This window comes from Streptomyces sp. CNZ301 (genome assembly GCF_004217425.1).
Map to the genome: position 1 here is coordinate 5144339 of NZ_SHLG01000001.1, position 57671 is coordinate 5202009.

Sequence of the window (57671 nt, forward strand, 5' to 3'; positions counted from 1 at the left end):
ACTCGCATGAATTCCCCCGTAGTTGCCGAAACGGCCGCCCTGGTGCGCGGCCGTGTGTCACGCAGCACCGTAGACGATGTGACATTGGCCGCAGCGTCCGCTTCCGGAGAGCCGACGGCCCCGCTCGTATGCTCGGTTCATGACTTCGAACGCGCAGGCAGCCCCCACCGCCAACGCCATGCGGCGAGCTCTCCGGCGCGCCCGCGACGGCGTGACCCTCGACGCCGCCGAAGCCGTCGTCCTGCTCCAGGCACGCGGAGACGACCTCACCGAACTCGCCCGCTCCGCGGCCCGCGTCCGGGACGCCGGACTCGAAGCCGCCGGCCGTCCCGGGGTGATCACGTACTCGCGCGGAGTCTTCATACCGCTCACCCGGCTCTGCCGGGACAAGTGCCACTACTGCACGTTCGTCACCGTCCCGGGCAAGCTGCGCCGCGACGGTCACGGCATGTTCCTCTCGCCGGACGAGGTTCTCGAGATCGCCCGCCGAGGTGCCGAGACAGGCTGCAAGGAGGCCCTCTTCACGCTCGGCGACAAGCCCGAGGACCGCTGGCCCGAGGCACGCGAGTGGCTCGAGGCGCACGGCTACGACGACACGCTCTCGTACGTACGGGCCATGGCCATCCGCGTCCTGGAGGAGACGGGCCTGCTGCCGCACCTCAATCCCGGGGTGCTCACGTGGTCCGACTTCCAGCGCCTCAAGCCCGTCTCGCCGTCCATGGGGATGATGCTGGAGACCACCGCCGAGCGGCTGTGGAGCGAGCCCGGGGGCCCGCACCACGGCTCCCCGGACAAGGAGCCGGCGGTGCGGCTTCGCGTCCTGGAGGACGCCGGGCGCTCCAACGTCCCCTTCACCACGGGGCTGTTGATCGGCATCGGCGAGACGTACGAGGAGCGCGCCGAGTCCCTCTTCTCGCTGCGCCGCGTGCAGCGGGCATACCACGGCATCCAGGAACTCATCATGCAGAACTTCCGCGCCAAGCCGGACACGGCGATGCGCGGAATGCCGGACGCCGAACTCGAGGAACTGGCCGCGACGATCGCCGTCGCGCGGCACATCATGGGGCCCTCGGCACGCATCCAGGCGCCGCCGAACCTCGTCGACGGAGAGTACGCGATGCTCATCGACGCGGGCATCGACGACTGGGGAGGCGTCTCACCGCTCACACGGGACCACGTCAACCCCGAGCGTCCCTGGCCGCAGATCGACGACCTGGCGGAGCGCACCGCGGCGTCCGGCTTCGTACTGCGTGAACGGCTCCCGGTCTACCCGGAGTTCATCAAGCGCGGCGAACCGTGGCTCGACCCGCGGCTGCTGCCGCACGTGAACGCACTCGTCGAACCGGAGACGGGCCTGGCCCGCGAGGACGCGCCCGTCGAGGGCCGGCCCTGGCAGGAGCCCGACGAGGGACACCTCGCTCCGTCGGGCCGCACCGACCTGCACCGCACCATCGACACCGACGGGCGAACCGCCGACAGGCGCGACGACTTCGACGAGGTCTACGGCGACTGGGAGTCGCTGCGCGAGGCCGCACGGCCGGGCATGGCGCCCGAGCGGATCGACACCGACGTCCGTGCGGCCCTGTCCACGGCGGCCGACGACCCGACCCGTCTCACCGACGACGAGGCCCTCGCGCTGATGCACGCCGACGGGCCGGCCCTGGACGCGCTGTGCGGCATCGCCGACGAGGTGCGTCACGACGTCGTCGGCGATGACGTGACGTACATCGTCACGCGCAACATCAACTTCACCAATGTCTGCTACACGGGCTGCCGTTTCTGCGCCTTCGCCCAGCGCCGCACCGACGCCGACGCCTACACGCTCTCCCTCGACCAGGTCGCCGACCGTGCCCAACAGGCCTGGGACGTGGGCGCGGTGGAGGTGTGCATGCAGGGCGGCATCCACCCGGACCTGCCCGGCACCGCGTACTTCGACATCGCCCGCGCGGTGAAGGAGCGCGTGCCGGAGATGCATGTGCACGCCTTCTCACCCATGGAGGTCGTCAACGGCGCCAGCCGCACCGGCCTTTCGATCCGCGAGTGGCTGCTGCGGGCACGCGAGGCGGGCCTCGGCTCCGTTCCCGGCACCGCGGCCGAGATCCTCGACGACGAGGTCCGCTGGATCCTCACCAAGGGCAAGCTGCCCGCCGACACGTGGGCCGAAGTCATCGGAACGGCACACGAGTTGGGCATCCGCTCGTCCTCGACGATGATGTACGGGCACGTGGACCAGCCCCGTCACTGGGTCGGCCATCTGCGCAGGCTCGCGGCGATCCAGCAGTCGGCGCTCGCCAAGGGGGCCGAGGGGTTCACCGAGTTCGTCACGCTGCCCTTCATCCACACCAACGCGCCGGTCTACCTGGCGGGCATCGCCCGGCCGGGCCCCACGGCACGCGACAACCGTGCCGTGACCGCCATGGCGAGGCTCCTGCTGCACCCGTACATCCCCAACATCCAGACGAGCTGGGTCAAGCTCGGCACGGAGGGCGCGGCGCAGATGCTCCGCTCCGGCGCCAACGACCTGGGCGGCACGCTGATGGAGGAGACGATCTCCCGGATGGCCGGCTCCTCCTACGGCTCGTACCGCTCCATCCAGGACCTCGTCGCGATCGCCGAGGCCGCGGGCCGTCCGGCGCGTGCCCGTACGACGCTGTACGGTCAGGTGCCGGCGGAACGCGTGGAGGCCGCTCACCGTTCCGACGGGCACCTTCCGGAGCTCCTCCCGGTGTTGGAAAACTGAACCGGCGTTCTAGAGTGCTGAGCTGCCGAGGGGCCGACCTCCCCCGGCAGCCCTGACCCGTCAGCCGTACCAGTTGGAGAGAGACGTGGCCGCTTCCGGCGGTGATGCCATGTGGGGCCGCACCGAGCAGCAGGATTTCCGCAGCAGGGTGCGAGGCTGCCTCCTGGGCGGTGCGATCGGGGACGCGCTCGGGGCCGGCATCGAGTCCGACTCGCTGAGCGCGATCCGGCAGGCCCACGGGGAGGCCGGAGTGACCGATTTCGTGCCCGCCTACGGCCGGCGCGGGTCCATCACGGACGACACTCAGATGACGCTCTTCACCATGGACGGCCTCATCCGCGCGCACGTACGCCGGGACACCGGCGCCTGGCACCCGCCCACGGACGTGCACGCCGCCTATCTCAGGTGGGCCGCGACGCAGCGGGACTGGGGCCCGGACGAGCGCAAGACGGAGGACGGCTGGCTCGCGCGCGAGGAGTGGCTGTACGCCCAGCGCTCCCCGGGCAAGACGTGCCTCAGCGGACTCGCGGACGAGCGCATGGGCACTCTGGAGAGGCCCAAGAATCCCGAGTCGAAGGGCTGCGGCACCGTCATGCGCTCGGCGCCCTTCGGGCTTCTGGTGGGCTGGGAGCCGCAGTTGGTCTTCCAGCTCGCCGTGGAGTGCGCCGCCCAGACGCACGGGCACCCCACGGGATATCTGGCGGCGGGCGCGTTCTCCGCGATCATTCACTCCCTGGCCCGCAAGGACACCCTCGACCACGCCGTGCAGAAGACGCTGGCCCAGCTCGCCACGCGGCCGGGCCACGAGGAGACGACGAACGCCCTGAAGAGGGCGCTCGGCGCGGTCCGCCAGGGCATGCCGTCGGCTGAACGAGTGGAGGCGCTCGGTCAGGGCTGGACCGCCGAGGAGGCGCTCTCGATCGGCGTCTACTGCGCACTGGTCGCCGAGGACGTACGGCACGGGCTGCTGCTCGCCGTGAACCACAGCGGTGACAGCGACTCCACCGGATCGGTCTGCGGCAACCTTCTGGGCACCATGCACGGGGAGACGGCGCTTCCGCCCGCGTGGGTCGCGGAGCTGGAGGGGCGTTCGACAGTGCTCGAACTGGCCGACGACTTCGCCATGGAGATGACCCAGGGGCCTGCGCTGCACGCCCCGGGCGCGGCCTCGCAGGCGTGGCTGACCCGCTACCCGCGGGCCTGACCGCGCCCCTTCGCGGACCACTGAACTGCACCTGCGCAGAAGGGACTCGAGTCCTCACGGGACAAGTCGCCCGCTTCCGCGTGCGCCTGTCTCCCGGACATGGAAAGAGCCCCCTCGGCAGGGACGGCGGACCGGTCGAGAGGGCTCTTGGCTGGACGCCGGCGGTGCTTCAGCCGGTGCGGACGGAATCTCCGTCGCACACACCGGTCACGAAGCCCGTCCAGACCCGCGGTGGGAAGTCCAGCAACGGCCCGTCCGGAACCTTCGAGTCACGTACGGCCACCGCGCCCCGGGTAGGGGATTTCACCTCGACACACGCACCGTTCGCCGAGTAGCTCGATTTGACCCAGTCGCTTGTGTTTCCCTGCTGAATTGCCATGTCTGCTCCGGTTGTTCGACTCCGTGGGCGACCGTACGCCTCGATTTCCCGAAGCGAAGAGGCCGTTCACTCGACCGGATGGCATATTCACTACGACTCTTCACGCCCTCCTGTGCAGGGTGTACGCTCCCCGCCGCTCAGCCACGGGCATAGTCCTTTGCCACATTCTCGATGAACTCACGCGTCTGGTCCGGGTTGAGAGCTTCGGCGCGCAAATGCTCGTACATGACGCTGTAGCTCTGCACGTCGTGCGACTTCTCCAGATACAGGTCGCTCGTCACGCCCTCCAGATACACGACGGAGGAGTCCGAGGCGTCGGGGAACTCGAGAATCGCGTACTGCCCGTTGACGCCGGGATGCGCGCCCATCGAGAACGGCATCACCTGAACCGTCACATGCGGCAGCTGCGAGACCTCGTTGAGCCGTTCCAACTGCTCGATCATGGTCTGCCGGCCGCCCACCTGGCGGCGCAGCGCCGACTCGTCGAGCACCGCCCACAGCCGCAGCGGATGGCGCGATTCGCTGATCCGCTCCTGGCGGCGCATGCGCACCTGCACGCGCTTCTCGATGTCCGCGGGGGACGCCTCGGGCTGCGCGCCCTCGCACACGGCCTCCGCGTACGCCCGTGTCTGCAACAGGCCCGGCACGACCTGGGGTTCGTAGACCCGCAGGGAGGCCGCGTCCGTCTCCAGGCCGATGTAGACGCTGTAGGGGATGTCCCCGAACGCGTGCCACCAGCCCTGCTGGCGGGACTCCTTGGCCATCTGCATCAGCGACTCGACTATGCGCTTGTCCTCGACCTCGTAGACACCGCACAGGTCCCTCACGTCGCGCTGGCTGATGCTGCGGCGCCCGTTCTCCAGACGGCTGATCTTCGACTGGGAGACCAGCAGGCGGTCCGCGACCTCCTCGGCCGTCATGTTCTTCAACTCGCGGAGACGACGCAGCTCCTGGCCCAGGCGGCGGCGCCGGACGGTGGGGTTGACGTTTGACGCCACTGGGGGTGCACCTCCGCGTAAGTACGACTACTTTCAAGTAGATTGCCACTACCGTGAGCGATCTCGCTGGCGATTGGCAACAGAGGGTGCGGAGCCGGGCACACGGGCGCATCGGGTTACGGCCAAGAAGTCACGAAGGGAAGCCCGCGCATCCTCCGGCCCGGCTCGCGGGACCGTGCCGGCGCGGAAAACGGTGCGCGTCGCGCAGCGGGCGCACACCGCATTGCCCACATCCGCCCGTGCGCGCCCCTTGCCGCCAACGCCGTTGCAGATCAGGGTGGTTGTCACGCCGCCCGGTGCAGGGCGGAGCGCTTGCCCTCCCGCCTCCCCGGCCCGGTCCGTACGCGCTCGTCCGCCCCGTACGCATGCGCGCGGGGTGGTGGTCCGGCCGTCCTCCTGGACAGCCGGACCACCACCCCGCGCGTCATCGCGGCCCCGGCACGCGCGTTGAGGCGGTGCCGGTTGTGCCAGGTGCGCTCACGCGCACCCTGTGATCAGCGTGCGCCGGCGCGGACCATCCCGCCGATGCTCGGCCGTGCCTTCTCGGGCACCTGCCTGGACTGGACGTGCCCGGAGGGTACGCCCGCGCGCGCTGCCGCGGGACGACCGTTCTGGGTGGCCGGCGGTGCCGGAGCCCCGGCCGCGCCGTTGCCCGCCGCACGCCGGGGCTGCGCCCCTGCGCCGTTCTGCACATCCATCACGGCGTGCGCGACGAGACCGCCCATCGGGTCGTGCCTTATCAGGTCCCGGAGCCGGGAGCGGCACGAGCGCCCCTCGTTGCCGGGATAGAGGTGCTTGCCGAGCCCGACCGCGTGGGCCAGCGCTGCGAGCGCTGCCGTCCGCGGGTCCGGTGGTACGCCGGTACGGATCGCGGCATCCAGCCGGGTTCGGATCTCCCGGCTGATCGTCGTCTCCGTCGCCTGGTAGCGCGTTGTCGGCAACACCCCGCACATCTGGCTTGATACGGCATGCACCATGCCGCACCGCTCCAGGTGTGTGAGATAGGTTTGGCGAAGCCCCAACCGGGGTCCGCCGATCCAGTGGACGGCGCGCACCGGACTGCCACGCCTTCGCAGCAACTCCAGTGCGGAGTCCAGAGTTGGATCTCCGGTCGGCCGTGGCAGCACCACGGCGATACGGTCCCCGTCAGGGGCTATACGTCCTGCGAGAGCCAGCTCGACGAGCTGGGCCCCGGCCAGGCCGAGGTCAAGCGACTGCGGCTGTGCCGTGGTGCCCGTGGCCGGGTCCAAAGCCAGCAGCAGAAGCTCCTCCGGAATAGTTCTGCGGCTCCTGCCCATCCATGCCTCCCCGCGTGGATGTCTGACAGGGTGACCCCTCTCACAATGGTCTGTCGAGAGTGCCTGGGCGTTATGGACGGAACCAGTAGGTATGTCGTTCTCGTCTTCACGGTCGGAGAGACCTGTCCGTGACCTTGCCGGAGCCCCCGCGCGATATGGGGGGCGAGGCGCGCAGGACACTGTTAACTGTTACGGCGAGCGGCGAGCATTCATCAGCAGGAGGCATCGGTGGCGGGCGAGTCCCCCGACAAGGTGGAGCGCAAGGAGTCGTCGGGGGAGACGGCGGCAGGTGGTCGGGTGGTTGCGCCCGCGGACGGGAAGAAGTCCGGGAAGAAGCGCGAACGGAAGAGTGTCGGGGAGCCGGACGCCGCCCGTGCCGACTCCGCCCACGTGCCGGGCCAAGCCCGTGAGGAAGCCGTGGACGACGCCTCCGGTACGTCTGCCGAGGATGTCGCCGGCACCTCGGGCGGCACGGAAGCGGAAGCCGCCGACAGCGCCGGCGCCGGCGATGACGCCGCGGACGCCGACGCCGGCGATGCCGCGGAGGCGGCGAGCGGGTCCGGTGGTGCCGGGCGCAACGACGCGCGCTTGAGGGCCGCTGTCGCGGCGTGGGTCGCGGGCGCCGACGACGAGCCGGACGACGCCGGCGACGAGGCGGTCCGGGACGGTGAGAGCACCGGGAGTGCCGGAGACGGAACGGGGAAGTCCGGCGCGGGGGAGAAGAATTCAAGCCAAATCCCGGCGGACGAGGCGTCCGTGCGTCCGAAGTCCGCCGACGCCCCGGAGGCATCAGCCGCCTCAACGGCCTCTGGACGCTCAGACGGCGCTGAGGGCTCCGCGGAGCCCTCGGACGAGGCCGACCACCCCACGGCGATGTTCAGGACCGTACGGCCCGGCTCTGACGATTCCGCGGCCGCGACGGACAGCGAGGAGGCCGCGAGGCGGGCCGAGCGCATGACCGCGGCCTTCTTCGGCTCGGGCAAAACCCCGCAAACCGGGGAAGCGGGCGGAGAAGCCGAAGAGCAGGCCGAAGGCAAGCCGGCAGAGGCCGAGGGGAAGCCGGCAGAGGCCGAGGGGAAGCCGGTGGAGAACCCGGAAGCGGAGGAAGCGGATGCCGCCGCGGACTCCGGTGAGGCCCGGGAGCCGCTGACGGCCGACGAGGGTGAGGCCCGGGAGTCGCTGACGGCCGACGACGGCGAGGGCGGGTCCGCAGCGCCGCCGGATGCGAGGAAACCCGAGCCGGAGCCGACCGGCGACGGGTCGGGGGCGGACAACGAGCCGGCCGCCGAGCAGGGCAAACAGGGCAAGGAAACCGCAAAGGCCGAGAAGGCCGGGAAAACCGAGAAGGCCGGGAAAACCGAGAAGGCAGGGCAGCCCGACGGGCCCGACCAGCCCGGCGAAGCCAACGAGCCGGACAAGGCCGGCGATTCCGGGCGGGCAAGCGAGGGTGCGGGCAGGGTCGACCAGCCCACGACCGCCTTGCGCGCCCTGGAGCCGGACGCCGCGGGTGCCGACAGCTCCTCGAAGGACTCCGCCGAGGACGACGGTGACCGAACCGGTCACGTCGACCAGCCGACGACCGCCTTCCGCACCGTCGAGCCCCGCGAGCGCAGTGAGCGCAGTGAGCGCAGTGAGGCGGACGACGCGGACGGGACCGCCCGTTCCGAGTCGTCGGGAGACGGCAAGGAAGACGAGGACGGCAGCGAAGGCAAGGACGGCAGCGAAGGCAAGGACGGCAAGAAGGGTGCGGGCGCAAAGCAAGCAAAGCCTGCCGAGCCCGTGGACCCGCGGGTCGCTCCTCTCCCGAAGTCCGGCGCCGAGTCGGATTCGGAGCGCACGAGCCAGTTCGTGCCGCTGCGTTCGGCCGACGCGCCCCCGCGCCCGAAGCGTGAGCCCGGCCCTGCCGTGCCGCCGAAGCCAGAAGACAAGCCCGCTGCGGGTGCGTTGCCGCCGGAGGTCGAGCAGCCGGAGCTCACCGAGGCCGAACTGACCCGGCAGCAGGTGCGGCCGGACCAGGCGCCGATCGACCTGCTCGCCCAGCTGACCAACACCCCTCCGAAGCCGGAGACTCCGCTGCGCACCGCCGTGCGCCGGGTCAAGATCTGGACGCCGCTGGTGGTGCTGCTGGCGATCGTCTTCGCCATCGCACAGGCCGTACGGCCGCTTCCCGACCCGGAGTTGTCGCTGTCGGCCTCGCCGACCCACAGCTTCCAGGGGGCGAAGCCGACCGTGCCCTGGCCGTCCGAGGGGCAGGCCGCGCTCGAGGTGCAGGGCCTCGGTTCGTTCGGCACGTCCGGGAAGCAGAAGCCGGTGCCCATCGCGAGCGTGGCGAAGGTGATGACCGCGTACGTCATCCTCCGGGACCACCCCGTGAAGAAGGGCTCGGGCGGCGCGAAGATCACCGTCGACAAGAAGGCCGAGGACGAGGCGGGACTGAGCGCCCAGAACGAGTCGACCGTCGAGGTGAAGAAGGGGGACACGCTCTCCCAACGGGAGGCCGTCCAGGCGGTGATGATCGCGTCCGCCAACAACGTGGCACGTCTGCTGGCTCGTTGGGACGCGGGTTCGGAGAAGGCGTTCGTGAAGAAGATGAACGCGGCCGCCAAGCAGCTCGGGATGAAGAACACCAAGTACACCGACCCCAGCGGCCTGACGTCCTCCACCGTGAGCACCGCCACGGACCAGGTGAAGCTCGCGAAGAAGGCGATGGGGATCGACCTGTTCCGCGAGACCGTGCGGATGCCCGGCTACACCGACACCAAGGGCGACGAGCACGGCAACTGGAACAAGCTCGTACCGCTCGACGGGGTCGTCGGCATCAAGACCGGTACCACGACGAAGGCGGGCGGCAATCTGCTCTTCGCCGCGGAGAAGAACGTCGGCGGGACGCAGCAGCTGATCGTCGGTGCCGTGCTCGGGCAGTACGAGCCGTCGATACTCGACACGGTGCTCGCCGAGAGCAAGAAGCTCATCGACGCCGCGCAGGACTCGCTGCGGGCGCAGAAGGTGGTGCGGAAGGGCGAGGTCGTCGGTTACGTGGACGATCAACTCGGCGGCAGGACACCCGTGGTCGCGTCCAGGGACGTCTCGGCCGTCGGCTGGTCCGGCCTGAAGGTCGAGCTCGGACTCACGGACGGCGGCAGGGCGCTGCCCCACGAGGGGAAGGCGGGCGACAGGGCCGGCACGCTGACCATCGGCGACGGGCCGGGCCAGGTGAGGGTGCCCGTGACGCTGAAGGAAGACATGACGGAGCCGGGCTTCGGGGCGAAGTTGACCAGAATCCTGTGACCCGGGTGTCCTGACCCGGTGAGAGGGGCCCGGCTCACAAAGGGGTGAGGCCGGCCGAGCCGTACGGGGAGAGAGCGCAGTGCCGACTGTGCAGGAGCCGCAGATGCCGGAAGGCGACGACGCCGGTATAAGTCCCGGGGACGGGTTGCCCGTTCCCGCCACGGGGACGGACCCCGGCACCGTGCCCGGACCCAGGCGGGAGCCGGACGCCGGCGCCCGCGAGGGCACGGCCACCCGGCCCCGCAGGCGGGCCCCGTCACGGCGCCCGCACCCCGGCCCTGACAGCCGCGAACGTGACGCGACCTCCGAAGCGGAGACCGGCGCCGCCCCGGTGACCGGTACCGCCGTGACCTCCGCCCCGGAGACCGGTACCGCCCAGGAGACCGGCGCCGCCGTGACCTCCGCCCCGGAGACCGGCGCCGCCTCGGAGACCGGCGCCGCCGTGACCTCCGCCCCGGAGACCGGCACCGCCGCAGACCAGCACGCGCGGGCCGACGCCGGCACAGGCGCGGACGCCCTCGCACGCGGGCGCGAGACGGGTCACCCCGACCCCGAGCGTGACCCCGAGCGCGTCCGTGACCCCGAGCGTGACCCCGAGCTCGTCCGTGACCCCGAGCGTGACCCCGAGCGCGTCCGTGACCCCGAGCGTGACCCCGAGCTCGTCCGTGACCCCGAGCGTGACCCCGAGCGCGTCCGTGACCCCGAGCGCGACCCCGAGCGCGTCCGTGACCCCGAGCGCGACCCCGAGCGCGTCCGTGACCCCGACCCCGAGCGCGTCCGCGACGGGGACCGGACCCGTGACCCCGCCCGGCGGCGCCCCCGTTCGCCAGTGCTGCGGCACGCGGGGGAGCTGCTGCGTCATCCCGTCGCCTCACCCGTACTGCTCGCGACCGTCCTGCATCTGGTGTGGCTGTGGCTGCTCGCCAGCGGCGGCGGCGACCTGGCGGCTCAGGACGCGTGGGCGGAGTTCGTCGGGGAGCACCCGGACTCCGCCTACAACCTCGCCTGGTACGGCGGGCTGCATCCCTTCTCGTACAGCGTGCTCTCGCCCTATCTCATGGCCTGGCTCGGAGTGCGAAGCACCCTGATACTGGCCGGGGTTCTCTCCTCCGGGCTGCTGGCGCTGATCCTCCGGCGGGTTCTGCGCAGGCCGCTCGTGCCCGCTCTGTGGGGCGCCTTCTCCTTCACGTGCAACGCCGCCTCGGGACGCGTGACCTTCGCTCTCGGGGTGCTCTTCGCGCTCGGCGCCGTCGCCATGGTGTGGGCCTGGCCGCGACGCTGGTGGCGCAGCGCCGGCAAGGGACGGCTGGCGCGGGGCGCCGCCGCGGCCCTGCTGTCGGCGCTCGCGACGACGGGCAGTCCCGTCGCCGGGCTCTTCCTCGAAGTGGTGGCCGCCGCCCTCTTCCTCGACCGGCGCCGCCAGGCCGCCTATTCGCTCGCGGTCGCACCACCCGTCGTGGTCGCGCTCTCGGCGGTCCTCTTCCCGTTCCAGGGAGTGCAGCCGATCCCGTGGTGGTCGGTGCTCTTCCCGCTCGCCGGAGCCGTCTCCGCGTACCTGCTCGTGCCCCGTTCCTGGCGCACCGTCCGGCTCGGTGCGCTGGTGTACGCGGCCGGTGCCGTTCTCACGTGGCTGATCCCCTCGCAGGTCGGGTCGAACGTGGAGCGCCTGAGCCTGCTGTTCGGCGTGGTGATCCTGCTCGCGGCCGCTCCACTGATCGTCCGCGACTGGCGGTCGCGTCGCGGCGTGGCGATGACCGTCGCGCTCGTGGTCGCGGCCGGCTGGCAGATCGGCAAGCCCTCCTACGACGTCTTCGCCACGACTCCGGACGATGCCTGGACCGCTGAACTGCGCCCGCTCGTCAAGCAGTTGAAGAGCGTCGATGCGACACGCGGACGGGTGGAGGTGGTGCCCGTACGCAGCCACCGCGAGGCGTCGGCGCTCGCTCCGTACGTGAATCTCGCCCGCGGCTGGAACAGGCAGGCCGACACCGACCGCAACCCGCTCTTCTACGAGAACGGCAACCTGACGGCGGAGAGTTACCACAAGTGGCTGCGGCGGTGGGCGGTGCACTACGTGGTGCTGCCCTCCTCGCCCCCGGACGGGGCCGGCAAGGAGGAGGCCGAGATCGTCCGCAGGGGGCAGCCCTATCTGAAGGAGATCTGGAGCGGCGTGCACTGGCGGCTCTTCCGCGTCGCCGATCCGCAGCCGATGGCGGAGCCGCCGGCGAGCGTGACGCACGCGGGCGCGGGCGAGGTGAGCGTGCGGGTGCCGCATCGCGGAGCCGTGCTGGTGCGGATTCCGTGGTCACCGTGGCTGGGCCTGGTCGACGCGAAGGGCCGCCGCATCGAGGCTCCCGGGCCGGGGGAGCCGAACCGCGACGGGTGTGTGCGGAAGGCCAGGCCGCAGGTGGGCGGGCCGCCGCCGCCCGGCAAGGAGGAGCCGGTGACGGACACCTGGACCCTGCTGGAGGCGCCGCGCCCCGGCACGTACCGGCTGGCGGCGCCCTACAAACTGCCCCGCGGTACGACCTGTCCGAGCGGGGGCGCCAGGATCGGTCCGGCGGCGGGGACCGGCGGGGACGGCGGGCAGGCGCCGCCGGCCGACGCGGATGACCGCTGACGGGGAAGAGGGCCGCCCGGAGGGGCCGCCGACCGGAACAGGCCACTGAGCGGAACAGGCCGCTGACCGGAACAGGCCACTGAGCGGCGGCAGTTCACGCGGTGCCGACACTGGCGGGGGAGGAGCGGCGGGGTGCCGGGGGCCTCGCCGCTGTCAGTCACCGCTGTCAGCGACTGCTGTCAGCTGCCGCTGCCGTAGGGGCGGGTGAGGATCTCCATGGAGTGCCCGTCCGGGTCGGCCCAGTAGACGCCGCGGCCGCCGTCGTTGTGGTTGATCTCGCCGGGGTGCTGACGGAACGGGTCCGCCCAGTAGGTCAGCCCGGCGTCCTCGATGCGGCCGAAGATGGCGTCGAACTCGTCCTCGGAGACCAGGAACGCGTAGTGCTGCGGCGTGACGCCGCCTTCGCCGGCGTCCGCGAAGTCGAGGGTGACGTCGTTGGCGGCGACCACCGGCAGGAACGGGCCGAACTGTGGCTGCACTTCCAGCCCCAGCAGGCCGGCGAGGAACTCGGCGGACGCCTTCTTGTCGGTGGCGTGGACGATCGTGTGGTTGAGCTGGACGGCCATGTCTCTCCCCATTCCCTCGGTCCGTGGCAGCGTGCCGGAAGCCACGAGCGCCGGCTCCGTCGGCGTCCGTCCTGCCCGCACCCGGTTCCAACGGAGGCCGGTCGCGGTTGATTTCGCGTCCGCTTTCGGTCTTTCGTCGTAGGCCCCGCGGCGGGGGACGCGTTTCCCTCCAGCGAGGCCGCGGAGTCCGGGTCACGGAGCCGCGAAGCCCGTCGCGCAGACAGCGGGAGCGCGGTCAGCCACGACACCGCGCGAGGCCTGTCACGAAGGTGCGCGCATGCCGGTGCTCGGAAGCAGCGGCACGAGGGCGTCCCAGCGCTTCATCTCGCACCCGTTCTCGCGGTTGAAGTGGGCGTCGACGCGCTTTCCGGCCCAGACGCCGCGCACGTGTGCGCTGGCCGCACCGCCGTACTGCAAGGTGCAGTGGGTGCCGGAGGGTACGGGGGCGAAGGGGTCCTTGCCCCAGACGGTCATCTCGTCCAGCCTGTCGCACGCTTCCTCGGCGTCCCGGTGGTCGCCGGCAGTGGGATGGCAGTACAGCTCGTAGGTGCCGTCAGCGGTGGCACCGCCGGATTCGGCGACGGTGACGGTGAGGTGGTCGACCTGACCGTGGCGTGCGTCGGCGAACGCGCCGGGGCTCACGGTGAGGGCGGAGGTCAGTGCGGTGACGGTGAGGGCGAGGCGGCGGATCAGCATCGTGAACTCCTGGACTCCTGGACGCCGGTGGGGGACGCGGGGAACGCGAACGGGCCGGGCGGCGCGAACGGGCCGCGAGAATACGGCGGGTGGACCGCCCGGCCCTGCGGTCCTCTTGGTCCGGCAACGCGCCGGAGGGGGCGCGCGTCGCGCTCGGCGCCGCACGTTGACCGGAACGAGTTACGCCGGGCCGCATACGGACGGACGGGACGAGCAACCGGCGGCCGGCGTACGGACGTGCTGACCGGCGCCCGGACCGCCGACGGAACGGCGGAACGACGGGCCGACGGGATGAGGGCCGGCCTGGTGAGGGATGCGGGAAGGGGCGGGCCCTGTCAGCGCTTCAGTCCCAGGTCGCGCTCCCGCGCCCGTGCGGGTCGCCGTCCCTCACTCGTTGGTGACCGGGCCGTGGGGTGCCGGGCGGCTGCCGTCGAGGGCGCCGGGAAGCGGGCCGTGCGGGCGGAGCACCTCGTGCTGCGGGCGGGGCCCCTGCCGTCCCTGGACGCTGTCCGCTGCGTGCGGCTCGTCGCCGGTGTCCGGTCCGTCCGGGCCGCAGGAGCCGTCGGGCAGCACCCGCCGGTGTTCCCGCGGAGCTCCCGGGACGGTTCTGCCCTGGCGGTTCCATTCGTTCGCGAGCCCGGCGTAGATCGGTTCCAGCCAGTAGGCGCCGGTCAGTTCCGCGAACTGTGTACGGGGTTCGCCCGGTTCGCCCGGCCCGAGCGCGTCGCCCCGCGCGGTCCTCAGAACGATGAATGACGTGTTTCCCATGCCGGGGCAACACCGGGTGGCCGTGCGGAGACACCGTCCGCGTGGTCGCTTCACTGCCACGAGAGCCCTCGTTCGATCACACGTTGGTCACGGAACGTCAAGAACAGGTGTCAATGCCCGAGTCTGTACGGAAGCGCGGCCGGTCCGTACGTTCGGCAACGGCGCCGTCGAGAGCCGGTACAGCCGGACGCGGTGAGCGCCGCCCCGAACCGCACCGCCCCGGAAACCGCGCCGCCCCCGAACCGCACCCCTGCGCGGGCGGGTCAGCTGATCTGGCGGCGGACCAGCTCGTGGAACTCCCCGGAGGTGTCGGCGAGGAGTTCCGCGGGCGACCCCTGCTGGACGATCCGTCCCCGCGACATCACGAGTACACGGTCGGCGTCCATGACGGTGGAGAGCCGGTGCGCGATCACGATGCGTGTGGCCTGAAGTTTGCGGGTGCTCTCGATGACGGTGCGCTGCGTCTCGTTGTCCAGCGCGCTCGTCGCCTCGTCGAAGTAGAGGATGCGCGGTCGCCGGATGAGGGCCTGGGCGATCATCAGACGCTGCCGTTGTCCGCCGGAGACGGCGGCGCCGCCGTCGGAGAGGATCGTGTGCATCCCCATGGGCATGCGCTTGATGTCCTCGGCGAGGCCCGCCATCTCCGCGGCCTCCCACGCCTCGTCGTGGGAGTAGATCTCCGCGCCGCAGATCGAGTCGAGGATCGAGCCGACGAACGGCTGTGCGTTCTGGAGCACGACGCCGCACTGCCGGCGCACCGCCGCCTGGTCGAGGGCGGCGAGGTCCTGCCCGTCGTAGAGCACGCTGCCCGAGACCGGCTTCTCGAAGCCGATGAGCAGCCTCAGCAGCGTCGACTTGCCGCAGCCGCTGGGGCCGACGATCGCCACGAACTCGCCGGGCTCCACGCGCAGTGAGACGTCGTCGAGCGTCAGCGGGCCGTCCTCGCTGTAACGGAAGGACAGCTGCCGGGCCTCGATCTCGCCGGTGAGTTCGCCGGGCTGTGCGCTGCCGCCGCGCACCTCGGTGGGTTCGTGCAGCACGGGTTTGACCTTCTCGAACATCGGCAGCGCGGCGGCGGCGGATATCAGCGAGTTGGTCAGCTGGGTCACCGACGTCAGCATCATCGTGACGGCGGTGTTGAAGGTGAGGAACCCGCTGGAGGACAGGCTGCCCCGGGCCGGTCCCGCCAGCAGCATGAAAAGGACGAGCGAAGTGACGGGGAGATACACCGAGTTGAGGACCGTCGTGAGGTTCTTGATCCGGCCGACGCGCTGCTGGAGCTCACGGCTGCGAGCGAACTCCCGCGCCCACGCCGCGTACGCGAAGCTCTCGGCGGCGGCCACGCGGAGCTTCGGCAGCCCGCGCAGCGTCTGGAACGACATGTTGTTGAGCTTGTTGTTGAGGTCGACCAGCTTGCTCTGCCAGCGCAGCTGCCAGACCCCCATCGCGACGAACGCCCCCGCGATGACGACGAGCAGGCCCACCGCCATCAGAGCCAGGGGGACGCTGTAGAAGAGCAGCAGCGCCAGGTTCATGGTTCCGACGGTGCACGCCTGCACGGCCACCGGGCCCACCCCGGACAGCACGCGCCGCATGGTGCTGATCCCCATGGCCGCGCTGGCCAGTTCGCCTGTGGAGCGTTCCGCGAAGAACTTCGTCGGGAGCCGCAGCAGCCGGTCCCACACCGCTGGTTGCAGCGCCGCCTCCACGCGTCCCTCCATGCGCAGGATGGAGGTGTTCTGCAGCAGCATGAACGCGGCGGAGACGAAGCTGCTGAGCACGATCGCCAGCGAGACCTGGGTGATGAGGCTCGTCTCGGCGTTCGGCACGTACACACCGAGCACCTGCCCCGTCGCGATCGGCACCAGCGCGCCCAGGCCGACGGCGACGAGCCCGCCGAGGAGCAAATTCCGCAGGTCCATGCGGGTGCCGCCGAGGCAGAAGCGCAGCAACTGCCAGGCGTTCAGGGGCTGTTCGGGCAGCGGCCGGTAGAACATCACGGCCCGCGGCTCGAACTCGCCGGCGCGTGACTTGCGGATCCTGGTGCGGGCGCCGTCCGCGTCGACCGCCTCGTACCGGCCGCGGCGCCACAGCAGCGCAACGGGCGCCCCGGAAGCGGCCTTGTGGCCCACGAGCGGTCCGGTGTTCTCCCGCCACCAGCGGCCCCGGAGCTTCACGACCCGGGTGCGCACGCGTGAGCTGAGGGCGATGCGTTCGACGGGATTCGTACGGTCGCCCGCCGCGCGGCCCTGCGCGGGAGCCGAGAGCTCGATGCCTGCGGCGCCCGCGGCCTTGCGGGCGACGACGAGGGTCGCGTCGTCGTTCGCGGAGGTGGAGGCGGAGGAGCCCTTGACGGTGGTGTTGATGGAGGCCAGCAGCGCCTGGTCGGCCTGGGCGCGCACTGCCTCACCGGCCTCGATGCCCGCGGCCGTGCGGTCCTCGTGCGCGCGCTCGAGCCGTTCGATCCAGCGGTCGAGGGCGGAGAGCAGCCGGAACTGCTGGTCGACCATGCGCTGCCACACAGCGCCGTCGACGAGCAGCTGGGACGCCGCCCCCTGGCTGAACTCGGCTCCGTACTGGACGCTTCGGGGATCGACGTGCATCCAGAGGATCTCGTCGTCGTCCTGGCCGTGGCCGGTGCCCGGGTGGACGGCGCCGGGAGTCACCTCGCCGTCGAGCGGTGCCTCGAAGAGGACGCGGAGGCTGCGTCCGATGCCCAGTGCGAAGGCGGTGTCGAGCGGGGTGTGGGGCAGGGCCGCGATGCCCTCGGCCGGGGTCTGGTTCGCGTCCCAGGCCGCGTGGTTCTGGAAGTGGGCGGAGACGCTGCTGTAGTCGGGCCTCTGCAGTTCGCGGAGTTCGATGCGGCGCAGCCCGCACTCCCGCAGCGGCCTGCCGACCAGCGTGTGCTGGGTTCCCTCGATCGGACCGAGGACGAGGGTGCCCGGCTCCAGCCTGCCGAGGAAGTGCCAGTGGCCCTGCTGCACCGCGTCGACGGCGAAGAGGTCCATTACTCCGGCGGTCACCAGCCACAGCACATGGGGGCCTTCGAGGGGGAGACTGCGCACGCCGGTGCAGTCGACGCCCTCGCCGAGCATGCCGAAGGCGGCGATGACGGGGTCCTGGGGGTGGGGCGCGGCCACGGCGGCGCCGTGCTCGCCGGAGCCGTGCGCGGGCGGGCGCTGCCGTCCCATGTCGTGTGCGGGGACGGGGTGTTCGCCCGTCTCGTGCATCGGGGCGGGGTGTTCGCCGGTGTCGTACGACGGGACCCGGTACTCGCCCGTGTCGTACGAATTCGTCCCGTACGCGGGGGTGTTGTGGCCCCCGGCGTCGTTCGGGCCCGACTCGTGCGTGCCCGTGTCATAGGGGCCGCCGTACGAGCCGCCCCCCTGGCCCACCGCCTCCTGCGCACCGGTTTCGTGAGCGCCGTGCTGCGGGTCCGCGGTGCCGTACGGCGGGGTGTGCCCGCCCTGAGCGGCCGTGCCGTACGAGCCTGTGTCCCACTGTCCCGTGTCCCACTGCCCCGTCTGCCACGAGCCGGTGTCCTGCCCGGCCGTGCGGGGGTCCCTTGCGGAGCCGTCGCCGGATGCCACGTCAGTGCTCCTTGACCAGTTCGGCGTACGGGCCGCCGCGGGCGACCAGTTCCTCGTGGCGTCCGCGTTCCACGACGCTCCCGTGGTCCAGCATGACGATCTCGTCGCTGTCGCGGACGGTGCTCAGCCGGTGCGCGATGACGACGCAGGCACAGCCGCGCCGCCGCAGGTTGTCGATGATGAGCTGCTCGGTCTGGGCGTCCAGTGCGCTCGTCACCTCGTCCAGCACGAGGATGCTCGGCCGGCGCACGAGTGCCCGGGCGATCTCGAGGCGCTGCCGCTGCCCGCCCGAGAGGTTGCGGCCGTCCTGCTCGACGCGGCTGTGGATGCCGCCGGGCCGCCGCGTGAAGTCGTCGAGCACGGCGGCGTCCCGCAGCGCGGCGGAGACGGCCTCGTCGGATATGGACGGGTCCCACAGCGCCACGTTGTCCCGCACCGTTCCCTCGAAGAGGAAGACGTCCTGGTCCACGAAGGAGACGGAGGCGGCCAGCGCGCTGCGGGAGATGTCCTCCAGGCGCTGCCCGTCGATGCGGATCACTCCCTCCCAGGGGCTGTAGAGGCCGGATATCAGCCGGGAGACGGTGGACTTGCCGCTGCCGGAGCCGCCGACGAGCGCGACCTGACGGCCCGGGCCGACCGACAGGGAGAACTCCGTGAGCAGCGGCTTGTCGAGCGGGCTGTAGCCGAAGGTGATGTTCTCCAGCGACACATGGCCCTTGAGGCGGCGGGTGTCCGCGACGGGCTCGCGCCGTGAGTAGAGCGAGTCGACGGGGAAGTTCTCCACGTCCTTCAGCCTGGCCATGTCGGCGGCGAAGTCCTGGATGCGCCCGGCGACGCCGTTGAGCCGCGTGATGGGAGCGGTGAAGCGCGTCACGAGCGCCTGGAAGGCGACCAGCAGACCGATCGAGATGTGGCCCTCCACGGCCCGCATGCCGCCGATGAGCAGGATCATCGCGCTGTTGAGCGTCGCGAGCGTGGGTGCGACGACGGCCAGCCAGGCCGTGGGGACCCCGAGCTTCTGCTGCTCCTCCAGGGTGGTGGCGTGCTGCCCGGACCAGCGGCGGAAGTACCCGTTCTCACCGCCGGTGGCCTTCATCGTCTCGATCAACTGCAGGCCGGTGTAGGAGGTGTTGGTGAGGCGGGCGGTGTCCGCGCGGAGCTTCTGCGTGCCGGTGGCGCGCATGCGGATCACCACGCGCATCGCGATGAGGTTCAGCAGTGCGATGCCCACGCCGATGACGGTTAGCTGCGGGTCGTACGTCCACAGCAGCACCGCGTAGAGGATGACGACGACGGCGTCCACGCCAGCTGCGGCCAGGTCGCGGGAGAGGGTTTCGGCGACGGTGTCGTTGGACTGGAGGCGCTGCACGAGGTCGGCGGGGCTGCGCTGCGCGAAGAACGTGACGGGCAGCCTCAGCAGGTGCCGGAAGAAGCGTGCGCTGCTGAGCGTCGAGGAGATGATGCGCCCGCGCAGCAGGTTCGCCTGTTGCAGCGCGGTCAGTACGGCCGTGAGCAGCACCATGGCGCCCATCGAGGCGAACAGCACGCCCAGTAGCGAAGTCTGTTCCCCGATGAGGAACATGTCGATGTACGTGCGGCTCAGTGCGGGCACTGCCGCGCCCACGCCGACGAGCAGAAGGCTGGCGAGCAGCGCGGCCAGCATCGTGCCGGTGGTGCGGCGCAGCCTCGCCGGCATGGCGCTCATGGCGCTGGGGCGCTTGCCGCCGCGGCGGAAGTCCTCTCCGGGTTCGAAGGTGAGGACGACGCCGGTGAAGCTGGTGTCGAACTCCTCGAGCGGGACGAAACGGCGGCCCTTGTCGGGGTCGTTGATGTGCACGCCGCGCTTGCCGAGGCGGCGTCCCATCCCCTCGTAGACGACGTAGTGGTTGAACTCCCAGAACAGGACGGCGGGTCCGGGGACCTCTGCGAGCGCCGCGGGCTCCATCTGCATGCCCTTGGCGGTCAGGCCGTAACTGCGGGCTGCCTTGAGGAGGTTGCTGGCGCGCGAGCCGTCGCGCGAGACGCCGCAGGCGATGCGCAGCTGTTCGAGGGGGACGTGCCGGCCGAAGTAGCCGAGGACCATGGACAGCGCGGCGGCGCCGCACTCCACGGCCTCCATCTGGAGCACGGTCGGTGTGCGGACGGCCTTGTACTGGGCCTTCGGTATCTGCGCCGGCTTACGGCCCGTCCCAGCCGTGCGGTGTCTGCCGCTGTTCCGGGCCGCGGACCTGCCGCTCCTGCCGGTCTCGGGGCGGTGCTTCCTCCTGCCCGGGGGCGGCAGCCGGTTCTGGCCGGTCTCCTCGGCCTCCGGCGGGCGTGCGTCCTCGGTGCCCGCCTTCCGGGAACGGGGCGCTTGGGTACGGGACTTGCCGCTGCGGGCCGTCTCGGCACGGGACTTGCCGGGGCGGGGCGCTTCGGTACGGGCCGCTCTCGTACGCGAAGCGCTCGTGCGCGCCTCCTTCTTGGAAGTCCGCTTCCGCGGGCTCACGGGAGCAGCCAATCGACGGGGCGCTGCGAGGGCTGGTGTATCGCGCCGTCGGCGATCGTCATGGACTCGAGCTTGTAGGGCGGGCCCTTCTCCGAGGACCACTCGTAACCGGACTTGGTCGTGGCCGACTTGTCCAGCTCGACCATGACCGCGACGGGCTGGCCCTCCTTGGTGAACTCGGCGCCGAGCTCGGCGTTGCCGAGGAAGCTGGAGACCTGCTGGCGGGTCTGGGCGCCCCTGCCGACCGCCTTGACACGGCCGCGCAGCACGCCGTACTCGTCCGGCGGGGCGGACTGCACGGTCAGGTCGACGGCGGCGCCCGGCGAGACGGTGGCACCGCTGCTGCCCGGCACGTACAGCATGGCGACGAGCGGCTCGTCGGGGCGTTCCACGCGCTCGACGGTCGCGATGTCCTTGCCGGGTGTGATCACGGAGCCGATCTTCGCCGTCAGCGACGTCATGCGGCCCGCGGAGACGGTACGAACTGCCTGGTATCCCTGGTCCGTTCGCACTTTCAGCACCGGCGTGCGGGCCGGCAGCATGCGGCCTTCCTCGGCCAGCACCTGCACGACCTGGCCCGAGACGGGGCTCTGCAGCACGTAGCTGCCCTTGGCGTGGGTGAGGACACCGGGCGCGTCCAGCTTCCCGGAGACCTTTCCGGTGACAGCCCAGTAGCCCGCTCCCGCCATGACGAGAACGGTCACGAGCAGCACGAGCCAGCCCTGCGGGCGCGCGTAGCGCACGGGCAGGTCGAGTTCCTCGGGGGACTGCAGCTTGGAAAACGCCTTCTGGCGGAACTGCACGGGGCTATTCCCTCAACTGCGTTCGTCGCTTTCAGGCATGACGCTTCCTTCGGGGCGGCGGGTGGGACGCCGGCTTCACCGGTGGAGCGGTCGGGCGCTCGGTACGGCGGCCGCCGACGTCAATTCGGGGACAGGGGTCACGAGTGTTCCACAACTGTCCGCGGACGCATCCGTGAGCCCCGGAACAGGCGGTTCCGGGGCTCACGATCACCCCACTCGGGTTCGGATGCTCCGAGCGGGACAGGCCGTGCGCACACGGCCCGGCCGCTCGGTCGCGACCTTCGCCTCAGAGACCGGCGAGGCCCGTCACCTGGGAGGTGTCGACACCGGTCAGGCCGGAGGCAACGCCGTTCACGGCGTCGGTGGTCTCGGAAACCGGGGCGACGGAGTCGGCGGTGCTCACGGCGGTGCCGACGACCGAGCCCAGGACGCCGCCCGAGACGTTGTCGAGGTCGTTGTCGGAAATCTCGCGGGTCTCGATGAAGTCCATGGGAGCTTCCCTTCGCTTCCTTTGTGTTCTCAATAACATCGGCCGGCTCGGGGAAAAAACCGTCCGGCCGTACGAGCGGTCGTCTGATGCCCGACGTCGGGAACCATTCGTTCAACTTCCGCGTCAGGGGCCGATCAAAGCATGCGTGCATGCCGCCCGGCCACTCACCCGTGCGCTCGTCCGGCGCCTATATGGCCGTTCAACTTCCTTGCGGTGCAGCCGCGTCCACGAATTCGTGGCGATCCCTTCACTTGTCACTCCTGCGGTGTCCGCACCTTCGGGCCGCCGGTGGAGCCCCAAGTGGACATTCCCGCATCAAGCTCACCGGGGTCCGTGTGCCCTGTCGCACATACGGGGAGGTGTGTGCCGTCCTTACGGACCAGTTGTGCAGGTTCGCTGAATTCCGTTTCAGGGAACGGCAGTTGCCATGGCCTGCACGGGTCTGACCTGCGGATGCGGGCTCTGTGGAGCGGATCCAGGGAAGGTGTGACTCGTGGTAATGGAAGAAATCCGCACCGGAGTCCTCCCGTAATACGAGCACCTAAGGAGGGGTAAGGGCGAAATGACGCGTTCAAATACTGAGACATGTGCGTGGGGTGCGCACGCGAATCACCGCCGGCTCCGCACACCCCTCCTGTCCTGGAATCCACAAGTGTCCCGGGATATCCACAACATGAGGCCTCGTCAGCCAAGTCTTCTGTCCGTACGGAAATGGTGCTGTTCGGTGTGCGGGGCGAGGTGCTCGTGTCCGGACCGTGAACGCGCCGTGCGGGTCGGACGTGGAGGACCGGAGCGGTGAGCCGTGGGACGCGTCAGAGCCGTGCGCATCCGGTGGCCTCGGTGCCGGCCGCCCGGGCGCCGGCCCCCGCGTCGGCCTCTGGAAGGTGCGGCCCGGGCAGGCCCGGTGGCGTGGGCGTGGTCCGCTGTGCGTGTGCCCGCGTGCACGCGGTGGTGAAGGAGCTGCCGACCCTATATCCCGCCGAGAGGACAAAGTCCAGGAAATCGGAAAGCCGTGCAGAACCGTGACGAATCCCGACCGCCTTCGTTGAACGTGTGCAGGTTGGTTGTGGGCTTCCCCCCACGTTGGCGACCGAGGCCTCGGGTTCATCCCCGGGGCCTCGGTCATTTTCACAGCGCCGTCTTTCACAACACCGTCGCCGGGCAGGATCGTTGAGGTGCGTCCCCGGGGAGCCGGGGAGTATCAGTGAGTGCCGTCCTGGAAGCGGAGCAGCTCCTTGCGACCGACCAGTCCTCCGACGCCGCCGCCGGCGCTGCGCCGGGCACGTGCCGCCGTCTCGGCCGTCTTCTTCGTGCACGGGGCCGTGTTCGCCTCGTGGGCCGCCCGTGTGCCCGCCGTCCAGGATCAACTCCACCTGTCGGCAGGCATGCTGGGGCTGGTGATGGCCGGGCCCGGCCTGGGGGCGCTGGCAGGCAGCCAGGTGGGCGGGCTGCTGGTGCACCGGCTGGGCAGCCGCGCGGTCAGTGCGTCGGCGCCGGTGTCGCTGTGCGTGCCGCTGGCCCTCGTTCCGGCCGCACCGTCGGAGTGGACGCTCATGGTCGTGCTGATGCTCCTCGGTGCCGCCGACGGATGCACGTCCGTGGCCATGAACGCTCAGGCCGTCGTCGTGCAGCGGCGGTACGGGCGCACCGTGCTCAACTCGATGCACGCCATCCGCAGTATCGGTGCCGTCGCGGGAGGGCTGGCCGGAGTGGCGACCTTCGCCCTCGGCCTGTCACTCGTCGCGCAGTTCGCCCTCATGGCCGCCGTCCTCGCCGTGCTCTCCGCGGTGGCTGCGTGCGGTCTGCTGCCGGACCGCGGAGCGGTCGACGCGGCGGACGCGGCGAGCGCGACGGACGGCGGTCCTGGCGCGGCCGGCGGTGCGGGCCCCGGCAGCGGTACCGGTGCGGGCGGCGGGTCCACGGCTCCGGCGGCGTCCGACGGGGAGCGGGAGCCGGGGCTGTCGAAGTCCGCGGGCGTGCGGCGCAGGTCGACCACGGTGCTGCTGCTCGCGCTGATGACGTTTCTGGCCGCGCTGGTGGAGGACGCCCCGGCGGCCTGGAGCGGTGTGTATCTGCGTCACATCGGTGCCGACGCGGCCACGGCCGCCGCCGGGTACGCCGCCTTCAGCGCGGGCAGCGTCGTGACGCGGCTCCTCAACGACCGCATCGTGAACCGCCTCGGGTGGGCGCGGCTGATACGTGCGGGCACGCTGTGCTGTGCCGCCGTACTGGCCGCGGCGCTGATGCTGGGGATTCCGGCGGCGGCGCTCGTGGCGCTCGTCGTCGCGGGCGCGGGGATCAGCGCGGTCTTCCCCGGTGCGTTCACCGCGGCGGGTGCGTTGCGCGATCCGGCGCCGGCGATGGGGCAGATCGGGTTCGCCGGCAACCTCGGCTGGCTGCTCGTCTCGCCGTTGATCGGCGGGCTGGCGACGCTCGTCGGGCTTCCCGGCGCTCTCGGTGTGCTGGTGCCGGCGTCCCTCGCAATCGCCGCGCTCGCATCGGTGGTGCGCCCCGGCACCGTCCGTACCACAGCCCCCACAGGTGCTCCCAGCGAGTTGCGGTGAACCGAAGAATCCTGCGCACGCGGCTATTTGACAAGCGCTTGTTCTGTCATGCTCATGGCTTCAACTGTTTCCGATGTTGCTCCACCTCTCCCCCCACGGAGGTATGAAATGCGTCGAAGACTTGCCGCGGGCGTCTTCGTTTCGTCCGCGAGTCTCCTCGCCGTCATCGGCACCGCCACAACCGCTGTCGCGGACCCGGCCGACAAGCCGCAGGTCCTCGCCAGCTGGACCCAGACCGACGCCGGGAGCCAGAACGCCTTCCTTGCCGCCAGGGCCGACCAGGGTTCATGGGCGGCCTACAACTTCGACTGGTCGACCGACGTCTGCTCCTCGTCACCTGACAACCCGTTCGGCTTCCCCTTCGAGAACGGCTGCATCCGGCACGACTTCGGCTACCGCAACTACAAGGCCCAGGGCACTTTCGAGGCCAACAAGGCCCGCGTCGACAGCGCCTTCTACGAAGACCTCAAGCGCGCCTGCGCCGGATACGACGGCGCGACGAAGGATTCCTGCAACGCCCTCGCATGGACCTACTACCAGGCGGTCGTGATCCTGGGCGTCAAGAAGGGCAGCCCGGTCGGCTGACCCGCCGCGCGACGAGGTCCGGCACCCGACAAGGCACGGCCGCCGGGCACAACGACGGGCCACAGCGACGGGCCACAGCGACGGGCACGGCAACGAGGAGAGCCAGCAGAACAGCGAGGCGAGGCGACGAGGCACGGCGCAACAGTGCGCGGGACGCCGCTCGGTAACGGCGGCGTCCCGCGCACTTCGTCATCTCGTCCTCACGTCACTGCCCGCACATCCGGCGGGGCAGCCGTGAGCGTCCCACTGCCGGACGGGTCAGACGCTGTCCGCCAGTTCCATGCGCCCCTGCATGCGTGCGCAGTTGGCGCAGCAGAAGAACCGCCCCTCGGCCTGCAGGCCGTGGCCAAGGATGCGGCACCCGCAGTTCTCGCAGATCGGGGCCATCCTCTGCGCGGCACATTCGATGCTGTCGAAGGTGTGCACCGCGCCTGCCGCCCGGACTTCGAAGGCGGCCTCGTAGTCGTTCCCGCAGACCTCACATACGGCCATGGCATGGCTCCTCGGGTGATGTGGTCGGTTTGACGGTCGGGAGAAGCGGAGGGACCGCTCCGAGGCGGAGACCGTCGGCCGTTGGCGGCCGGGCGGCCTCCGCGCCTGTGCGGGTCCTGTGAACAGCGGTCCTGGTGCCGGGCTGTCAGTCGGCGGACAGGGCCTCGACCAGTTCGCCGGTCGTGGCGTTCGGAAGGGACCGGGCCACGTCCGCGACGGCGACCATGCCGACGAGGCGGTTTCCGTCGATCACCGGCAGCCGGCGCACCTTGTGGCGCGTCATCGTGGCCAGGATCTCCTCACCGTCGTCGTCCGCGCCGATCGTGACGGCCTCTTCCTGATTGAGGCTGCCCGCCGGGAAGGAACCGGGGTCGCGTCCCTGGCCGAGCACCTTCACGACGATGTCCCGGTCCGTGACAACACCCTTGATCTTGTCGTCCGGACCGCAGATCGGCAGGGCGCCGACACCGTCCCGGGTCATTATTCGGGCGGCGTCGGCGGCCGACTGGTCCGACTGGACGCAGTCGGCGCCGGGGGTCATCAGTTCTCGTGCCGTAGTCATGTGAAAACTCCTGGACGACTGAATTCGTGCCGCGGCGCGGGCCCCTGGTGTCCGGTCTTCACGGACCGCGGGAACCGCGCCGCCGCCGGATCGGGTAGCACGTCCCCGCGGACTCAAACCCCGGCGGAAGTGGTGTGTCGGGGAGGCGGGGGCGAGTCCGGTACTCCGGAAGCCCCGGCCGGCGACGGATGCGGACCCGGCCCCGGACGCCCTTGCCCCACCGGCCCGGTCCCGGCTCCCGCACCGGACCCTGCCCGGCCCCGGACGCCCGCCGTGGGCCCGCCCCGGAAAACAGGAGACGCCCTGCCCGGCGGTGTGACCCGCCGGGCAGGGCGTCCGGGTGCTGCGCGCGTCCTGCGCCCGTCCCGCTCCGCGCTGCTACTGGACGACCTTGATGCGGTCCGCCTTCGGCGGGGCAAGCGGGTCGGACTCGGATGAGTGCTTGCCGAAGTACGCCTCCAGCGCCTCCAGGTCCGACTTGCCGACGAGCTTGTCCTTGCCCTCCTTGAAGACCGGGAAGCCGTCGTTGCCGCCCGCCAGGAACTCGTTCATCGCGACGCGGTAGGTCTTGTCCGGGTCGAGGGCCTCGCCGTCCAGCTTCACCGAGTCGGTCACGATGCGGTCCTTGCCGGACTTCGTCATGTCGAGCGTGTAGCTGAAGCCCTCGGAGACCTGGAGGATCTTCGGCGACTCCTCGTTGTTCCCGCTGACCTGCTGCTGGAGTGCGGTGATCAGCTGTTCGCCCGTCAGGTCGATCGCCGTCATCATGTTGGTGAAGGGCTGCACCGTGAAGCCCTCGCCGTACGTCACGACACCGTCGCCCTCGTCCTCCGACGCCTTGTAGACGAGGTCGGAGCGGATGCCGCCGGGGTTCATCAGGGCGAGCTGCGCCCCGCCCTTGTCCTCCGGAGCCATGAACTCCAGCTGCGCGTCGCCGATCACGTCGCCCAGCGGCGACTCTGGTGACTCGGCGCCGCGGCCGTCGATGTCATCGGAGATGTAGCCGATGGGCTTGTCGGCGATGGGGTCGGCCAGCTTGCCCCAGCGCTTGATGAGGGAGGTCATGTCCTCGGCCTTGGCCTGCTCGCGGCTCACCACGTGGTTGGCGGACTTCACGCCCGTACGGACGATGTCGCCGCTGCGGCGGTCGTACGTCAGCGTGGTGTCCGTGTAGAGCTTGCCGAAGGAGGAGGCGGAGGTGACGGTGCGGGGGTTGCCGGAGGGGTCCGGGACCGTGCACGCGTACGCCTGGTGGGTGTGGCCGGTGACCAGCGCGTCGACCTTCGGGCTGATGCCCTTGGCGATGTCGGTGATCGGGCCGGAGATGCCGTCGCCCGGGCCGGGGCTGTCGCAGTCGTAGTTGTACTCGGGCTTCTCCGGCGTGCCGCCCTCGTGGATGAGCGCGACGATGGACTTCACGCCCATCTTGTCGAGCTTCTTGGCGTACTTGTCGACGGTCTCGATCTCGTCGTGGAACTTCAGGCCCCTGATGCCCTCTTCACTGACGATGTCCGGCGTGCCTTCCAATGTGACGCCGATGAAGCCGATCTTCACGCCCTTCTTCTTCCACACCGAGTAGGGCTTGAGAATCGGGCGTCCGGTCTTCTCGTCCGTCACGTTCGCCGCGAGATAGGGGAAGTCGGAGCCCTGGAAGACCTTGCCCTCCTCGGAGCAGCCGTCCTTGGGATGGCAGCCGCCCTCCTGGAGACGTTCGAGCTCCGCGCGGCCCTCGTCGAACTCGTGGTTGCCGACGCCCGCGACGTCGAGGTCCATCTTGTTGAACGCCTCGATGCTGGGCTCGTCGTGGAAGAGGCCGGAGATCAGCGGGCTCGCTCCCACCAGGTCGCCCGCCGCGGCGGTGACGCTGTACGGGTTGCCCTTGCGGGCCTTGCGCAGGGACGTCGCCAGATACTCGGCGCCGCCCGCGGACACCTTCTCGGTGGAACCGTCGGGCTTCTGGTGGGAGACCTCACCGGAGGAGCCGGGGGGCGGTTCGATGTTGCCGTGGAAGTCGTTGAACGAGAGCAACTGCACGTCGACCGTGCGTCCTTGGCCGTGCCCGCGGTCGCTGCTCTCCGCGCCCGCGGGCATCGCCGCCGAGAGCACGCCGGCGGCTGCCGCGAGCGCCGCGGCGCATGCGGTCAGCCGGCTGAGGCGTCTGCGCCGTTGAGGTTTCACGGTCATCGAGGTTCCCCTTCCCCTTCTCTGGTCTGCCCGAGCGCTCGCAGCCTACGGTCAACGCGCGTAGTCCGTCAGGAGGGTTGCGGTAACGACAGGGTTGCGGGCGGTGGAGCGGCTCATGTCACCCCTTCGTCCGGACGCGTCCGGCAGGACCGCCGGCGATGTCCGCCGGCGGGGGAGCCGGTGTCCGTTTCAGGCGTTAACCTCTGCATCATCCGCGCGGACGGTACGAGCAACAGCCCCCAGCGGGGCGGAACTTGTGGCGTCCTTCCACGAGGGGGCACAGTTGAGCAGCGAAGGGCCGGGGCACCGTACGTCCGAGGACGTACGGGACAGGATCGACACGAGCATCACGCACACCGCCCGCGTGTGGAACTACTGGCTGGGCGGCAAGGACCACTACGAGGTCGACCGCGAGACCGGCGACCAGATACGCAGGCTCCACCCGGGCATCGGCGAATACGCCCGGGCCGACCGGCGCTTCCTGGGGCACGCCGTGTCGCATCTGGCGGGGGAGCTCGGCATCAGGCAGTTCCTGGACATCGGCACGGGCCTGCCGACGGCCGACAACACCCACGAGGTGGCGCAGCGGGTCGCGCCCGACAGCCGCGTCGTGTACGTGGACAACGACCCGATCGTGCTCGTGCACGCGCAGGCGCTGCTCACCAGCACCCCTGAGGGGAGGACGTCCTACCTCGACTGCGACCTGCGGGACGTCGACACCATCCTCGAACAGGCCGCGCAAACACTGGACTTGAGCCGTCCCGTGGCGCTCATCCTGCTCGGCGTGGTCATCTTCATCGAGGACGACGAGGAGTCGTACGCCATCGTGCGGCGGCTGATGGACGCGCTGCCGGCGGGCAGTCACCTCGTCCTCTCGCACACCATCACCTCACCGGAGATGCCGGACGTGGATGCGGCCGTCGCGTTCTGGAACGCGAACGGGACGCCGAAGCTGACCCAGCGCACTCCCTCGCAGGTGGAGCGCTACTTCGACGGGCTGGAGCTGCTGGAGCCCGGCGTCGTCGCCTGCTCCCGCTGGCTTCCGGGGACGAGGCTCGACGCGGAGGACGTGGCGATGTACGGGGGCGTCGGCCGGAAGCCGTAACCGCCCGTCCGGAGTGTGCCGCGCCTCCGCTGCGCGACGCCCCGACCGGCCCCGCAGCCCTGGGAATCCACTCGGTGGCCGCGGGGCCGACGCGTGTCCGGGGCGTGCGCAATGCGGCCTGGCTGCGCGGGGAGTCCGCGGGCGGGGCCGGGCGCTCACGGGCGCGGCCCCGCCCGAGAGCGCGAGTACGTTCCGTGTGCCTTTCCCCATGACCGGACGCACGTTCCGGGGAGCGGGACACGGGCGGGCGCCCGTGTTGCGCCGTATGGCGGCGCGGCCGCGCGGGCACCTCCGCACCCCCATATATGTGGGTTTGTCGACTTTCTCTGAGAAAGCGAGAGCCCGCCATGAGCACGTACATACGTCACGCCACTCTGGTCACCGCCACGACTGTGCTGCTGGGGGTCGTCGCCGGCTGCGGCAGCCAGCACGGCCACCGGCAGGGGGAGGGCCGCGGGGACGATGCCGCGGCGAAGAGCGAGGCGTCCGCGACGGCCTCGCAGCGGCCGTTCACGCTGGTCGCCACCGGGGACATCCTGGCCCACGACTCCGTCATACGTCAGGCCCGCACGGACGCCGCCGGCTCCGGATACGACTTCCGCACGATGCTCGCGGGCGCCAAGCCTGTGGCGTCGAAGGCCGACTTGGCGATATGCCACATGGAAACCGTCTACGGCCCCCGAGGCGGCCCGTTCACCGGATACCCCGCATTCAAGACGCCCCCGGACGTGGCCGAGGCGATCAAGGAAACCGGCTACGAGAGCTGCTCGTCGGCCTCGAACCACACCATGGACGACGGCATGGACGGCGTCCGCCGCACCGTCACCGAGATGGACAAGGCGGGCCTGAAGCACGCCGGTTCGGCGGCGTCGGCCCGCGGACGCAGCCACATCACGATGATGAAGGCGGGCGGCGCGAAGGTCGCCCAACTCGCGTACACCTACGGAACAAACGGCCTCCCCGTACCGAAGAACAAGCCGTGGGCCGTGAACCTCATGGAGCCGAAGCGGATCATCGCCGACGCCCGCGCCGCCCGCCGGGCCGGTGCCGACGTCGTCGTGACGAGCATGCACTGGGGCACCGAGTGGCAGCAGGAGCCCGACAGCCGCCAGAAGAAGCTGGCCAAGCAGCTCACGGCCTCCCGCGACGCCGCCGGCCGCAAGGACATCGACCTCATCATCGGCACCCACGCCCATGTGCCGCAGCCGTACGAGAAGGTCAACGGCACGTGGGTCGTCTACGGGATGGGCGACCAGCTCGCGGGCAAGATGAACGACCCGCGCGGATCGATGAGTTCGGCCGCCCGCTTCACGTTCGTGCCGCCCAAGGCGGGCAGGCCGGCGGCCCACGCGGACGGGGCCCGGGACGCGAAGGGCCACAAGGATCACAAGGGCCGGAAGGGTTCCAAGTCCGGAAAGGACGCGGCGAGTCAGGGGCGCGCGGGCGAATGGTCGGTCAGGAAGGCCGAGTACATCCCCTTCTTCGTCCAGAACTCGCCCCGCATCAGCGTCGTCGACCTGAGCCAGGCGAACGCCCGCGACGCGGGCACGGGCCGGGCGGAGGCGTTCCGCACGATACGCAAGGCGGTGCTCAGCAGGGGTGCCGACAAGCAGGGCCTGCGGATGGGGCATTGACCCGCACAGGCCGTTGAAGCCCGCGCGGCATTGACGCGCGCGGGCCGTCGCCCGTGGCGGCTGCGGGCCCCGAACGTACCGGGGCCCGCACGCCTGTTCAGGACTGCGGGGACGGGAGGCGAGACCGACTCGTGCGCCGAGCCGAGCCGGGCGGGGCCGGTTGCCGTCCCCCCGAGGAACCGAGGAACCTCCGGAGCGGCTGCCGGGATTCCCGAACGGCCGGCCGGATTCAGCGGGCGAACTCGGGTACACGTCGCCATGACAGGTGTGAGACCGCGGGAAAGCCCCGTCCGACGGGCCGGATCGGTTCAGCAGACGGTCTTCCCGCGGGCGATGCACGCCTGTTGCACCGATCCGACCCGAGTACGGGCCGTTCCAACGGGTTTTCCGTTGTTTCTCTCGTGTTCCTCTTGTTTTTGTTGTTTCTCTCATTTCTGTTGTTTTTCTCGCTGATCCGCTCTCATGATGCTGGCGAGAATTGTTCCTGTTGGTGGGCGATCGGTCGGGGTTGCCGCGCGCATTCGCCGGGGCGGCCGCGCACGGAGGCATTGCCCGGCGTCACCCGTGCGTTCCGCTCACCAGCGGCGAAAGGAATGCGGGGGGAGAAGTACAGGCGCGGAACCAGCCCTGCGCCCACTGCGGTGCCTGCGCCTCCGTTTGACGGCACAACGGAATCGCCCGGCCTCCGCGCCTGGAGAAATCGCAAGTCACAGGCTTATTGAATGAGCGCCGATGGCTGTTGCCGCGGCGATTGAAACAGGCTCTCAACTTCCTTCTGCCCGAGCTTCCCACTCAGGGTGACGGCATCTACACTGACGCCGCGTCAGCCCGCTCCACTTGTCATCGATAACTGAAAGTTGCGGTCAACCTATTGAGTACCGAATCTTTAACAGACCGGACAGGGTTCAGACGCCAGACCGTGTGGCCGGCCGCGCTTTTGCTCGCGGCTGTCGCGGTCATCGCGCAGATGGTCAGCTGGTGGACGAGGTCCCCCGCGGTAATGGCGAGCGGATCCGTCGCGGCCGTGGGACTTCTGGCGTGCCTGCCGCACCTCTGGCGGATGCACCGTGAGGACATACGCCATGCAGACCGCTGCACGGAGCAGGCCGAGCAGGTGCAGCGCGCCGCCGACCTCCAGGTCGGCTCGGAGAGGGCGCGCCTGACGGAACAGTGGCAGACCTGGTCGCAGTCCCAGTTCGAAGCCTTCCACGAGTCCCTCGAGACGTGGTGCCGCGATCTGCACGTCGTGCTCACGGAGCGGCGCAAGCCCGACTCCCCCCTCCCCAACCTGAGCCCCCAGACGGCGAAGCTGCTCAGCGGCGCGCTCGACGAGGTCGACGAGGAGCTCGTCGACATCCAGGACGCCTGTGAGCACGCGATCGTCTTCCTCGCCCAGCGGCTCCAGACGGGCGGTCTCCAGATCCAGGAGAAGGCCGGCGCGCTGATCGACCGGCCGGAACCGGGACTGCCCGAACTCGGCATCGAAATCGACCACTTGGCGACGACCTTCGCCCACCACGCGCAGAGCCTGCGCATCCTCGGCGGTTCGTGGACCGGGCAGCAGTGGCAGGAGACGGTCCCCCTCACGGACATCGTCCGCGCCGCCGGCGGCCAGATCACCGACTACCAGCGCGTGGTCATCGGCGGCGATCCCGACCTGGGCGTCAAGGACTTCGCGGCCGAATGGCTCATCCACCTCGTCGCGGAGATCCTGGGGAACGCGACTACCTACAGCCCCAGCAGCAAGGAGGTCACCGCGCAGCTGGAGGCCGTTCCGTCCGGAGCCGTCATCCAGATCGACGACCGCGGTACGGGCATGACGGAGGCCCGCCTCCAGAAGGCCCTCGAACTCGTCGCCGGCCCGCGCGACGTGAGCATCCGCGACCTCCAGACCCCGCAGGTGGGCCTGGCGGTGGTCGGCAACATCGCACGCCGGCTCAAGATCAGGGTGAGCCTGGGGCGTTCACCGTACGGAGGCATCCGCGCCGTCGTACTCGTTCCCATGGACCTCCTCGAAGCGATCGACCCGGTGTACACGATGCCCGTGCCCGAAGGCACCGCCGGCCGGGAGGCCGAAGAACCGGTGGCGGAGCAGACCGAACACGCCGAGCGGAGGGAGAACCCCCTCCCGGTGCGCCCCCGTCCGCAGGAGGCCGCGCCGGTCCGTACGCCGGCGCCCGCTCCCGAGCCCGCCCCCGAGCCCGCTTCCGCGTTCACCCGGGAGCGGACCGAGAGCTCCGCGGACCCCTCGGGTCCGGAAGCTCCCGCCGTGGGCCTGCCGCGCAGGCGCTCGCCGCGCAATTCACGCCCCGCCGCTCCCGTCGAGACAGAGCAGACCAGTGTCGGCAGCGACGAGGACCCGGAAGCCGCCGCTTCCTTCATGAGCTCCTTCGTGCTGGGAGGCCGGACCTCTTCGACCGATGATGAAACCGATTCGCCCCAGGGGGACGACCACCGATGAGTCACGAAGCAGCCGCGCACGACCAGTCCTGGATGCTCAGTGACGTAGCTGATGTCCCCGGCGTCCAGCACGCGGTGGTCCTCAGCGCCGACGGGCTGGTCCGCGCCCGTACGAACGACCTCGGCGTCGACGAGGCCGACACGCTCGCCGCGGCGGCGGCCGGGCTCCAGTCGCTGGGCGTCAGCCTGGCGGGGCGCTTCGGCGAAGGCGGACTGAAACAGCACATGGTCGAGTGGAAAGGCGGCTTCCTCTTCCTGCGCGGAGCAGGGGACGGGTCGCGCCTCGCGGTGATCACCAGCAACAAGGTCGACCCGGGAGTGATCGCCTCGCAGATGGTGCTCCAGGTGCAGCGGTTCGGCGACCACCAGGGCAGCCCGCCGAGGAGGCACTCAGCGACGTGACCCGACCGAGAGGACCGAGAAGGGGACCTGTGCGCCCCTACGTGCTGACCGGCGGGCGCGCTCGCCCTCGTCAACGGCTGGCGGTCGAGACGCTGCTGGAGTCCGTCGACCCCGACGGCACCGAACTCCCGGTGACCGCCAGCCGGCAGGAACGGATGCTGTGGCAGATGTGCCGCAACAGGCTCTCCGTGGCGGAGTCCGCGGCGCACCTGGGCCTGTCGGTCAGCGTCGTCACGATCCTCGCCTGCGACCTGATCGACGCCGGTTACCTGACCACTCGTTCCCAGGTCCCCAAGGCGCAGCTTCCCGACGTGCACATACTCCAAGAGGTACTGGATGGACTCCGCAGACAACTCAGCGCCTGAGAGGCGCTACCTGGCACCCACTGTCGACCAGGCGCTGAAGATCCTCGTCGTCGGCTCGTTCGGGGTGGGCAAGACGACGCTCGTGGGGAGCGTCAGCGAGATCGATCCGCTGCGCACCGAGGAGACCATCACCCAGGCCAGCACCGGCGTGGACGACCTCACCGGACTGTCGGGGAAGACCGCCACGACCGTGGCCATGGACTTCGGGCGGATCACGCTCAGCTCCCGGATGGTGCTCTACCTCTTCGGCACGCCCGGCCAGCGCCGCTTCTGGGACCTGTGGGAGGGGCTGGTCATCGGGTCGATCGGGCTGCTGGTGCTCGTCGACACGAGAAGGATCGAGGACAGCTTCGAGATTCTCGACCAACTCGACGTGCGGAGCCTCCCGTTCGCCGTCGCCATCAACCAGTTCCCGGATTCGGCTCACTACAGCGAGGCGGATCTGCGCGAGGCGCTCGACCTGCTTCCGGAGACTCCGCTCGTCCACGTCGACGCCCGCGACCGTCATTCCTCGACGCAGGCACTGATCTCCCTCGTCGAGTACGCCGCCCGCATCAAAGCTCAGGAGAAGGTTGCGTGACCACACCGGCACCGACGCGTCCCTTCGACTCCGGGACGCTCGTCTCGCTCACGGACATCACCCAGTCCAGAGACCCGCACCGCATCTACCACCAACTCCGTCTCCAGTACGGCCCGGTGGCCCCCGTCGAGCTGGAGCCCGGGGTGCCCGGGTGGCTCGTGATGGGTCTCGAACAGCTGCGCATCATCACCGAACGCGAGGCGCTCTTCTCGCGTGACGCGCGCAACTGGCGGGACCTCAACGACGGCATCGTGTCCCCCGACTCGGGGCTGCTGCCGATGATGGCCTACCGGCCCAACGTCATCGGCGCCGACCAGCAGGAGCACCGGCGCCTGCGGCAGCCCCTGGACGACGGAGTCGGACGCATCAACCACCGCGCGCTGCGCCGTCAGGTGCAGGGCATCTGCAAGGAACTCATCAACACCTTCGCCCAGTTCGGCAAAGCCGACCTGGTCGCCGACTACGCGGCGTACGTGCCGATGCTGGCCGTCGCGAGACTCTTCGGGCTCGACACCCGTCAGGGCCACGAGCTGCGCGCCGCCCTGATCGCGCTGTTCAGCAGCCAGACCGACTCCCAGGTCGGCAACCGCAGCTTCGAGCAGATCCTCTTCGACACCCTGCGTGAGCGGCAGGCGAACCCGACCGACGATCTGACGACCGCCCTGATGAACCACCCGAACCTTCAGGACGATCCCGAAGTCCTCCAGTCCATGGTGGTGATGATCTCCGCCGGGAACGAGACCACGACCTGCTGGATCGCGCACACCCTCTACCGGATGATCACGGACACCTCGTTCGACGACCGTCTGCGCAGCGGCCAGCTCGGCGTGGACGACGCCCTCGACGAGGTGTTGTGGCGCGAACCGCCCATGACGCACATGCCCGCGCGCTACGCGCTGCGCGACATCGAACTGGGCGGCCAGTTCATCCGCCACGGCGACGTGCTCATCCTCGGGCTCTCCGCCGCCAACTCGGACCCGGCTCTCGCGCCGGGCGGACACCGTCCGGCCAACAACCGTGCGCACGTGGCCTATTCGGCCGGACCGCACATGTGCCCCGCGCAGGACACCTCCCGCGTGATCACCCGTACCGCCGTGGACACCGCGCTGCACCTGCTGCCCGGCCTGCGGCTGACCGTCACGCCCGGCGAGGTCACCTGGAACCCGTCGCCGTGGACCCGCTGCCCGACCCGACTGCCCGTCGCCTTCGCCGTACCCCACGAGATCCGCACCGCGCCGGCATCCGCCGCCCGTCCCATTGGAGAGACCGTATGACGGCCGACCAGGCATCATCCGCACCGGGCGTACCCGTCCTGGAACTGGACCCCCACGGCCGCGACCACCAGGGGGAGGCCGCGAGACTGCGCGGGCTCGGCCCGGTGGTGCGCGTGAAACTGCCGGGGGACGTGGAGGCGTGGAGCGTCACGCGCCACAACCTCCTCAACGACCTGGTGATGGACCCGCGCATCTCCAAGGACTGGCACAACTGGGGCGCCATGCAGCGGGGCGAGATCCCCGACGACTGGCCGCTGATCGGCATGGTCAAGGTCACCAACATGGTGACGGCGGACGGCGCCGAGCACCGCCGGCTGCGCAAGCTCGTCAGCCAGACCTTCACGGCACGCCGCGTGGAGGATCTGCGGCCCCGCACCTCCGAGATCGTCGAGAACCTCCTTCAGGCGCTGCCGTCGCACGCGGACCCGGACGGCACCGTCGACCTGCGCAAGCACTTTGCCTACCCGGTGCCCATGCAGGTCATCAGCGATCTCTTCGGCATCCCGGACCACGAACGTCCGGAGCTGCGCGAGGCGGTTGACAAGATCTTCCGCTCCGACCTGTCCCCGGAGGTCGTCGGCGCGAACCAGATCGCCGTCTACCAGTTGCTGGCCCGCGTCGTCGAACTGCGCGGCAGGGAACGGGGGGACGACCTCACCAGCGCCCTCATCTCCGCACGGGAGGCCGAGCCGGACGCGCTGACGCCGGAGGAACTCGTCGGCACGCTCCTCGTGATGCTCTCGGCCGGGCACGAGACCACGCTCAGCCTGATCGTGAACGCCGTGCGCGCGCTGCTGACGCACCCGGACCAACTGGCCCTCACCAAGGGCGAGGAGGACATGTGGCCCGCGGTGGTCGAGGAGACGCTGCGGTGGGAGGCGCCCATCGGCAACTTCCCCTTCCGGTACTCGACGGAGGACATCGAGATCGCCGGTGTCACCATCCCGGCGGGCGAGCCGATCATGGCCCCGTACAGCGCGGTCGGCAGGGACCCGCAGCAGCACGGCCCCGACGCGGACACCTTCGACATCAGCCGCGAACAGGCACGGCACCTCTCGTTCGGGCACGGCGTGCACGCCTGTCTCGGTGCACCCCTCGCGCGGCTGGAGGCGACCATCGCGCTGCGTGAACTCTTCGCGCGCTTCCCGGACATGATCCTCGGAGCCGTACCGGGGACCCTCGACCCGGTGCCCTCGATGTTCTCCAACAGCGTCACCACGCTGCCCGTACGGCTCGGCCGGCCGGCGGGTTAGCCCCTCTCCGGCCGGTCTTGGGCGGCGGCGGGGGCGGCGGGCGGTGAGCCCGGCCGTCCCTCCCGCGGCCCCGGCCGGGGGGACTCGACCATGGGCCGCTCCAGCCGGCCCGGACCGTACGGGGAGGGGGAGCAGGGGCACGTCGCGCGTCTGCCCACGTACGGACCGAACTCGCACGTCCGCACGCAGCAGCTGCCAGAAGCACCACCGAGGTTCTTCACGGAAGGCGCGACGACCATGCTCGACGGACAGGAGTACCCGGACGCGGAGGCATCCCCCGGAGGCGAGCCGGGTGGGGGCCCGGCGGCTCGCATCGGAGCCCCGCGCATCACCAGGACCGGGAGCGGTCCGAAGACCCGGGCGGCGGCCCGGACCCGGCCCCGTCCCCCGTCCCGGATCCGGGCCTGGCCCCGGCCCCGGGCCTGGGCGGAGAACGGGACCGGGAACGGGACCCCGGCGGTCGGGAAGCCGGCAGGGGAGAAGGCGGCAGGGGAGAAGGCGGCGGGCGACGCGGCGCCCGGGAACCAGCGGGGCCTCGTGGCGGCGCTGAGCCGGCTGCCCGCCCACCTGTGGCGCGAGATCTTCATCAGCTACCGCTTCAACAGCAACGACCTGTGGTCGACCGTCGTACCCGCGTCCTGCTTCGTCGTCGCGGCCGTACGGAACGCGGGGCTCGGGCCGTTCGCCGCCGCCGTCACCCTGGCGGGGGCCGTGCTGTACTTCTGGCTCTTCATCTACGGGTCGAGCCTCATCAACCAGATAACAGGCGTGGAGGAGGACAGGCTCAACAAGCCCTTCCGTCCCCTGGTCACCGGGGACAGCACCATGCGCGGGGCGAAACGCCGCCTGGCCGCCGTCCACGTGCTCTTTCCCGCAGTCGGCCTGCTCCTGGGCGTGGTGGAGTGGGCTCTGCTGTGGCAGCTGCTGTTCATGCTCCACTACGCGTGGGGAGGCCACCGGCACTGGTTCGTCAAGAACCTCCTGATCGCCCTCGGCGTCGTCTCCCAGCTCGCCCCCGCCTGGCAGATGGTCACGCCCCTCACGACGACCGTGTGGCACTGGATCCTCACCATGGCCGCGATGACGTTCCTGATCATCGGCGTCCAGGATCTGCGGGACGTGGAGGGCGACCTGACCCTGGGACGGCGCACGATGCCCGTCGTCCTCGGCGACCTTCCCTGCCGCCTCTACTTCGCCGGCAGCTTCGCGGTGCTGCTTCCCGTCACGCACTTCGTGATGGTGGAGCCCGCCGGGTTCCACTGGTGGACGGCCGCCATCGACGCGGCACTGGCCGGCCTGAGCCTGCTGCTCGCCGCCCGCGTCCTGCTGCTGCGCACACCGGCGCAGGACCACCGCACGCAGCGGTTCGTGGAGTGGTGGTACACCTTCGTCCTCGCCACCGCCGTCGTGCTGCTGTGAACGCCCGCCCTGCCGGTGCCCGGACGTGGGTCTCCGGGTACGCGGCCGTGCCTCCGGGTACGCGGCTACGCGTCACAACGGAAACGCAGCAGCAGACACGACAGCCGAGGAGTCCGCCCATGTCGAAACCGCCGCTTCCCGACGAGGCCGTGGCCGTGCTGGAGAAGGCCAACCCGGCCGTCATCACGACGCTGCGGTCCGACGGCCAGCCGGTGTCCACGGCCACCTGGTACCTGTGGGAGCGGGGCCGGGTCCTGGTCAACATGGACGAGGGCCGCAAGCGGCTGGCACACATGCGCAACGATCCCCGCGTCACCCTCACCGTCCTCGACGAGGGCAACTGGTACACCCACGTGAGTCTCATCGGCCGGGTCACCGAATTCCGTGACGACGAGGGGCTGACCGACATCGACCGGCTCGCGAACCACTATCTGGGCAAGCGGTATCCGCAGCGCGCCCGCGGCAGGGTCAGTGCGTGGATCGAGATCGACCGGTGGCACGGCTGGGGCTCACTGAAGGACAGCGGCCAGGCGGGATGACGGACCGCGCCCCGGCCCGGCACGACCGCCCCGCTCCCCGTCACTCCTCCGTGAGGGAGAGCGCCTGGCTGGGACATGTTCCGACCGCCTCCCGCACGCCGTCCAGTGCGGCCTCCGCGGGCCGTTCGGCCAGGACGAGGACGGTGCCGTCCTCCTCGTCCTGGTCGAACACCGAGGGCTCGCTGAGCACGCACTGGCCCGCGCCGACGCAAAGCGTGGTGTCCGCGACGATGCGCATCGGTTCTCCTTCTCCTGTGCCGTCTTCGGGTGTCGGGGCGGGCGCTGCCACGGCTACCAGGTGACCGGCAGTTCGTGGAGTCCGTAGACGGTGCTGTCGTCCTTGAAGGGCAGTTCGTCCACGGGCGCGGCGAGGCGCAGTCCCGGAACGCGCCGGAACAAGGTCTCGAAGACCAGCTGAAGCTCCATCCGCGCCAGGTTCTGGCCGAGGCACTGATGGGCGCCGTACCCGAAGGCCACGTGGTGCCGGTCGCCGCGCCCGACGTCGAGTTCGCCGGGGCGGGGGAAGACGGCGGGGTCGTGGTTCGCGGAGCTGCCGAGCCCGAGCACGCCTTCACCGGCCCGGATGAGCGCTCCGCCGATCTCGACGTCCTCCGTGGCCACCCGGGAGGTGACGGCGTCGACGATGCTGAAGTAGCGCAGCAGTTCCTCGACGGCGTCCGGCACGGCGTCCGGGTCCTCGCCGAGCCGTGCCCGCTCGCCGGGGTGCTCCAGGAGGGCGAGCGTGCCCAGTGAGATCATGTTCGCCGTCGTCTCGTGTCCCGCGATGAGCAGCAGCACGGCGAGACTCACCAGGTCCGCGTGGTCGCCCCTGCCCGTCTCCCGCTGCTTGAGCACCTGCCTGCCGAGCAGGTCGTCGGTGGGGTCCTGCTCCTTCGCCGTGATCAACTCGTCGAGGTACGTGCGGAGTTCGTCGCGGGCCTGCTCGCGTCCGGCCATCGGCTCGGTCCGGCGCAGCAGCCGCGCCGAGCGTGACTGGAAGAACTCGTGGTCGGCGTACGGCACTCCCAGCAGCTCGCAGATGACCAGGGACGGGACCGGCAGCGACAGCGTGCGGACGAGGTCGGCCGGACGGGGGCCGGCCAGCAGGGCGTCCACGTGCTCGTCCACGATCTGCTGGATGCGCGGCCGCAGCGCCGCCATCCGCTTGACGGTGAACTCGCCGACCACCGCCCGGCGGGCCTGGCCGTGTTCGGGCGGGTCCATCGAGATCAGCGACAGCCGGAACCGTGCGGCCAGTTGCTGCTGCCCCTCGACGAGCACGGGGAAGCCTGGCCGGGTGCGGTCGGAGCTGAAGCGCGGGTCGGCCAGCATCGCCCGTACGTCCTCGTGCCGGGTCAGCGCCCAGGCGGTGCGGCCGCCGGGCAGGGCGACGCGGGAGACCGGTTCTCTCTCGCGCATCCGCTCGTACTCCGCGGGCGGTGAGAACGGGCACGTACGCGGGACGGGGAGCGTCACCGTGGGCTGATCGCTCGTCATGGAACCCCAATCAGGGACATGGACTTCACGTGGCGGATCTTCAACAGGGCGCCGTTTCACGGTAGTTAAGTGGATGATTTTCGTCCACATGGCGAGGTGAAAGAATCAGCCAACTTCCGTGGAAAGGCGGGGACATGGCGGCCGGCTCCAGCTCCAGCGCAAGCTCCGGGTCCGTGACGGACTCGGAGACCGATGCAGTGACGGGCTACGTGACGGACGCGGGGTCCTGCTCGGAGACGCAAGCGGCGTCCGCGGTGTCCGGCACCGCGTCCGCTTCGGCGACCGGTACCGGCACCGGCTCCGGAACGCCGCTGAGGGCGGACGCGCTGCGCAACCGGCGGAAGATCCTCGCGGCCGCCAAGGAGATGTTCACCCTCCGCGGGCCCGACGTACCGATGGAGGACGTCGCCCGCCGGGCCTCCGTCGGAGTCGCCACGCTCTACCGGCGTTTCCCCGACCGGGAGGCCCTGATCCGCGCCGTCGCCCGGGACACCTTCGCCCGCGTGCTGGAGGAGTCCCGCGCGGCGGTCGCCGAGGAGCCGGGCGCGTGGGAGGCGCTCGTACGGATGCTGTGCAGCTCCCAGGAGCTTCAGCTGAGCGTCCAGCTCGCCGTCCACTCCCGGCTGGTCCGCGAAACCGTCCGGGACGACCCCGGGACGGGCCGGTTCCGCGACGAGCTGCTCGGCGTCCTCGACCGGGTGGTGAAGGCGGCCCAGGAGGAGGGGACGTTGCGCCGCGACATCGGCACCGGCGACGTCGCCGCCCTGCTCTCGCTCCTGCTGCGCCGCGCTCCCGACCCGCCCGACGGCTCGGCCGGTGCCGCCGCGGAACGCGCCATGGGGCTCATGCTCGACGGCCTGCGGGCCCGCCCGGGCAACACGTCCCTGCCCGGAGACCCGCTGTCCGTGGGCGACTTCGACGAACAGCGCAAGCGCGACCTCCGCCGCTGACGAATCCCTGGGAAGGCGCCGGCGCCGCTCCCTTCCGGAGGGTTCTCGGGTGCCGGTTCCGGACTCCGTGATTTCCCCCGCACGTACAACACCGTCCCGCCGGGTAGCCGAAGGCGAGCACCGGAGCACACCACAGCAGGAGGGAGCCCCGCCATGGCCGGCGCGGACGAGGAGGCGCTCACGACGGTCACGGGCCGCGCCGCCCGGGGAACCGTGACGCAGCGCCTCATCGACGGCCACCTGGTCGAAGGCGAGGCGCGGCCCGACGAGGAGATCGGTCTGCGCATCGACCAGACCCTCACCCAGGACGCCACCGGGACGCTGGTGATGCAGGAGCTGGAATCGCTCGGCCTGGACCGGGTCCGTACCGAGGTCAGCGTCCAGTACGTGGACCACAACATCCTCCAGGCCGACGAGCGCAACGCCGAGGACCACGCGTTCCTGCGTTCCGCCGCCCGCCGCTTCGGCCTCTGGTACTCCAAGCCGGGCAACGGCGTCTCGCACCCCACCCACATGCAGCGCTTCGGCGTTCCCGGCAAGACCCTCGCGGGCTCCGACTCCCATACGTGTGCGGCCGGTTCGCTCGGCATGCTGGCCATCGGCGTCGGCGGGCTGGAGGTGGCGCTGGCCATGGCCGGCCGCCCCCTGTACGTGCGTATGCCACGGATCTGGGGCATCCGCCTGACGGGAGAGCTGCCGCCGTGGGTGAGCGCCAAGGACGTCATCCTGGAGCTGCTGCGCCGCCACGGAGTCAAGGGCGCCGTCAACCGCGTCCTCGAATACCACGGCCCGGGCCTGGCTTCCCTGTCCGCGATGGACCGGCACGTCATCGCCGGCATGGGCGCCGAACTGGGCGCCACCGCGAGCGTCTTCCCCTCCGACGACGCCGTGCGGGGCTTCCTGCGGTCCGAGGGCCGCGAGGAGGACTTCGTCCCGCTCACCGCGGAGCCCGGCGCCGTCTACGACCTCGACGAGGAGATCGACCTCTCGTCCCTCGAACCCCTCATCGCCCGGCCCTCCTCGCCGGGCGACGTGGTGTCCGTACGCGAGGTCGCGGGCCGGCCCGTCGACCAGGCCGTGATCGGCTCCTCCGCCAATCCCGGGCTGCGGGACTTCGCCGTCTCCGCGGCCATGGTCGCGGGGCGCCGCACCGCCGACGGCGTGAGCCTCGACGTCAACCCGACGTCGCGCGAGATCCTCCAGGACCTCACCCGTTCCGGCGGCACCCTCGACCTCGTCTCCGCCGGTGCCCGGCTGCACCAGAGCGGCTGCCTCGGCTGCATCGGCATGGGGCAGGCGCCGGCCGTGGGAAGCAACTCGCTGCGCACGTTCCCCCGCAACTTTCCCGGGCGTTCGGGGACGGAGGAGGACTCCGTGTGGCTGTGCTCCCCGGAGACGGCCGTCGCCTCCGCGCTGACCGGCGTCATCACCGACCCGCGCGACTGGGCCGCCGACGCGGGGATGGAGGCGCCGAACATCGAACTGCCGGAGCCGGCCGCCGTGAACACGCAGATGCTGGAGGCGCCGCTTCCCGTCGGCGACGCGGCCTGCGTGGAACTCGAACGCGGACCGAACGTCTCCGAGCTGCCCGAATTCGACCCGCTGCCGGAGACCCTGGAGGGCCCGGTGCTGCTGAAGGCGGGCGACGATGTCTCCACGGACGAGATCTCCCCGGCCGGCGCTCGGGCGCTGCCGTACCGGTCGAACATTCCGAAGCTCGCCGAGTTCACCTTCGCCCGCCTCGACCCGGACTATCCGCGGAGGGCTGCGGAGGCGGCCGGGCAGGGGAGCGGCAACGGGCACTTCGTCGTCGGCGGTGACAACTACGGCCAGGGTTCCTCGCGGGAGCATGCCGCGATCACGCCGCGCCATCTCGGGCTGCGTGCCGTCGTCGCCAAGTCCTTCGCGCGCATCCACTGGCAGAACCTCGTCAACTTCGGTGTGCTGCCGCTGGAGTTCGAGGACTGCGGCGACGGCGAGCGCATCAGCAGAGGCGACGTGCTCCGCCTCGACGGCCTGCGCGACGCCCTCGGGGAGGAGGCGGACGCGGCAGGAGGAACGTTGCGGCTGCGGAACGTCACCCGCGACGAGGCGTACGCGGTGAGGCACCGTCTCTCCGCCCGGCAGCGGGAGGTCGTACGGGCGGGCGGCGTCATTCCGGCCCTGGCGGCGGGCACGGCCGAGTCGGCGGACACGGCGGACACGGCCGAGTCGGCGGGCACGGCGGACACGGCCGAGTCGGCGGGCACGGCGGACACGGCCGAGTCGGCGGGCACGGCCGGCACGGCCGGCACCGCCCGGTAGCGGGCGGGTCGGTTCACCGCCCCGGCGGGTGCTTGCGCGATCTGCCCGGGACGGGGAGGCGGACGCGCTCGGCGGCCTTCGTCAGCCGCGGGTGCCGGTCGACCATCTCGCGCGTGTAGCGGTCGAGCTCCTCCGCGAGCCGCACCGACCGCTTCTCCACGTCGAGTTCGTCGAGCATCCGGTCGATCTCGGCGAGCAGGGCGCCGTGCAGCTGCCACTGCCGCGGATGGTTCTGCACGCCGGTGAGCAGCAGGTCCGCAACGCGGTCCCGGGCCTCACGGGCCGCGGAGAGTTCCTCCAGCAGCCGGGCCTCCGCCGTGTCCGCGTCCGCGGTGACGTCACTGGTGATGAGGACGGTGAACGCCTTGACCGCTCCGGCCAGATGGGCGAACAACTCCTCCAGCGCGGCGGCCTCCTGGGGCGGGAAGAGCGGTTCGTGCTCCCGGTTCGCGGCGAGGTCGGTCAGGGTCCGGGCGGTGACGCGCAGCACCACGACGCAGATCTCCAGGGTGTCGAGACCGGTCCGCAGCACGACTCGGGAGAGCAGCGCTTCCTTGACCCGCGGGTTGAGCTTCAGGCTCTCCTCGGCCTGCGCCAGCGACGCGTCCACCTGCACGATGTCGTGGTCGAGGCGCCGCGCTTCCCGAAGCCGTTCCGCGGCGTCCTCCACCGGGGTGTGGCGGCCGAGTTCCTCGCCGACGCGGCGGAGCAGGCGGCGCAGACGGCCGGCCAGATCCTCGATGGCTTCGCTCGCGGACTGCGTCCACACCGGCGGTACGAAGACCACGTTGAACAGCAGGCCGACCACGGCGCCGATGAGGGTCTCCACCACACGGTCCAGCGCCGTCTCGGCGACCCGGGTCACGCTGACACCCAGGACGAGCATGGCGCTGATGGCGACTTCCGGCACGAACTCGTTGACGCGTACGAGGTGTCCCACCGTCAGCGAGGCGAGGATCAGCACCCCCAGCGACCACCAGCTCAGGCCGACGAGATTGCTGAACCCGACGGCGACCAGCACCCCCGCCACCACGGCGTTCACCCTGCGGATGCCCCGGGTGAGGGTGGCGTAGAGGGTGACCTGGACGACGAGAAGCGTGGTCAGCGGAGCGAGCAGCGGCACCTGGGCGTTGCTGAGCCAGAGGGCCGCCAGGTAGCTGAGCACGGCCGCTGCCGTCGACCGCAGAGTCTGGGCGACCGCGGGTGCGTTGCGGCGCCGGACCAGGTCGGTGAGGGATTCGGGGACAGCCGGCACGCGGTGCCCTTTCCCGCTCCTGCGCGGAAGCGGGCGTGCGGCCGGTGCCTGCCACCCGAGTGGGCTTCGTGGCAGGTCGCGCGGGGGGGCCGCGGGAGCGTCACGCGCGGCGCGGATGCTCGGGCGCCGGGCGGCGGCGGACCGGCCCCGGATGCTCGGGCGCCGGGCGGCGGCGGACCCGCAACCGGGGGCCGCAACCGGCCCTCCGGTGGCGGGCCTCGGATTCGGTCCCCGGATGCGGGCCCGGCTCACGGTCGCAGCAGCGCGAGCAGTTGACGTACGAGTTCGTCCACGACCTCGTCGAGAGTCGCGTCGACCCATCCCGCGGACCAGTCGTGCACGAGGCCGTTGACGCTGCCGATGAAGGCGGCCGCCGTGAGGCGGTAGTCGCGGTCGGCGGCCTCGCCGCGCGCCGCGGCGGATGCCGCCTCGGCCCGGATCAGCTCGACCCAGCGGGCGCGCCGTGAGAGCCGCTGCTCGTCGATGCGAGGGCTGATGCCCACGATCTCGGTGAAGGCGATCCGTATGCGGCGCGGGTCCGAGGCGAGGTTCGCCGCGTACGCACGGAAGACGAAGCCGTAGCGTTCCGCGAAGGGCAGGTCCCCGGTCCTCTCGAGAGCGTCGAGGACCGCGGCCTCGGCCCAGTCGTTGACCTGGAGGTGCAGGACGGCGAGCACGTCTTCGAGGGTGCGGAACTCCTCGTAGAACTGACGGGTCGACAGCCCGGCGGCCTCGCAGAGCGCCGTGACGGTCGTCGACCGGTAGCCGGGGGAGTTGCCGAAGAGCTCAAGCGCGGCGTCGAGGAATCTCCGGCGCCGCTCCGCCTGCCGCTCGCTCGCCGGCTTGCCCGCGTAACGGCCGGTCGGCCGCCTGAGCCGTTGCTCCACCGCTCTCCTTCGCCCGCTCTCTCGCTCGCCTTCCGGCGGTCGTCTTCCCACAGGGGGGTTGAAGAACCCGGGGGCCGTCGTTACCTTCGGTAGTACCCAATGTGAACAGAGGGCTTTTCACATTGTGCCGCCCGGCATGCCACATGAGAAGTGCCTGGTCGGACGGCATGTGACGCCGAGTCACGCTCGCAGCGGAAGCCACCCCCAGCTGCCTGCTCTCCCCGCAGAGCCCCGCCGATCCCTGCGGGGAGAGCCAGGCATCCTCACGCTCGCCCCCGGTACGGCCGCAGGCCCGGCGGGCGCCGAGACGCTACGCGAAGGAGTGCCATGCCCAGACCCAGGACGAAGGCCGACGCGGACTCGCCGGGCCTCCCGCTCTCGCGCACCCGCCCTCGCCGGCGCCTGCTGCCGCTCGCCTTCGCCACGGCGCTCGTGGCCGTGGCCTCCACGACGGGCATGGCGGCCGCCGCACCCGCACCCGGCCCGGACAGCCGGAAGGCCCAGGGCGGCGAGAAGGCCGCGGGCCTCCAGGAAGTGATGTTCGTCGGCAACAACTGGGACGGCACCGCCGACGTGATCAAGTCCAGCGGCGGCTTCGAGAAGCTGGGCCGCATCAACGTCATCCCCGACAAGCAGGAGCGCCTGACCGAGATCTACACCAACCCGGTCAAGCTCGCCTACTTCCTGGGCATCCGCAACGGACCGGGTGAGGGGCACGACCAGTTCGTCGACGACATGTACTCCACGCCCGACGGGAAGGCCATGGTCGTCTCGCGTCCGAGCTTCGCCGACGTCGTCTCCGTCGACGTGGCGACCGGGAAGATCAACTGGCGCTTCCCCGTCTCCGGTTACCGCTCCGACCACATGGCCGTCTCGCCGGACGGCGAGCGCGTCGCCGTCTCCGCGTCCACCTCCAACACCGTCCACGTCCTCGACATCGGAACGGGGGAGGAGGCGGGCTCGTTCAAGGCCGGCGACAAGCCGCACGAGAACGTCTTCACCGACGGCGGCGAGTACTTGTGGAACATGTCGATCGGCGAGGTCAACACCGCCGCCGACGACCCCTGGCTGGACTGGACGAAGGGCGACCGCAGGATCACCGTCGTCGACGCGGAGACCTTCGAGGAGGTCAAGGTCATCGACATGCGCGACAGGCTCGACGCCTTCGGCCGCGAGGACCTCTCCGACGCCGTTCGGCCCGTGGCCTTCACGCCCGACGAGTCCACGCTCTACTTCCAGGTCTCCTTCTTCAACGGCTTCCTCGAGTACGACGTCGCCGACGACAAGATCACCCGCGTCAAGACGCTCCCCAAGAACCCCGGCACCAGCGAGGACCGCACCACCTGGGTCAACGACTCCCGCCACCACGGAATGTCGATGAGCCCGGACGGCGGCAAGCTCTGCGTCGCGGGGACCATGGACGACTACGTGACCGTCGTCGACCGTGACACCTTGCAGGAAGGGCCGCTGGTGCCCGCCTCCAAGCCGTACTGGGCGACGGTCAGCGGCGACGGCAAGTCCTGCGTCATCTCCGAGAGCGGAAGCGACCGGGTCACCGCCATCGACTTCGCCACCGGGGAGAAGACGGCATCGGTGCCCGTCGGGGACCACCCCCAGCGCGTCCGCGTCGCCCATGTGCCGGACGACTGGACCGGTCCGGCCGGGACCGGCGCCGCCCGCCGGTGAGCGCCGCCGTCCACACCACGCACGGGTGGACTTGGACGGCGGGCGCACACCGATCAGGCCGCTGAGGCCCCGCGCACGTGCCCGTGTCTGCGCCCTTGCCGTCGGCCGGCACGGGCACGGTGCCCGACGCGCCCGACGCAGCGGTCCCGCCCCCGGCGGACACGTGAGCCGGCATGTGAACCGGACACGTCCGCCGGGGGCACGCCGCGCCTCCGCACCGGCTGGCGCCCGCTGCCGACCGGCCCTCGCCTGCTCCCCAACGGGCCGGAAGCGGGGGCCGGTTGGAGAGCACATGCGTACCGCGCGGCCCGGCCGCCGCTCTTGCCCGCGCCACGTCCTCGCGGCGGCGCCGCCCGGCGAGTCCGGCGTCCATGTCATCGGAGACCGGCGCCCCCAAGGCCCGGCTGCCCGGGCCGGGCAGCGCGAACGAGGTCATGGCCCAGCTCTGGTGCCCACGCAGCGAACGCGTCCGTTCATGCCCACTTTTTTGCCCGGACATGTTTACGTCCCGGAGACTCCCGCGTACTGTGCCCCGGAAAGCAACAAGGTCGGGCATGGAACGGACGTAAATCCACATGTACGCAGCGGAGCGCCAGCAGGAGATCCTGCGGCTGGCCCGGGAGGGCGGGCGGGTCGACGTGCTGTCCCTCGCCGACGAGTTCGGGGTCACGGCCGAGACGGTCCGGCGCGATCTGAAGGCCCTGGGCAGGGCCGGGCTGGTGCACCGGGTGCACGGCGGCGCCATCCCCGCCGGGCGGCTCGACTTCGAACTCGACCTGTCCGAGCGGGACACCGTCGCCGCGGAGGAGAAGGACCGCATCGCCCAGGCCGCCCTGGCTGAACTGCCCGCCGACCGGAGCGTGATCATCGACGCGGGCACCACGTCGGCCCGTCTCGCCGCCGCCATCCCCGTGGATTCCACCGTCACCGTCGTCACCCACGCCCTGCCGGTGGCCGCGCGCCTCGCCGACCATCCGGGCATCGCGCTCCACCTCGTCGGCGGACGCGTGCGGCACCGAACACGTGCCGCAGTCGACGCGTGGGCGCTGCGCGCCTACGGCGAGATCAACGCCGACGTCGTCTTCCTCGCGGCCAACGGCTTCTCCCTCGGCGGCGGCCTCACCACCCCCGACCTGGCCGAGGCCGCCGTCAAGCACGCCATGATGGCGGCCGCGCGCCGGGTCGTACTCCTCGCCGACTCCAGCAAGTTCGGCAAGGAGCACTTCGGCCGCTTCGGCGACCTCAGCCACGTCGACCTGCTCATCACGGACACCGGGCTCGACGCCGACGACGCACGCTCCATCGAGGAGCAGGGTCCGGAAGTGGTGCGCGCATGATCCTCACCGTCACCCCGAACCCGAGCCTGGACCGCACCTACGAACTGCCGTCGCTGGACAGGGGCTCCGTCCTGCGGGCGGTCACGGACCGGGTCGACCCCGGCGGCAAGGGCGTCAACGTCTCCCGTGCCGTGGCCGCCGCCGGTCACCGCACGGTCGCGGTCCTGCCGCTGGGCGGTCCGGAAGGCGCGCTGCTCGCGCAGCTGCTCGGCGACCTGGGCATCGCGGTGTCCGGCGTCCCCCTGACCGGCTCGACGCGGGTCAACGCCACGCTCGTCGAAGCCGACGGCACCCTGACCAAGGTCAACGCGGCCGGTCCCGAGATCTCCGAGGCCGAGGCGGAGACGCTGCTGGAGGCGGTGCGCGCGCTGTCGGCGGACCCCGACTGGATCGCCTGCTGCGGGAGCCTGCCGCGCGGGCTGCCGCCCAACTGGTACGCCGAACTGGTCGCCCGCATCCACCGGGTGGGAGCGCGGATCGCCCTCGACACCTCCGGTGCGGCCCTGGCCGCCGCGCTCACGGAACGTCCGGACGTGGTGAAGCCGAACACCGGGGAACTCGCCGAGGCCGTCGGGCGTCCCCTGGCCACGCTCGGCGACGCGGTGAAGGCGGCGGAGGAGCTGCACGCACGCGGCGCCCAGGCTGTCCTGGCCAGCCTCGGGGCGGACGGTCAGCTCCTGCTCGACGCGTCCGGAACGTACTTCGGCAGCGCGCCGGTAGGTGCCGTCCGCAGCAACGTGGGCGCGGGCGACGCCTCGCTGGCGGGATTCCTGGCCGCCGGCGGCACCGGCCCCGCCGCGCTGGCGGCGGCAGTCGGCCACGGTGCCGCCGCCGTGCAGCTGCCCGGCAGCGCCATGCCCACACCGGCCGATCTCGACCTGTCCGCGGTGTCGGTCACCGAGGACCTGCCGCTGGACCGTGCACTCACGGAGCCGGCGCCTTGAACCCCCACGTGAACGCCCGAACCCTCACGTCCCCGACGCCGTCCGGCAGGGCGGCCACCGAGCAAGGAGAGCCGCGCCATGAGTGAGTTGATCACCGCGGAGCTGGTCGATCTCGACCTGTCCGCCGAGACGAAGGAACCAGCCGTACGCGCGCTGGCCGAGCGGTTGGTGAGCGCCGGACGCGTCACCGACCTCGACGGGTTTCTCGCCGACGTCGCCGCCCGCGAGGCCCAGATGCCGACCGGTCTGGAAGGCGGCATCGGCATCCCCCACTGCCGCAGCGAACACGTCACCGCACCGGCGCTGGCGTTCGGACGCAGCGCGCGGGGCATCGACTTCGGCGCGGACGACGGTCCGGCCGACCTGATCTTCCTGATAGCCGCCCCGGCCGGAGCCGACAACGATCACCTGTCCATCCTGTCGAGCCTGGCCCGCCGCCTCACGGACACGGAGTTCACGACCGCGCTGCGCGGCGAGCAGTCCCCGGACGCCGTCGCCGCCCTGATCCGCGGGGAGGAGCCGTCGCCGTCGCCGGCGACGGCGCCCGCGCCTGAGCCGACATCGGGGTCCGCGCCCGCGCCCGCGTCTGCGCCCAGGTCAGGGGCAGGGGCGAAGTCCGCGCCCGCGGGGCAGTCGCCGGAACCCTTCCGCATCGTCGCCGTCACCTCGTGCCCCACCGGGATCGCCCACACCTACATGGCTGCCGAGTCCCTCCAGAAGGCCGGTGAGGCCGAGGGCGTCGAGGTCGTGGTGGAGACACAGGGCTCCGGCGGGTTCACGCGACTGGACCCGGCCGTCGTCGCCGCCGCGGACGGCGTGATCCTCGCGCACGACGTGGGAGTGCGCGAGCAGGAAAGGTTCGCCGGGAAGCCCGTCGTCGACGTCGGCGTGAAGGCCGCCGTCAACCGGCCCGCCGAACTCATCGCCGAAGTACGGGAAAAGGCACGGCGCGGCGAGGTCAGCGCGCCCGCCGGGGAAGCGCCGACCACCGACGAACCGGACACCGCCGGGGAGCACTTCGGCACGCGGCTGCGCAAGTGGCTGATGACCGGCGTGAGTTACATGGTGCCGTTCGTCGCGGCGGGCGGGCTTCTGATGGCCATCGCCTTCGCCGTCGGCGGCTACGAGATCAACAAGGCGCCGTCGGTCGGGGAGCACTTCGTCTGGACCGAGGTGGCGAGCTGGGCCGCGTTGCTCTTCCAGACCGGCGGCGCCGCCTTCGAGTTCCTCATTCCGGTCCTCGCCGGTTACATCGCGTACGGGATGGTCGACAGGCCCGGGCTGGTTCCGGGCATCGTCGGCGGCTCCATCGCGATGACCATCAACGCCGGATTCCTCGGCGGACTGGTCGCCGGCCTGATCGCCGGTGCGGTGGTGATGGCGATTCAGCGGGTGAGCATCCCGCCGGTGCTGCGGGGCATCATGCCGGTGGTCGTGATCCCGCTGCTCTCGTCCCTCGCCGTCGGCTTCCTGATGTTCGTCGTCGTCGGCAAGCCGATCGCCGCGGCGCAGAAGGGCATGACGGACTGGCTGGGCGGGCTCTCGGGCGGCAACGCCGTACTGCTCGGCGTGCTGCTCGGCCTGATGATGTGCTTCGACCTGGGCGGCCCGGTCAACAAGGTCGCGTACACCTTCGCGGTCGGCGGCCTGACCCACCCGTCCGACGGGAGCCTCACGGTGATGGCCGCCGTGATGGCCGCGGGCATGGTGCCGCCGCTCGGCATGGCCCTGGCGACCACGGTGCGGGGGAAGCTGTTCACCAAGGCGGAGCGGGAGAACGGCAAGGCCGCCTGGGTGCTGGGGGCGTCCTTCATCAGTGAGGGTGCCATTCCGTTCGCCGCTGCCGACCCGCTGCGGGTGATTCCCGCCTCCATGGCCGGGGGTGCCGTCACCGGTGCGCTGACCACCGCGTTCGGCTCCACGCTGCGCGCGCCGCACGGCGGTGTCTTCGTCGTGCCGCTGATCGGCCAGCCGCTGCTGTACCTGGTGGCCGTCGCGGCCGGCACGTGCGTCACCGGCGGACTCGTCATCCTCCTCAAGCGCCGCCGGAACACGACCGGTGCGGCGACGGAGAGTTCGTCCGCCGCGGCTCCGGCCGGCTCCGGCCGCGAATCCCGGGAGTCGGTCCCGGCCTGAGTCGGGGCCCGGTCCCCGGGCCCGTTCCGGCTCCCGGCCTGAACGACCCGCTCGCGAGGGGCCCCGGCCCGCGGGGCTCCTCGCACCCTCAACACCCTCTCCGAACCATGCCGGAGGAGATCCACATGGCTCTGCCGACCGCAGCCCCCCGTGCGCGCATCGGGCCGCGCGCCTGCACCGCCCCGCCGCCCGTACAAGCCACCGCCCGCACCGAAGACACCGAGGAGCAGACGTGACGAGTGCCATGTTGACGGGGATCGGAGTCAGTGCGGGAAGCGCGGCCGGTGAGGTCGCCCGCATGGCACCGACGCCCGCCCTGCCGGAACCCCGCGCCCTCACCGAGGCGGACGTGCCGGCCGAGGTCGCCGCCGCCCGCGACGCGCTGCGGCAGGTCGCCGCCGACCTGGAGCGGCGCGCCGCCGCTGTCACGGGTGAGGCCGCCGATGTGCTGTCCGCGCAGGCGCTGATGGTCGCGGACCCCGCACTGAGCGACCAGGTCGAGGCCCGGATACGGTCCGGCGCCGACGGGGCGCACGCGATCACCGACGCCTTCGGCGAGTTCCGCGCCGCGCTGCAGAACGCGGGCGGCTACTTCGCGGAGCGGGTGGCCGATCTCGACGATCTGCGTGACCGCTCCGTGGCCTCGCTGCTGGACCTGCCGATGCCGGGGCTGCCGGACCCCGGACGCCCCTACGTCCTGGTCGCCGCGGACCTCGCCCCCGCCGACACCGCACTGCTCGACCCCGCGCAGGTGCTGGCCCTGGTCACCGAGCGCGGCGGGCCCACAAGCCACACCGCCATCCTCGCCAAGACCCTGGGCCTGCCCGCCGTCGTCGGCTGTGACGGCGCCGCCGCGCTCACGGACGGCAGTTCCGTTCTGGTGGACGGCACGGCGGGGGCGATCCACGTCGATCCGTCGCCGCAGGCCGTCACGGAGGCCGCCGAACGCGAGGAGCACCGCCGCCGCCGGGCGGGGTCGCTGCACGGGCCGGGCCGTACTTCCGACGGTCACCCGGTGAAGCTGCTGGTCAACCTCGGAGCGTCGCACGAACTGGCGGCGGCGGCAGCGGCGGACAGCGAGGGCGTGGGTCTCTTCCGCACCGAGTTCCTCTATCTCGACCGGGACCGGGCCCCCTCCGCCGAGGAGCAGATCGCCGCGTACCGGGAGGTGTTCACCGCCTTCGCCGGACGCCGTGTCGTCGTCCGCACGCTGGATGCGGGCGCCGACAAGCCGCTGCCGTTCGCCACCGCGGCGGACGAGCAGAACCCGGCGCTGGGCGTACGGGGTCTGCGCACCGCCACCCGCGACCCGGAACTGCTGGAGACCCAACTCGCCGCCATCGCGGACGCGTCGGCGGGCAGCGGTGCCGAGGTGTGGGTGATGGCCCCCATGGTCTCGGTGCCCCGCGAAGCCGCGGAATTCGCCGAGCGGGTACGCGCACACGGCCTGCGGTCGGCCGGCGCCATGGTGGAGGTACCGGCGGCCGCGCTGCGTGCCGAAGGGCTGGCGAGGGTCTGCGACTTCCTCAGCATCGGCACCAACGACCTTGCGCAGTACGCGTTCGCCGCCGACCGCACACTCGGCGGCCTGGCCGAGTTCCTGGACCCGTGGCAGCCCGCCCTGCTGGACCTGATCCGCATGGCGGCCGAAGCCGGCGCGCGGCACGACCGGCCCGTCGGCGTGTGCGGAGAGGCCGCCGCAGACCCGGCGTTGGCGGTGGTGCTCGTCGGTCTCGGGGTGACCAGCCTGTCGGCGGCGCCGAGTTGCCTGAGCGACGTACGAACAGCTCTCGCAGAGCGGACGCTTGAGGACTGCCGGAATCTGGCCGGCGTCGCCCTCGCGGCGCCCGACGCCACGACCGCGCGCTTGAAGGTGCTGGCGGAGATCGCCTCGTAGCCGTCGTCGCGGCGCCGCGCGACGCTCGCTGCCACGGGGCGGGGCGCGGTGGCGTGCCGCGAACGGCCGGTGTGTGACGGGAGCGTGCACGCCCCGGAGCAGGACCGGACGCGCCGGTCCGCAAAGGTGGCGGGGAAGCGAGGGGAAGCGCGGGGAAGGACGGGGAGAAGCGAGGGGAAGCGAGGGGAAGCGAGGGGAAGGACGGGGAGAAGCGCGGGGGAAGCTCCGGAGCGACGTGCACACGGGGCGGGCGCCCGTCGGGCCCGCACCGTCGGGCCCGACCGCCGGACGCGAACGACACGTGCCCGCCGTGCAGTTGAGGCACCGGCACCCCCGCAGCAGGCAGGCCCGGCCGGTGCTCTCCCACCGGGCCCGGGCGCTGCGGGTCCCCGGGGCGCGGCGGGGGCCTCCCGCGCGTGGACTGCGCGTGGGAGGCCCCTCCGGTCCCCGCCTCAGAGCAGCCCGGCGTGCTCCAGGTCGGCGACGTACTTGGCGGCGAGCGACGGCCGCAGCACGGGGACTTCGCCGTCCCCGCCGACACCGGCGTCCCGCACGGCCGCGCCGAACCGGTCCGCGGCGACACCCGGCGCCGGAACGGGGCGCTGCGGCTCGCGGAAGGCGTCCATCAGCGGGAGCAGCGAGTGCCGCCGCTGTTCCTGCGGCAGACCGCGCAGAGCGGTCCCGAAGCGCGCGAACCACTCGTCGTAGTCGTCGATGCGGTGGATGCGCCGTCCGCATTCCGTCAGCCAGTCGACGAAGACGTCGAGGCAGACGCCGTGGTCGTGTGCGTTGACGACGTTGTAGGTGTGGAACCCGTCCACCGCGCGTTCGCCGATCGTCGTGACCGCCTCCGCGGTGAAGTCGGCGGGCAGCCCATGGAATCGGGCTCGCGGACGGCCGTCCCCGGCGCCCGTGCGGTAGAAGGAACGCGGAGCGATCCCCGTCGCGGCGACGCTGAGGAGCAGGCGGGTGAACAGGTCCGGCACGTTCAACTGCCCCCGGTACTCGCTGTGCGCGAGGATCATGTCCGAGCGGAAGACCGCGCACGGAAGGCCGCACCGGTCGTGGGCCTCGCGAAGCAGAACCTCGCCCGCCCACTTGCTCGTTCCGTAGCCGCCCGCGTACGCCCCGTCGAGCCGGCGGACGGGGACGGCCGTGCGGATGTCGGCGTCCTCGGCGAGAGGCGTATCCGCGAGCTGTGTCCCCACGGCAAGGCTGGAGAGGAACACGAAGCGCTTGACCCGTGTGGTGACCGCAAGCCGGACCAGCTCGGCCGTGCCCGTCACATTGGGGCCGAACAGCTGCTCGTAGGGCAGGACATGGTTGACGAGGGCGGCCGGATGGACGATGAGATCGACGTCGGCCGCGAGCCCGGTCCACGTGTCCTCGTCCAGGCCCAGGTTCCGCTCGGCGATGTCGCCGGCGAGCACCCGCAGACGCCCGGCGGCCGACTTCCGGTAGCGGGCGCGGAGTTCGGTGTCTCCGCTGTCGAAGGCCGCGTCGAGCCTGCGGCGGGCCGCCTCGGCGCTGCTGCCGCGGACGACGCAGACCAGGGTCCCGCCGGACTTTGCGAGCCGCTCCAGCCACTCGAGGCACAGGAACCGGCCCAGGTAGCCGTTGGCCCCGGTCAGCAGGACCGTCCGCACGGACTCGCCGGGACCCTGCCGCGGCAACGACTTTGCCGCGTCGATCACTTCGGCGTCCACCAGCGCCGAAAGGTTCAGGTCGCCGGCCCGCACTTCGTCGGCGTCCGCACCGTGCACGGCAGCGAACGAGGGCCGGTCCTGGCCGGAGCCGAGGCGCTGCTCGATGTACTGCGCGAGCTGCCGGAGACCGTTCGCCGGGCTGGTGACGACCGCCACCGGAACGTCCATGTCGTAGATCTCGCCGAGGAGACGGCAGAAGGAGAGCGCGGAGAGCGAGTCGCCGCCCAGGTCGCTGAAGTGCGCTCCGGGACCGAGGTCGCTGGAGGAGCAGCCGAGCAGGCACTTGGCGGCCCGGCCGACGGTCTCCGGCACCGGCCGGTGCCGGCCCTCGCGGCGCAGGGCGCCCAGTTCGCGCGTCTGCTCCGCGGCGAGATCGGCGTACATCTGCTCCAGGCGCGCACCGTAGCGCTCCTTGACCCTCGGTCGTGCCAGTTTGCCGGCGTCACCGAGAAGGCCGTTGGCGGTGGTGAAGGGTTCGGTCTCCACGATGAAGTCCCTGGGGATTTCGTACGAGTTGAGCCCTGCCTCCTTCGCGGTCCGCCGAATCGCGGCGCCCAGCGACGACTTGAGCGCCGACTCGCTTCCCTGCGCGGCATCGATCGCTTCCGGCGTGGGCACGACGGTGGCGAGGAGGTAGGAGCGTTCGCTGTTTCCGTGGACGAAGATCTGCCGGATCAGCGGGTCGGCGGCGAAGGCGGTCTCCAGCCGGGAGACGGCCACCAGCTCACCCTGCGAAAGCTTCAGCACGTTCTTGGTGCGGTCGACGTAGACGAACTCGTCCGGACCGGTCTGCGCCATGATGTCGCCGGTCCGGTAGAAGCCCTCCTCGTCGAAGGCCTCCGCGGTGGCTTCGGGCCGCTTGTGGTAACCGGCCATGATCATTTCTGTCTTTATCCTCAACTCGCCCCGCGGATAGGGCGAGTCGGTCCCGAAGTAGCCCAGTTCGGGCACGTCCGCGAGCTTGTGGGCCGTCACCGGTGGAGCCAGCTTGTGGCCCGTCGTGATCATCCCGGCCTCTGTCGCGCCGTAGCCGTCGAGCGGCTTCAGCTCCAGGCACGCCTCCAGGAACGCCGCCGTCCCGGAGTCCAGCGGAGCGCTGCCGGACATGACCCGCACGATCCGGCCGCCGAGTGTCTTCTCCCGCATCTCCCTGAGCAACTCCGCCTCGACGACGGTGGGTTCGCCACCGGCGCCCACGCGCCGGTCGGCCTCGCTCCGGTACTCCTGGAAGAGCATCTCGGAGACGCGCGGGACCAGCATCAGGTCGGTGGGCCGTGCGAGCGACATGTCCTCGAAGAGCGCCGACAGGTCGCTCCTCGCCGTGAAGCAGTGCACGCCTCCCGCGCTGAGGGTGCTGAACAGCGTGTAGCGCCCGGCGAGATGGCTCATGGGCAGGAAGTTGAGGCTGATCACGGGGGTGTCGGTGGTGCGCCACGAAGCGCCCCACAGATAGGTGGCCAGCCGCTGTGTGTACATGGCGCCCTTGGGTGCGCCGGTGCTTCCCGAGGTGTAGAGCAGCGAGGTCAGTGACTGCTCGTCCACGGTGGTGCACAGCGGCGCCGGCGGCAGGGTACGGCCCCGTTCGAGCACGGCTGCCAGCGTGTCGACAGCCACCCGCGAACCGGCGGCGGCCAGTCGTGACCTTGCCGCCTCGAAGCGTTCGCGGTGGTCGTCCACGTCCAAGTCGCAGTCGAAGACGACCAGGCGCCGTAACGACTCGCTGCCC

The 57671-nt window shown here is 71.1% G+C and carries 42 protein-coding genes (2 of these 42 running past the window's edge); 23 read left to right on the plus strand and 19 right to left on the minus strand.

Annotation, left to right across the window (positions count from 1 at the left end; genetic code table 11):
* Window positions 1-8, minus strand: the 5' portion of a protein-coding gene (locus EV375_RS29240; protein WP_165434796.1) for a hypothetical protein. The gene continues 601 nt to the left of window position 1, outside the view; only the first 8 of its 609 coding nucleotides appear in the window; the start codon lies at window positions 6-8; its stop codon lies off the left edge, out of view.
* 131 nt (window positions 9-139) lie between these two features.
* Here EV375_RS29240 and EV375_RS22250 point away from each other — a divergent pair, with 131 nt between their 5' ends.
* Window positions 140-2740: a bifunctional FO biosynthesis protein CofGH gene (locus EV375_RS22250; RefSeq protein WP_130301191.1), complete on the plus strand. Its 2601-nt coding sequence runs from the start codon at window positions 140-142 to the stop codon at window positions 2738-2740.
* A 109-nt stretch (window positions 2741-2849) separates the two neighbouring features.
* Entirely contained in the window at window positions 2850-3944 is a 1095-nt protein-coding gene (locus EV375_RS22255) for an ADP-ribosylglycohydrolase family protein (RefSeq protein ID WP_130302038.1), read from the plus strand.
* A gap of 169 nt (window positions 3945-4113) precedes the next feature.
* On the opposite strand, the gene EV375_RS22260 is transcribed toward EV375_RS22255, so the two are convergent.
* From EV375_RS22260 to EV375_RS22270, 3 genes are all read right to left on the minus strand, one after another.
* Complete coding sequence (locus EV375_RS22260; RefSeq protein ID WP_130301192.1) at window positions 4114-4323, minus strand: DUF397 domain-containing protein; 210 nt, start codon at window positions 4321-4323, stop codon at window positions 4114-4116.
* 137 nt (window positions 4324-4460) lie between these two features.
* Window positions 4461-5321 (minus strand): Scr1 family TA system antitoxin-like transcriptional regulator, encoded by an 861-nt coding sequence (locus EV375_RS22265; RefSeq protein ID WP_130301193.1) that lies wholly within the window; start codon window positions 5319-5321, stop codon window positions 4461-4463.
* A gap of 494 nt (window positions 5322-5815) precedes the next feature.
* Window positions 5816-6619, minus strand: coding sequence for a GOLPH3/VPS74 family protein (locus EV375_RS22270; protein WP_130301194.1), 804 nt, complete (start codon window positions 6617-6619; stop codon window positions 5816-5818).
* A gap of 228 nt (window positions 6620-6847) precedes the next feature.
* Between EV375_RS22270 and EV375_RS22275 the strand changes: the two genes are divergently transcribed.
* Both EV375_RS22275 and EV375_RS22280 read left to right on the plus strand, forming a co-directional pair.
* Window positions 6848-9907 carry a serine hydrolase gene (locus EV375_RS22275; RefSeq protein WP_130301195.1) on the plus strand — a complete coding sequence of 1020 codons (3060 nt, stop codon included), beginning with the start codon at window positions 6848-6850 and terminating at the stop codon, window positions 9905-9907.
* 79 nt (window positions 9908-9986) lie between these two features.
* Entirely contained in the window at window positions 9987-12527 is a 2541-nt protein-coding gene (locus EV375_RS22280) for an MFS transporter (RefSeq protein ID WP_130301196.1), read from the plus strand.
* 179 nt (window positions 12528-12706) lie between these two features.
* On the opposite strand, the gene EV375_RS22285 is transcribed toward EV375_RS22280, so the two are convergent.
* From EV375_RS22285 to EV375_RS22315, 7 genes are all read right to left on the minus strand, one after another.
* Window positions 12707-13093, minus strand: coding sequence for a VOC family protein (locus EV375_RS22285; RefSeq protein ID WP_130301197.1), 387 nt, complete (start codon window positions 13091-13093; stop codon window positions 12707-12709).
* A gap of 261 nt (window positions 13094-13354) precedes the next feature.
* Entirely contained in the window at window positions 13355-13789 is a 435-nt protein-coding gene (locus tag EV375_RS22290; RefSeq protein ID WP_130301198.1) for an SSI family serine proteinase inhibitor, read from the minus strand.
* 387 nt (window positions 13790-14176) lie between these two features.
* Window positions 14177-14557 (minus strand): hypothetical protein, encoded by a 381-nt coding sequence (locus EV375_RS22295; RefSeq protein ID WP_130301199.1) that lies wholly within the window; start codon window positions 14555-14557, stop codon window positions 14177-14179.
* Window positions 14558-14820: 263 nt separating this feature from the next.
* On the minus strand, window positions 14821-17652 hold the full coding sequence (locus EV375_RS22300) for an NHLP bacteriocin export ABC transporter permease/ATPase subunit (RefSeq protein WP_486588771.1): 2832 nt from the start codon (window positions 17650-17652) through the stop codon (window positions 14821-14823).
* A gap of 496 nt (window positions 17653-18148) precedes the next feature.
* Window positions 18149-20314, minus strand: a complete 2166-nt coding sequence (locus EV375_RS22305) for an NHLP family bacteriocin export ABC transporter peptidase/permease/ATPase subunit (protein WP_486588772.1) — start codon at window positions 20312-20314, stop codon at window positions 18149-18151.
* A 317-nt stretch (window positions 20315-20631) separates the two neighbouring features.
* Window positions 20632-21438, minus strand: a complete 807-nt coding sequence (locus EV375_RS22310) for an HlyD family efflux transporter periplasmic adaptor subunit (RefSeq protein ID WP_130301200.1) — start codon at window positions 21436-21438, stop codon at window positions 20632-20634.
* A gap of 286 nt (window positions 21439-21724) precedes the next feature.
* Window positions 21725-21928 (minus strand): hypothetical protein, encoded by a 204-nt coding sequence (locus EV375_RS22315; protein ID WP_028436646.1) that lies wholly within the window; start codon window positions 21926-21928, stop codon window positions 21725-21727.
* 1235 nt (window positions 21929-23163) lie between these two features.
* Between EV375_RS22315 and EV375_RS22320 the strand changes: the two genes are divergently transcribed.
* Complete coding sequence (locus tag EV375_RS22320; RefSeq protein ID WP_165434797.1) at window positions 23164-24492, plus strand: MFS transporter; 1329 nt, start codon at window positions 23164-23166, stop codon at window positions 24490-24492.
* Between the two features lie 108 nt (window positions 24493-24600).
* Window positions 24601-25077: a phospholipase gene (locus tag EV375_RS22325; protein ID WP_130301202.1), complete on the plus strand. Its 477-nt coding sequence runs from the start codon at window positions 24601-24603 to the stop codon at window positions 25075-25077.
* Window positions 25078-25335: 258 nt separating this feature from the next.
* On the opposite strand, the gene EV375_RS22330 is transcribed toward EV375_RS22325, so the two are convergent.
* The 3 genes from EV375_RS22330 to EV375_RS22340 all read right to left on the minus strand — a co-directional run bounded on the left by EV375_RS22330 (window position 25336) and on the right by EV375_RS22340 (window position 28315).
* Complete coding sequence (locus tag EV375_RS22330) at window positions 25336-25569, minus strand: hypothetical protein (RefSeq protein ID WP_130301203.1); 234 nt, start codon at window positions 25567-25569, stop codon at window positions 25336-25338.
* A gap of 145 nt (window positions 25570-25714) precedes the next feature.
* Entirely contained in the window at window positions 25715-26131 is a 417-nt protein-coding gene (locus EV375_RS22335) for a CBS domain-containing protein (RefSeq protein ID WP_055484138.1), read from the minus strand.
* 378 nt (window positions 26132-26509) lie between these two features.
* On the minus strand, window positions 26510-28315 hold the full coding sequence (locus EV375_RS22340) for a bifunctional metallophosphatase/5'-nucleotidase (RefSeq protein WP_130301204.1): 1806 nt from the start codon (window positions 28313-28315) through the stop codon (window positions 26510-26512).
* A gap of 283 nt (window positions 28316-28598) precedes the next feature.
* On the opposite strand from EV375_RS22340, the gene EV375_RS22345 reads away from it, so the two are divergent.
* The 10 genes from EV375_RS22345 to EV375_RS22390 all read left to right on the plus strand — a co-directional run bounded on the left by EV375_RS22345 (window position 28599) and on the right by EV375_RS22390 (window position 39346).
* On the plus strand, window positions 28599-29420 hold the full coding sequence (locus tag EV375_RS22345) for an SAM-dependent methyltransferase (protein ID WP_486588640.1): 822 nt from the start codon (window positions 28599-28601) through the stop codon (window positions 29418-29420).
* 347 nt (window positions 29421-29767) lie between these two features.
* Window positions 29768-31054, plus strand: coding sequence for a CapA family protein (locus EV375_RS22350; protein WP_130301206.1), 1287 nt, complete (start codon window positions 29768-29770; stop codon window positions 31052-31054).
* A gap of 1000 nt (window positions 31055-32054) precedes the next feature.
* The gene (locus EV375_RS22355) at window positions 32055-33515 is read left to right on the plus strand and encodes an ATP-binding protein (RefSeq protein ID WP_165434798.1); all 1461 of its coding nucleotides are present in this window, start codon (window positions 32055-32057) and stop codon (window positions 33513-33515) included.
* Window positions 33512-33916, plus strand: a complete 405-nt coding sequence (locus EV375_RS22360) for a roadblock/LC7 domain-containing protein (protein WP_130301208.1) — start codon at window positions 33512-33514, stop codon at window positions 33914-33916. Before EV375_RS22355 ends, EV375_RS22360 begins: the two co-directional genes overlap by 4 nt.
* Before the next feature lie 29 nt (window positions 33917-33945).
* A complete protein-coding gene (locus tag EV375_RS22365) occupies window positions 33946-34281 on the plus strand; it encodes a DUF742 domain-containing protein (protein WP_130301209.1) in 336 nt (111 codons plus the stop codon).
* Entirely contained in the window at window positions 34253-34861 is a 609-nt protein-coding gene (locus tag EV375_RS22370; RefSeq protein WP_055484145.1) for a GTP-binding protein, read from the plus strand. Before EV375_RS22365 ends, EV375_RS22370 begins: the two co-directional genes overlap by 29 nt.
* Window positions 34858-36135 carry a cytochrome P450 family protein gene (locus EV375_RS22375; protein WP_486588641.1) on the plus strand — a complete coding sequence of 426 codons (1278 nt, stop codon included), beginning with the start codon at window positions 34858-34860 and terminating at the stop codon, window positions 36133-36135. The genes EV375_RS22370 and EV375_RS22375 overlap by 4 nt, the downstream gene beginning before the upstream one ends.
* The gene (locus tag EV375_RS22380) at window positions 36132-37388 is read left to right on the plus strand and encodes a cytochrome P450 (protein WP_130301210.1); all 1257 of its coding nucleotides are present in this window, start codon (window positions 36132-36134) and stop codon (window positions 37386-37388) included. Before EV375_RS22375 ends, EV375_RS22380 begins: the two co-directional genes overlap by 4 nt.
* A 90-nt stretch (window positions 37389-37478) precedes the next feature.
* On the plus strand, window positions 37479-38807 hold the full coding sequence (locus tag EV375_RS22385; protein ID WP_486588642.1) for a UbiA family prenyltransferase: 1329 nt from the start codon (window positions 37479-37481) through the stop codon (window positions 38805-38807).
* Between the two features lie 119 nt (window positions 38808-38926).
* Window positions 38927-39346: a PPOX class F420-dependent oxidoreductase gene (locus EV375_RS22390; protein ID WP_130301211.1), complete on the plus strand. Its 420-nt coding sequence runs from the start codon at window positions 38927-38929 to the stop codon at window positions 39344-39346.
* Window positions 39347-39386: 40 nt separating this feature from the next.
* On the opposite strand, the gene EV375_RS22395 is transcribed toward EV375_RS22390, so the two are convergent.
* Together EV375_RS22395 and EV375_RS22400 are read right to left on the minus strand one after the other, a co-directional pair.
* A complete protein-coding gene (locus tag EV375_RS22395; RefSeq protein ID WP_130301212.1) occupies window positions 39387-39584 on the minus strand; it encodes a (4Fe-4S)-binding protein in 198 nt (65 codons plus the stop codon).
* Window positions 39585-39637: 53 nt separating this feature from the next.
* On the minus strand, window positions 39638-40843 hold the full coding sequence (locus EV375_RS22400; protein WP_130301213.1) for a cytochrome P450: 1206 nt from the start codon (window positions 40841-40843) through the stop codon (window positions 39638-39640).
* A 173-nt stretch (window positions 40844-41016) separates the two neighbouring features.
* Between EV375_RS22400 and EV375_RS22405 the strand changes: the two genes are divergently transcribed.
* Both EV375_RS22405 and EV375_RS22410 read left to right on the plus strand, forming a co-directional pair.
* Window positions 41017-41793 carry a TetR/AcrR family transcriptional regulator gene (locus EV375_RS22405; protein WP_486588643.1) on the plus strand — a complete coding sequence of 259 codons (777 nt, stop codon included), beginning with the start codon at window positions 41017-41019 and terminating at the stop codon, window positions 41791-41793.
* Window positions 41794-41946: 153 nt separating this feature from the next.
* Window positions 41947-44097: an aconitate hydratase gene (locus tag EV375_RS22410; protein ID WP_130301215.1), complete on the plus strand. Its 2151-nt coding sequence runs from the start codon at window positions 41947-41949 to the stop codon at window positions 44095-44097.
* 13 nt (window positions 44098-44110) lie between these two features.
* On the opposite strand, the gene EV375_RS22415 is transcribed toward EV375_RS22410, so the two are convergent.
* Both EV375_RS22415 and EV375_RS22420 read right to left on the minus strand, forming a co-directional pair.
* The gene (locus EV375_RS22415; RefSeq protein ID WP_130301216.1) at window positions 44111-45352 is read right to left on the minus strand and encodes an aromatic acid exporter family protein; all 1242 of its coding nucleotides are present in this window, start codon (window positions 45350-45352) and stop codon (window positions 44111-44113) included.
* A gap of 248 nt (window positions 45353-45600) precedes the next feature.
* Window positions 45601-46239 carry a TetR/AcrR family transcriptional regulator gene (locus EV375_RS22420; RefSeq protein ID WP_130301217.1) on the minus strand — a complete coding sequence of 213 codons (639 nt, stop codon included), beginning with the start codon at window positions 46237-46239 and terminating at the stop codon, window positions 45601-45603.
* Between the two features lie 456 nt (window positions 46240-46695).
* On the opposite strand from EV375_RS22420, the gene EV375_RS22425 reads away from it, so the two are divergent.
* The 5 genes from EV375_RS22425 to ptsP all read left to right on the plus strand — a co-directional run bounded on the left by EV375_RS22425 (window position 46696) and on the right by ptsP (window position 54239).
* A complete protein-coding gene (locus EV375_RS22425; RefSeq protein ID WP_486588773.1) occupies window positions 46696-47925 on the plus strand; it encodes a YncE family protein in 1230 nt (409 codons plus the stop codon).
* Window positions 47926-48500: 575 nt separating this feature from the next.
* The gene (locus EV375_RS22430; RefSeq protein ID WP_130301219.1) at window positions 48501-49262 is read left to right on the plus strand and encodes a DeoR/GlpR family DNA-binding transcription regulator; all 762 of its coding nucleotides are present in this window, start codon (window positions 48501-48503) and stop codon (window positions 49260-49262) included.
* The gene (pfkB, locus tag EV375_RS22435; RefSeq protein WP_130301220.1) at window positions 49259-50206 is read left to right on the plus strand and encodes a 1-phosphofructokinase; all 948 of its coding nucleotides are present in this window, start codon (window positions 49259-49261) and stop codon (window positions 50204-50206) included. The genes EV375_RS22430 and pfkB overlap by 4 nt, the downstream gene beginning before the upstream one ends.
* A gap of 78 nt (window positions 50207-50284) precedes the next feature.
* Window positions 50285-52342, plus strand: a complete 2058-nt coding sequence (locus tag EV375_RS22440; protein WP_130301221.1) for a fructose-specific PTS transporter subunit EIIC — start codon at window positions 50285-50287, stop codon at window positions 52340-52342.
* A gap of 232 nt (window positions 52343-52574) precedes the next feature.
* Window positions 52575-54239 (plus strand): phosphoenolpyruvate--protein phosphotransferase, encoded by a 1665-nt coding sequence (gene ptsP, locus EV375_RS22445; protein WP_130301222.1) that lies wholly within the window; start codon window positions 52575-52577, stop codon window positions 54237-54239.
* 452 nt (window positions 54240-54691) lie between these two features.
* On the opposite strand, the gene car is transcribed toward ptsP, so the two are convergent.
* A protein-coding gene (car, locus tag EV375_RS22450; protein WP_207228223.1) for a carboxylic acid reductase crosses the window boundary here: on the minus strand, window positions 54692-57671 show its 3' portion. The gene runs 572 nt beyond the window's last position; 2980 of the gene's 3552 nt are visible here — the last part of the coding sequence; its start codon lies beyond the right edge, outside the window; it ends in the stop codon at window positions 54692-54694.

Coding starts and splice junctions, on each gene's coding strand:
- EV375_RS22250 (WP_130301191.1), top strand. CDS start 140: ATGACTTCGAACGCGCAGGCAGCCCCCACCGCCAACGCCATGCGGCGA.
- EV375_RS22255 (WP_130302038.1), top strand. CDS start 2,850: ATGTGGGGCCGCACCGAGCAGCAGGATTTCCGCAGCAGGGTGCGAGGC.
- EV375_RS22260 (WP_130301192.1), bottom strand. CDS start 4,323: ATGGCAATTCAGCAGGGAAACACAAGCGACTGGGTCAAATCGAGCTAC.
- EV375_RS22270 (WP_130301194.1), bottom strand. CDS start 6,619: ATGGGCAGGAGCCGCAGAACTATTCCGGAGGAGCTTCTGCTGCTGGCT.
- EV375_RS22285 (WP_130301197.1), bottom strand. CDS start 13,093: ATGGCCGTCCAGCTCAACCACACGATCGTCCACGCCACCGACAAGAAG.
- EV375_RS22290 (WP_130301198.1), bottom strand. CDS start 13,789: ATGCTGATCCGCCGCCTCGCCCTCACCGTCACCGCACTGACCTCCGCC.
- EV375_RS22295 (WP_130301199.1), bottom strand. CDS start 14,557: ATGGGAAACACGTCATTCATCGTTCTGAGGACCGCGCGGGGCGACGCG.
- EV375_RS22300 (WP_486588771.1), bottom strand. CDS start 17,652: ATGCTCGGCGAGGGCGTCGACTGCACCGGCGTGCGCAGTCTCCCCCTC.
- EV375_RS22315 (WP_028436646.1), bottom strand. CDS start 21,928: ATGGACTTCATCGAGACCCGCGAGATTTCCGACAACGACCTCGACAAC.
- EV375_RS22325 (WP_130301202.1), top strand. CDS start 24,601: ATGCGTCGAAGACTTGCCGCGGGCGTCTTCGTTTCGTCCGCGAGTCTC.
- EV375_RS22330 (WP_130301203.1), bottom strand. CDS start 25,569: ATGGCCGTATGTGAGGTCTGCGGGAACGACTACGAGGCCGCCTTCGAA.
- EV375_RS22335 (WP_055484138.1), bottom strand. CDS start 26,131: ATGACTACGGCACGAGAACTGATGACCCCCGGCGCCGACTGCGTCCAG.
- EV375_RS22340 (WP_130301204.1), bottom strand. CDS start 28,315: ATGACCGTGAAACCTCAACGGCGCAGACGCCTCAGCCGGCTGACCGCA.
- EV375_RS22350 (WP_130301206.1), top strand. CDS start 29,768: ATGAGCACGTACATACGTCACGCCACTCTGGTCACCGCCACGACTGTG.
- EV375_RS22355 (WP_165434798.1), top strand. CDS start 32,055: ATGGCGAGCGGATCCGTCGCGGCCGTGGGACTTCTGGCGTGCCTGCCG.
- EV375_RS22360 (WP_130301208.1), top strand. CDS start 33,512: ATGAGTCACGAAGCAGCCGCGCACGACCAGTCCTGGATGCTCAGTGAC.
- EV375_RS22370 (WP_055484145.1), top strand. CDS start 34,253: ATGGACTCCGCAGACAACTCAGCGCCTGAGAGGCGCTACCTGGCACCC.
- EV375_RS22380 (WP_130301210.1), top strand. CDS start 36,132: ATGACGGCCGACCAGGCATCATCCGCACCGGGCGTACCCGTCCTGGAA.
- EV375_RS22385 (WP_486588642.1), top strand. CDS start 37,479: ATGGGCCGCTCCAGCCGGCCCGGACCGTACGGGGAGGGGGAGCAGGGG.
- EV375_RS22390 (WP_130301211.1), top strand. CDS start 38,927: ATGTCGAAACCGCCGCTTCCCGACGAGGCCGTGGCCGTGCTGGAGAAG.
- EV375_RS22395 (WP_130301212.1), bottom strand. CDS start 39,584: ATGCGCATCGTCGCGGACACCACGCTTTGCGTCGGCGCGGGCCAGTGC.
- EV375_RS22400 (WP_130301213.1), bottom strand. CDS start 40,843: ATGACGAGCGATCAGCCCACGGTGACGCTCCCCGTCCCGCGTACGTGC.
- EV375_RS22410 (WP_130301215.1), top strand. CDS start 41,947: ATGGCCGGCGCGGACGAGGAGGCGCTCACGACGGTCACGGGCCGCGCC.
- EV375_RS22425 (WP_486588773.1), top strand. CDS start 46,696: ATGGCGGCCGCCGCACCCGCACCCGGCCCGGACAGCCGGAAGGCCCAG.
- EV375_RS22430 (WP_130301219.1), top strand. CDS start 48,501: ATGTACGCAGCGGAGCGCCAGCAGGAGATCCTGCGGCTGGCCCGGGAG.
- pfkB (WP_130301220.1), top strand. CDS start 49,259: ATGATCCTCACCGTCACCCCGAACCCGAGCCTGGACCGCACCTACGAA.
- EV375_RS22440 (WP_130301221.1), top strand. CDS start 50,285: ATGAGTGAGTTGATCACCGCGGAGCTGGTCGATCTCGACCTGTCCGCC.